Annotated in this window: 54 protein-coding genes (1 of these 54 cut by a window edge); 17 read left to right on the plus strand and 37 right to left on the minus strand. The window is 62.4% G+C overall.

The window, feature by feature from the left end:
• Positions 1-257, plus strand: partial view of a DUF4153 domain-containing protein gene (locus B3H86_RS02655; RefSeq protein ID WP_292051017.1) — the final stretch only. It extends 1,501 nt beyond the left edge of the window; 257 of the gene's 1,758 nt are visible here — the last part of the coding sequence; its start codon lies off the left edge, out of view; the stop codon is at positions 255-257.
• Positions 258-376: 119 nt separating this feature from the next.
• On the plus strand, positions 377-1,852 hold the full coding sequence (locus tag B3H86_RS02660; protein WP_292051018.1) for a sigma-54-dependent transcriptional regulator: 1,476 nt from the start codon (positions 377-379) through the stop codon (positions 1,850-1,852).
• Positions 1,853-1,875: 23 nt separating this feature from the next.
• Here the strand turns inward: B3H86_RS02660 and B3H86_RS02665 are convergent, their stop codons facing one another.
• A complete protein-coding gene (locus B3H86_RS02665; protein ID WP_292051019.1) occupies positions 1,876-2,466 on the minus strand; it encodes a DUF805 domain-containing protein in 591 nt (196 codons plus the stop codon).
• A gap of 99 nt (positions 2,467-2,565) precedes the next feature.
• Here B3H86_RS02665 and B3H86_RS02670 point away from each other — a divergent pair, with 99 nt between their 5' ends.
• Positions 2,566-3,210, plus strand: coding sequence for a hypothetical protein (locus B3H86_RS02670; RefSeq protein ID WP_292051020.1), 645 nt, complete (start codon positions 2,566-2,568; stop codon positions 3,208-3,210).
• Positions 3,211-3,213: 3 nt separating this feature from the next.
• Here B3H86_RS02670 and B3H86_RS02675 read toward each other — a convergent pair whose 3' ends face one another.
• From B3H86_RS02675 to ykgO, 3 genes are all read right to left on the minus strand, one after another.
• Positions 3,214-3,558, minus strand: coding sequence for a hypothetical protein (locus B3H86_RS02675; protein WP_292051021.1), 345 nt, complete (start codon positions 3,556-3,558; stop codon positions 3,214-3,216).
• Positions 3,559-3,582: 24 nt separating this feature from the next.
• Positions 3,583-3,819, minus strand: a complete 237-nt coding sequence (locus B3H86_RS02680; RefSeq protein WP_242914072.1) for a DUF2312 domain-containing protein — start codon at positions 3,817-3,819, stop codon at positions 3,583-3,585.
• A gap of 253 nt (positions 3,820-4,072) precedes the next feature.
• A complete protein-coding gene (gene ykgO, locus B3H86_RS02685; RefSeq protein WP_003165750.1) occupies positions 4,073-4,198 on the minus strand; it encodes a type B 50S ribosomal protein L36 in 126 nt (41 codons plus the stop codon).
• A gap of 271 nt (positions 4,199-4,469) precedes the next feature.
• Between ykgO and B3H86_RS02690 the strand changes: the two genes are divergently transcribed.
• Positions 4,470-5,762 (plus strand): lytic murein transglycosylase, encoded by a 1,293-nt coding sequence (locus B3H86_RS02690; protein WP_292051023.1) that lies wholly within the window; start codon positions 4,470-4,472, stop codon positions 5,760-5,762.
• A gap of 154 nt (positions 5,763-5,916) precedes the next feature.
• On the plus strand, positions 5,917-6,981 hold the full coding sequence (locus B3H86_RS02695) for an alpha/beta hydrolase (protein WP_292051024.1): 1,065 nt from the start codon (positions 5,917-5,919) through the stop codon (positions 6,979-6,981).
• Between the two features lie 122 nt (positions 6,982-7,103).
• Here the strand turns inward: B3H86_RS02695 and B3H86_RS02700 are convergent, their stop codons facing one another.
• From B3H86_RS02700 to cysS, 3 genes are all read right to left on the minus strand, one after another.
• Positions 7,104-7,313, minus strand: coding sequence for a cold-shock protein (locus tag B3H86_RS02700; RefSeq protein ID WP_292051025.1), 210 nt, complete (start codon positions 7,311-7,313; stop codon positions 7,104-7,106).
• Positions 7,314-7,602: 289 nt separating this feature from the next.
• Positions 7,603-8,070, minus strand: coding sequence for a hypothetical protein (locus B3H86_RS02705; RefSeq protein WP_292051026.1), 468 nt, complete (start codon positions 8,068-8,070; stop codon positions 7,603-7,605).
• A gap of 141 nt (positions 8,071-8,211) precedes the next feature.
• The gene (gene cysS, locus B3H86_RS02710; RefSeq protein WP_292051027.1) at positions 8,212-9,663 is read right to left on the minus strand and encodes a cysteine--tRNA ligase; all 1,452 of its coding nucleotides are present in this window, start codon (positions 9,661-9,663) and stop codon (positions 8,212-8,214) included.
• 157 nt (positions 9,664-9,820) lie between these two features.
• On the opposite strand from cysS, the gene folE reads away from it, so the two are divergent.
• The 4 genes from folE to B3H86_RS02730 all read left to right on the plus strand — a co-directional run bounded on the left by folE (position 9,821) and on the right by B3H86_RS02730 (position 13,883).
• On the plus strand, positions 9,821-10,435 hold the full coding sequence (gene folE, locus B3H86_RS02715) for a GTP cyclohydrolase I FolE (protein ID WP_292051028.1): 615 nt from the start codon (positions 9,821-9,823) through the stop codon (positions 10,433-10,435).
• 223 nt (positions 10,436-10,658) lie between these two features.
• Positions 10,659-11,087: a biopolymer transporter ExbD gene (locus tag B3H86_RS02720; protein WP_292051029.1), complete on the plus strand. Its 429-nt coding sequence runs from the start codon at positions 10,659-10,661 to the stop codon at positions 11,085-11,087.
• A 142-nt stretch (positions 11,088-11,229) separates the two neighbouring features.
• On the plus strand, positions 11,230-13,062 hold the full coding sequence (locus tag B3H86_RS02725; RefSeq protein ID WP_292051030.1) for a gamma-glutamyltransferase family protein: 1,833 nt from the start codon (positions 11,230-11,232) through the stop codon (positions 13,060-13,062).
• Positions 13,059-13,883, plus strand: a complete 825-nt coding sequence (locus B3H86_RS02730) for a hypothetical protein (protein ID WP_292051031.1) — start codon at positions 13,059-13,061, stop codon at positions 13,881-13,883. Before B3H86_RS02725 ends, B3H86_RS02730 begins: the two co-directional genes overlap by 4 nt.
• A gap of 49 nt (positions 13,884-13,932) precedes the next feature.
• On the opposite strand, the gene dxs is transcribed toward B3H86_RS02730, so the two are convergent.
• From dxs to B3H86_RS02755, 5 genes are all read right to left on the minus strand, one after another.
• The gene (gene dxs, locus B3H86_RS02735; protein ID WP_292051032.1) at positions 13,933-15,816 is read right to left on the minus strand and encodes a 1-deoxy-D-xylulose-5-phosphate synthase; all 1,884 of its coding nucleotides are present in this window, start codon (positions 15,814-15,816) and stop codon (positions 13,933-13,935) included.
• 106 nt (positions 15,817-15,922) lie between these two features.
• On the minus strand, positions 15,923-16,768 hold the full coding sequence (locus B3H86_RS02740) for a polyprenyl synthetase family protein (RefSeq protein WP_409450225.1): 846 nt from the start codon (positions 16,766-16,768) through the stop codon (positions 15,923-15,925).
• Positions 16,769-16,830: 62 nt separating this feature from the next.
• Positions 16,831-17,187: a tRNA-binding protein gene (locus B3H86_RS02745; RefSeq protein WP_292051034.1), complete on the minus strand. Its 357-nt coding sequence runs from the start codon at positions 17,185-17,187 to the stop codon at positions 16,831-16,833.
• Complete coding sequence (locus tag B3H86_RS02750; RefSeq protein WP_292051035.1) at positions 17,187-17,441, minus strand: exodeoxyribonuclease VII small subunit; 255 nt, start codon at positions 17,439-17,441, stop codon at positions 17,187-17,189. The genes B3H86_RS02745 and B3H86_RS02750 overlap by 1 nt, the downstream gene beginning before the upstream one ends.
• 68 nt (positions 17,442-17,509) lie before the next feature.
• Positions 17,510-18,103: a histidine phosphatase family protein gene (locus tag B3H86_RS02755; protein WP_292051036.1), complete on the minus strand. Its 594-nt coding sequence runs from the start codon at positions 18,101-18,103 to the stop codon at positions 17,510-17,512.
• Between the two features lie 183 nt (positions 18,104-18,286).
• On the opposite strand from B3H86_RS02755, the gene B3H86_RS02760 reads away from it, so the two are divergent.
• On the plus strand, positions 18,287-18,817 hold the full coding sequence (locus B3H86_RS02760) for a GNAT family N-acetyltransferase (protein WP_292051037.1): 531 nt from the start codon (positions 18,287-18,289) through the stop codon (positions 18,815-18,817).
• Between the two features lie 37 nt (positions 18,818-18,854).
• Positions 18,855-20,033 (plus strand): vWA domain-containing protein, encoded by a 1,179-nt coding sequence (locus tag B3H86_RS02765; protein WP_292051038.1) that lies wholly within the window; start codon positions 18,855-18,857, stop codon positions 20,031-20,033.
• 59 nt (positions 20,034-20,092) lie between these two features.
• On the opposite strand, the gene B3H86_RS02770 is transcribed toward B3H86_RS02765, so the two are convergent.
• From B3H86_RS02770 to B3H86_RS02875, 22 genes are all read right to left on the minus strand, one after another.
• Entirely contained in the window at positions 20,093-20,269 is a 177-nt protein-coding gene (locus tag B3H86_RS02770; protein WP_292051039.1) for a CsbD family protein, read from the minus strand.
• Positions 20,270-20,351: 82 nt separating this feature from the next.
• The gene (locus B3H86_RS02775) at positions 20,352-20,816 is read right to left on the minus strand and encodes an NUDIX domain-containing protein (RefSeq protein WP_292051040.1); all 465 of its coding nucleotides are present in this window, start codon (positions 20,814-20,816) and stop codon (positions 20,352-20,354) included.
• Between the two features lie 10 nt (positions 20,817-20,826).
• On the minus strand, positions 20,827-21,882 hold the full coding sequence (locus tag B3H86_RS02780) for a sensor histidine kinase (protein WP_312820859.1): 1,056 nt from the start codon (positions 21,880-21,882) through the stop codon (positions 20,827-20,829).
• Positions 21,882-22,313, minus strand: a complete 432-nt coding sequence (locus B3H86_RS02785) for a response regulator (protein WP_292051041.1) — start codon at positions 22,311-22,313, stop codon at positions 21,882-21,884. The genes B3H86_RS02780 and B3H86_RS02785 overlap by 1 nt, the downstream gene beginning before the upstream one ends.
• Before the next feature lie 10 nt (positions 22,314-22,323).
• Positions 22,324-23,844: a sensor histidine kinase gene (locus B3H86_RS02790; RefSeq protein ID WP_292051043.1), complete on the minus strand. Its 1,521-nt coding sequence runs from the start codon at positions 23,842-23,844 to the stop codon at positions 22,324-22,326.
• Positions 23,845-23,895: 51 nt separating this feature from the next.
• Positions 23,896-25,977 carry a flagellar biosynthesis protein FlhA gene (flhA, locus tag B3H86_RS02795; RefSeq protein WP_409450226.1) on the minus strand — a complete coding sequence of 694 codons (2,082 nt, stop codon included), beginning with the start codon at positions 25,975-25,977 and terminating at the stop codon, positions 23,896-23,898.
• A gap of 77 nt (positions 25,978-26,054) precedes the next feature.
• Complete coding sequence (gene bla, locus B3H86_RS02800) at positions 26,055-26,870, minus strand: class A beta-lactamase (RefSeq protein WP_292051045.1); 816 nt, start codon at positions 26,868-26,870, stop codon at positions 26,055-26,057.
• 72 nt (positions 26,871-26,942) lie between these two features.
• Entirely contained in the window at positions 26,943-28,346 is a 1,404-nt protein-coding gene (locus B3H86_RS02805; protein WP_292051046.1) for a sigma-54-dependent transcriptional regulator, read from the minus strand.
• A 37-nt stretch (positions 28,347-28,383) separates the two neighbouring features.
• A complete protein-coding gene (gene fliN, locus B3H86_RS02810) occupies positions 28,384-28,716 on the minus strand; it encodes a flagellar motor switch protein FliN (RefSeq protein WP_292051047.1) in 333 nt (110 codons plus the stop codon).
• Positions 28,716-29,372: a flagellar assembly protein FlbE gene (locus B3H86_RS02815; RefSeq protein ID WP_292051048.1), complete on the minus strand. Its 657-nt coding sequence runs from the start codon at positions 29,370-29,372 to the stop codon at positions 28,716-28,718. The genes fliN and B3H86_RS02815 overlap by 1 nt, the downstream gene beginning before the upstream one ends.
• A complete protein-coding gene (fliG, locus tag B3H86_RS02820; protein WP_292051050.1) occupies positions 29,372-30,409 on the minus strand; it encodes a flagellar motor switch protein FliG in 1,038 nt (345 codons plus the stop codon). The genes B3H86_RS02815 and fliG overlap by 1 nt, the downstream gene beginning before the upstream one ends.
• A complete protein-coding gene (gene fliF, locus B3H86_RS02825) occupies positions 30,409-32,055 on the minus strand; it encodes a flagellar basal-body MS-ring/collar protein FliF (protein ID WP_292051051.1) in 1,647 nt (548 codons plus the stop codon). Before fliF ends, fliG begins: the two co-directional genes overlap by 1 nt.
• 176 nt (positions 32,056-32,231) lie before the next feature.
• Positions 32,232-33,320 carry a Glu/Leu/Phe/Val family dehydrogenase gene (locus B3H86_RS02830; protein WP_292051052.1) on the minus strand — a complete coding sequence of 363 codons (1,089 nt, stop codon included), beginning with the start codon at positions 33,318-33,320 and terminating at the stop codon, positions 32,232-32,234.
• A gap of 99 nt (positions 33,321-33,419) precedes the next feature.
• Positions 33,420-34,436, minus strand: a complete 1,017-nt coding sequence (locus tag B3H86_RS02835; RefSeq protein WP_292051053.1) for an alpha/beta fold hydrolase — start codon at positions 34,434-34,436, stop codon at positions 33,420-33,422.
• The gene (locus tag B3H86_RS02840) at positions 34,436-35,068 is read right to left on the minus strand and encodes a uracil-DNA glycosylase family protein (RefSeq protein ID WP_292051054.1); all 633 of its coding nucleotides are present in this window, start codon (positions 35,066-35,068) and stop codon (positions 34,436-34,438) included. Before B3H86_RS02840 ends, B3H86_RS02835 begins: the two co-directional genes overlap by 1 nt.
• Positions 35,052-35,363 carry a DUF3253 domain-containing protein gene (locus B3H86_RS02845; protein ID WP_292051055.1) on the minus strand — a complete coding sequence of 104 codons (312 nt, stop codon included), beginning with the start codon at positions 35,361-35,363 and terminating at the stop codon, positions 35,052-35,054. Before B3H86_RS02845 ends, B3H86_RS02840 begins: the two co-directional genes overlap by 17 nt.
• Positions 35,364-35,463: 100 nt before the next feature.
• Positions 35,464-36,081, minus strand: coding sequence for a glutathione S-transferase family protein (locus B3H86_RS02850; protein ID WP_292051056.1), 618 nt, complete (start codon positions 36,079-36,081; stop codon positions 35,464-35,466).
• A 63-nt stretch (positions 36,082-36,144) separates the two neighbouring features.
• Positions 36,145-37,416 carry a NupC/NupG family nucleoside CNT transporter gene (locus B3H86_RS02855; RefSeq protein ID WP_292051057.1) on the minus strand — a complete coding sequence of 424 codons (1,272 nt, stop codon included), beginning with the start codon at positions 37,414-37,416 and terminating at the stop codon, positions 36,145-36,147.
• Positions 37,417-37,520: 104 nt separating this feature from the next.
• A complete protein-coding gene (locus tag B3H86_RS02860; RefSeq protein ID WP_292051058.1) occupies positions 37,521-38,105 on the minus strand; it encodes a hypothetical protein in 585 nt (194 codons plus the stop codon).
• Entirely contained in the window at positions 38,102-39,283 is a 1,182-nt protein-coding gene (locus B3H86_RS02865) for a M48 family metallopeptidase (RefSeq protein ID WP_292051059.1), read from the minus strand. The genes B3H86_RS02860 and B3H86_RS02865 overlap by 4 nt, the downstream gene beginning before the upstream one ends.
• A gap of 13 nt (positions 39,284-39,296) precedes the next feature.
• Positions 39,297-40,019 carry a hypothetical protein gene (locus B3H86_RS02870; RefSeq protein ID WP_292051060.1) on the minus strand — a complete coding sequence of 241 codons (723 nt, stop codon included), beginning with the start codon at positions 40,017-40,019 and terminating at the stop codon, positions 39,297-39,299.
• Positions 40,020-40,147: 128 nt separating this feature from the next.
• Positions 40,148-41,026, minus strand: a complete 879-nt coding sequence (locus B3H86_RS02875) for a branched-chain amino acid aminotransferase (protein WP_292051061.1) — start codon at positions 41,024-41,026, stop codon at positions 40,148-40,150.
• A gap of 96 nt (positions 41,027-41,122) precedes the next feature.
• Here B3H86_RS02875 and B3H86_RS02880 point away from each other — a divergent pair, with 96 nt between their 5' ends.
• From B3H86_RS02880 to B3H86_RS02890, 3 genes are all read left to right on the plus strand, one after another.
• Complete coding sequence (locus B3H86_RS02880) at positions 41,123-41,857, plus strand: response regulator (RefSeq protein ID WP_292051062.1); 735 nt, start codon at positions 41,123-41,125, stop codon at positions 41,855-41,857.
• A gap of 18 nt (positions 41,858-41,875) precedes the next feature.
• Positions 41,876-43,228 carry an ATP-binding protein gene (locus tag B3H86_RS02885; RefSeq protein WP_292051063.1) on the plus strand — a complete coding sequence of 451 codons (1,353 nt, stop codon included), beginning with the start codon at positions 41,876-41,878 and terminating at the stop codon, positions 43,226-43,228.
• Positions 43,229-43,351: 123 nt separating this feature from the next.
• On the plus strand, positions 43,352-43,810 hold the full coding sequence (locus tag B3H86_RS02890) for a hypothetical protein (protein WP_292051064.1): 459 nt from the start codon (positions 43,352-43,354) through the stop codon (positions 43,808-43,810).
• Here the strand turns inward: B3H86_RS02890 and proC are convergent.
• The 3 genes from proC to B3H86_RS02905 all read right to left on the minus strand — a co-directional run bounded on the left by proC (position 43,800) and on the right by B3H86_RS02905 (position 45,433).
• Positions 43,800-44,594, minus strand: coding sequence for a pyrroline-5-carboxylate reductase (gene proC / locus B3H86_RS02895; RefSeq protein WP_292051065.1), 795 nt, complete (start codon positions 44,592-44,594; stop codon positions 43,800-43,802). The genes B3H86_RS02890 and proC overlap by 11 nt on opposite strands.
• Position 44,595: 1 nt before the next feature.
• A complete protein-coding gene (locus tag B3H86_RS02900; protein WP_292051066.1) occupies positions 44,596-45,099 on the minus strand; it encodes a YbjN domain-containing protein in 504 nt (167 codons plus the stop codon).
• A 91-nt stretch (positions 45,100-45,190) separates the two neighbouring features.
• The gene (locus B3H86_RS02905; protein ID WP_292051067.1) at positions 45,191-45,433 is read right to left on the minus strand and encodes an accessory factor UbiK family protein; all 243 of its coding nucleotides are present in this window, start codon (positions 45,431-45,433) and stop codon (positions 45,191-45,193) included.
• Positions 45,434-45,985: 552 nt separating this feature from the next.
• Here B3H86_RS02905 and lgt point away from each other — a divergent pair.
• The 3 genes from lgt to B3H86_RS02920 form a co-directional block, all read left to right on the plus strand.
• Positions 45,986-46,855 carry a prolipoprotein diacylglyceryl transferase gene (lgt, locus tag B3H86_RS02910; RefSeq protein ID WP_292051068.1) on the plus strand — a complete coding sequence of 290 codons (870 nt, stop codon included), beginning with the start codon at positions 45,986-45,988 and terminating at the stop codon, positions 46,853-46,855.
• 85 nt (positions 46,856-46,940) lie between these two features.
• Positions 46,941-47,966, plus strand: coding sequence for a class I SAM-dependent methyltransferase (locus tag B3H86_RS02915; RefSeq protein ID WP_292051074.1), 1,026 nt, complete (start codon positions 46,941-46,943; stop codon positions 47,964-47,966).
• A partial coding sequence (locus tag B3H86_RS02920; protein WP_292051069.1) for a laccase domain-containing protein occupies positions 47,963-48,262 on the plus strand: 300 nt, incomplete at its 3' end. The genes B3H86_RS02915 and B3H86_RS02920, both read left to right, overlap by 4 nt.

The raw sequence follows: 48,262 nt of genomic DNA on the forward strand, positions 1-48,262 counted from the left end.
GCGATGAAGTGGTCATTGCTCAGGACATAGGCTTCTGGGTGTTTGGCCTGAACGAAAACGGCACATGGTCAAAACTTGGAATGCTGGCCCGACGCGCGGATTGCAGTCAGGATATGGTTAAGGCCGACCAGTTGAAATCAGACAGCCTCGCCCCGGCCGCCAGCAGGGAAATAAAGGGCGTGGCGCTTGGAAATATGGTGATGGACTTCATTCCGGATACGCATTGCCCTTCACCGGATATTAAGCCTGCCGGTTAACCGAGGCACCTTTTTCCTGAAACCCGTTCTTCATTTGTGTCGTTTAGATACAAACGCTTATGTAACCGTCCTGCTCCTAAAAGAGGACGGTCTAGTGGCGAAGTCCAAGGGGTGTCCATATGGCCAAGACCGTTCTGGTCGTCGATGACGATCCGACCCAGAGACGCCTGATTCAGGCCGTTCTGGAGCGCGAAGGCTATGCTGTTGTCCATGCCGAAAACGGTGGCGAAGCCATCGACAGGCTGACCAAGGGTGGTAGTGCCGATGTGGTGCTGCTGGACCTTGTAATGCCGGGCGGCCCTTCCGGTCTGGAAACACTGGCCGAGTTGCGTACGGCAGGCGTCAACACACCCGTGATCGTTCTGACGGCCAATGGCGGCATCGAAACCGTCGTGCGGGCCATGCAGGCCGGTGCCCAGGACTTCTTCATCAAGCCCGTCGGCCCTGAGCGCCTTTTGGTGGGTGTCCGCAACGCCCTGCAAATGACCCAGCTGACCGCCGAGATCGGCCGTCTGAAGAAGCGCAGCACCGGACGCACCAGCTTTGACGACATCGTCGGCGACAGCCCGCCCATACGTATGGTCAAGGCGCTGGGCGCCCGCGCGGCCAAGTCGTCCATTCCCGTCCTGATCACCGGCGAAAGCGGCGTGGGTAAGGAAGTCATCGCCCGCGCCCTGCACGGGGCCAGCCCCCGCGCGGGCAAGCCCTTCGTGGCCGTGAACTGCGGTGCCCTGCCCGCCAATCTGGTGGAATCCATCCTGTTCGGCCACGAAAAGGGAGCCTTCACCGGCGCGCATGAAAAGCATGCGGGCAAGTTCGTGGAGGCCAACGGCGGCACCCTGTTCCTCGATGAGATCGGCGAACTGCCGCTGGACATCCAGGTCAAGCTGTTGCGCGCCCTGCAAGAGGGCGAGGTCGATCCGGTGGGCGGCAAGCGCCCCGTAAAGGTCGATGTCCGCATCGTCTCGGCCACCAATCGCGATCCGGCCCAACAGGTGAAGGAAGGTGCTTTCCGCGAAGACCTGTTCTATCGCCTGAACGTCTTCCCGATCGAGGCTCCTGCCCTGCGCGAGCGCCGCGAGGACATTCCGGCCCTGATCGACCACTTCATCACCCGCTTCAACATCGAGGAGAGCAAGCGCATCGTCGGTTGCTCGCCCGAGACGATGGCCCTGCTTCAGGCCTATGACTGGCCCGGCAATGTGCGGCAGTTGGAGAACACCATCTACCGCGCGCTGGTGCTGGCCGACTCGCCCATGCTGCAACCGCACGATTTCCCCGCGATATCCGGTATCGCCGCGCCTCTGGAAGTGCCTTCAATCGTGGCGACCGGTCCGGATGGCGAAGCCGATGGAACACAGGACCAAAATGTTGCGGCGTCCACGCCTGCACCGGACAGCCCTATCCGCATCACCGACGAGCGCGGCCACGTCCGCACGCTGGAAGAGATCGAACGCGACCTGATCCAGCACGCCATCGAGGTCTATTCGGGCCACATGTCCGAAATCGCCCGCCGTCTCGGCATCGGGCGCTCGACCCTGTACCGCAAGGTGCGCGAACAGGGCCTTGAGGACCACATCAAGGAAGCGGGCTAGCTCCGCCTCCCCTCCCCGAAACTTCAAACCGGTTCCGACCCATAGCGGTTGGGACCGGTTTTTCCTTTCAGGGCCAGCATTATCATCATGACGATCATCGACAGTTGGCCCAGAAGCACGACGAGCATGGTGAGCATGAAGTCGACAATGAACGGCGCGGCGTCTGCGGTTTGCGTGAAGGCGGACGACATGAGACGCGCCCAGGACGCCAAACCAAAGCCGTAGAACGCGAGGGGAATCAGGGCCCAGAAACCGGACAGTCCACGATCATGCAGTCGGCGCGTGATCGCCGCCGCCAGCAATAGCGCCATCACCACCAACACCAGCGACATGGGCCACACCATGCTGACGACATCCATCGCCGACATGCCCGTCGGATCATGTATCCGGACATGGACACTGGTCGGGGTACGAGTGATGGTCGCCTTGTCCGGGTTGGCTTCGGCGAAGGCCAGTGTCTGGTTGAACATCCGGACAGCCGCCGGAACCATGGCGACGACCGTCGCCACGACGCCGCCCGCGATGATGACCCCTGCATAGGGCCAGAACGAGGAACGGCGATCACGCCCCTTGAAATCCAGAACCTTTTTGAAGCCACGGAAAATGGTGTTCATCGGATTCCTCTTTGGAGCCCAAGTGACATGGTTCTTTGATTTGGCACAAGCGGCGAAGCATGCTGAAACCTCTGCCGTTGTTCAGTTCAGGAGGGGTTTTTGAAACTATCAGCCTACACCGCCATGACCACAGCACTGGCTCTCGTCGCCTGTGGCCAGTCACCGGGTACCGCCAGCAGCGAGACCGCGACCCAGCAGGCTGCGGCCCTTCCCGCGTCCTGTGAGGACCATCCCCTGCTGCCCGCCATGCCCGAGCCCGTACCCATGGGTGGCAAGGCCGTCACCGCCATCAACTGCGAGGCCTATTCGGTCGAGATGATCTGGGGTGAGGCCGGTGAAAGCACCTCGATCATTCTGGTCGATTCCCAGGGCCCGCTGGGCGATGTTCCGGTCGGTATGGAGCAGATGGCCGAGATGGGCCGCAGCCTTCCCCTGCAAGCCGCCACGACCGCTCTTCAGATGACCGAGGGCGTCGCGGAAATGGCCAAGGCTGCCCCCGCCTCTCTGGAAGAACTGGGCGGTCCGGACTTCCTGTCCACCGTCAAGGAAAGCAACGGCCTGCGCTATTCGATCGAGGTCGAGGCCAAGGATGCGGGCGGCAAGGTCGGCACCCTGATCGGGACCATCAGGAACCGCTATGCCCTGACCATGAATATCGAGCAGGACAACCTGGTCGGACTGGCAGCAGGCGAAGCGGCCTATGCGCCCTTGCTGAATGCCATGAAGATCAGCGAACTGCCGTAGGGCCTATTCATCGTTGATGTCGCGAGAGGGGTACGGTTGCCGTGCCCCTCTTTTGCGTCGGGGCGGCACCCCGACTTCGCCGTTAGCCTTTTTCGCAATCTCTTTGAGCTTTCGCCCCTGCATGGCCGAGAGCGCCTGACCGGGTGCGCCCAGTTCGGGATCGCCGAAGGCACGGCCGTGTTCCTTCACCCGCTCGCTGACCGAGGTCAGGAACTCGTCCTCCCATTCAGACAGCGAAACGCCCGCCTTCTCTGCCGAGCGGCGGGCGCGCTTTAGCGCGTTCAGGGCGGCCCGCTGGGCCGCCTTGCGCTGGAGTTCATAGGGACTGGGTGGCGGCTTTCGTTTCAAGCGCGTCGCCTAGACCCAAGGGGCTTAAACTTCGCCCAGAGCCGACAGGTACAGGTCGAGGATCGCTTCCTCTTCCTGACGCTTGGCGCGGTCCTGCTTGCGGATGCGGATGACCTTGCGAAGGACCTTCACGTCATAGCCCTCACCCTTGGCCTCGGCGAAGACCTCCTTCATGTCTTCCATGACGGCTTTCTTGTCTTCTTCGAGACGCTCGATGCGCTCGATGATGGTACGCAGACGGCCCTGGGCCGCGGCGGTCATGACGTCTGGGTTTTCGAAGGATGCGTCGTCCAAGGGGACCTCCGGCGAACTTGCGGAAAAGAAGGATTGGGTGGCGACTAATCACGCCCGCGCCAAAGGCTCAACCCACAGATTCGAAAAACACCGTAGCGGATTGGCCATGACCCGATTCTACATACGAAAAAGGCCACGGACCGGAGCCCGTGGCCTTGTGGATCTGTTGGTCCACCAACTCGACATCCGGCAGGATCACTCCGCCGGGGTCTCGCGTTCCTTAGCCTTGCTTGGCCTTGAAGCGCGGATCGGTCTTGTTGATCACGTACAGAACGCCCTTGCGGCGAACGATTTTGCAGTCGCGGTGGCGACCCTTGAGCGACTTCAGCGAGCTACGGACCTTCATGGTCGGACGTCCCGTATGATTGGAGGCCCGTGAGGGCGGAAAAATAACGAAGCCGCGAGCAAACCCGCGGCGGAGCGGTGCCTATAGAGAGCTATGGCCGAGACGTCAACATCCGGACGCCTTTTTCCAGGCCCTCCACGGCGGTGGAAACACCTTATGTACGGGAATTGCGCCCGAAGTTTAACGGCCATTAAGCCTTTTCACGGAAACCGCTTTTCTTTTCGCGCACTTGTGAGTGGTCGAGAATTTTGAGGACGTTAGCCTAGTGTTCATGCGTATCACCTTCCGCCTGATGTTGGTGGCATCGGTCGCAGCCTGCACGCCTATGGTGCCGGCAATCGCCCCCGATTCCGTCCCCACGGCTCCGTCTGCTGAAACCCGCGCTCCGGTGGCCCCGCCGCCGGTCACGGCCCCTGCCACCCAGACCGACCTCTCAGGGGCGTATGATGCAGTGAGCTTTGAAGCCTGGCGTGAGGATTTCCTGAACCGTCACGGCGGTGAACGCCGGTGGGAATACGCCCGTGAACTGCAAGGCGTGACCCCCAACCCCAGCGTCATCCGACTGGACCGCAACCAGCCTGAATTTTCGCGTCCGGCAGGCAGTTACATCCAGAACGCGACCGCGCCGGCCCGAATCGCTATGGCCCGCCAGCGCGTGGACCGCGTGCCGTGGTCTGTTCCGCAACGATTCGGCGTGCCGACCGAAATCCTTCTGGGCATCTGGGCGCAGGAAAGTGCCTTTGGTCAGGTTCAGGGCGACTTTGACGTCATTCGCTCGCTGGCGACCCTCGCCTATGATGGGCGCCGCAGGGCGTGGGCGGAAGAACAGCTGAAGCATGCCCTCGACATCGTCGTCTCCGGCAAGCGCGACCGCGCCGGTCTTAAGGGCAGCTGGGCCGGTGCAATGGGCCAGACCCAGTTCATGCCCGACAACTATCTGAAACTGGGCGTGGACCAGAATGAAGATGGCAAGGTCGATATCTGGGGATCGGATGCCGATGCCCTCGCCTCTGCGGCCAACCTGCTGGCACAGGCTGGCTGGAAGCGCGGTCAGGGCTGGGCCTATGAAGTCACCCTGCCCGCAGATTTTGACTACACCCAGGCCGAAGGTCCCAAGCACAAATGGTCCTACTGGCAATCGCGCGGTGTACGCCTGACCAACGGCCAGCAACTGAATGCGGCCGAACTTGAGGAAGAAGCCACCATCCTGCTGCCCCAAGGCGCGCGGGGGCCGGTCTTCCTCGCCCTGCCGAACCATTATGTGATCCGCCGCTACAACAACTCGGTCAGCTATGCGCTGGCGATCGGCATGATTGCAGACGGTGTGATGGGCAAGCCCGGCCTGACGGCCAGCTGGCCCAATGACGGCCCGCTGACCCGCGAGCAGCGCATCGGCGCCCAGACCGCCCTGACAAAGATGGGATACGACACCCAGGGCGTGGACGGCGTTATCGGCTCCAACACCCGCGCGGCCCTGCGCCGCTGGCAGGCCGCCAATGGCCGCACCGCCGACGGCTATCTGACCGATGCCCTGGCGGAAGAACTTATCCGCCGCGCGCGCTAGACCGATCAGGCCCGCCCTTTCCAGAGGCGGGCCTTTTCGGTTCGGAGAGGGCAAGCTTGGCTATTAAATAACATTAATATGCATAAGGTCAGGTAATCGAATACCTCTGTAAACAAGGCCGTATCCGTTTCGGTCTGAAACCACAGAGGACCCTATGCCCAATCCGCACCGTCCGCCGTTCAAGGCCATCGCTCTCGCCGGTTGTGCGGCGGCCATGCTGTTTGGCCACTCCGCACTGGCTCAGGTGCGCAATGTGGATGTGAGCATTCCGGCGGGTGACGCGGTTCTGGCGGGTACCCTCACCCTGCCCGAGGGCCAGCCCAAGGCCGCCATAGTGCTGGTTCAGGGCAACGGCCCGCATACCCGCGACCAGATGATCTCCGGCGCGCGCAACATGGGCCTGCTGGCCGAGGCGCTGGCGGAAAGGGGCATCGCCACGGTGCGTATCGACAACTCCGGCGTGAGCCAGTCCACGGGCGAGCGCATCCGGCATTTCAAGCAGCGCATTCCCCAGATCGTTGCCGTGGTCGATCACATGGCCAGCCGCCCCGAGGTTCAGGGTCTGCCGCTGGGCATCCTCGGCCACTCCGAGGGCAGTATGATCGTCACCGAGGTCTGGACCCAGCGTGACGAACCGCTGGACTTCGTGGTGGTCATGGGGGCCGTGGGCCTTGACGGCCGGACGGTCTGGGTGGACCAGCAAGCCAATCCCGACCGCTGGACCGAGCATACGCCGCAGCAGCAAGCCGTCATCCGCGCCGCCTTCAACAGCGTGGTCGATGCCTCCATTTCCGGCGACCGCGCCGCCGTCGAAGCCGCCGTCTGCAACCTGTTCAAGGAAGCAGGGGCGAGCGAAGAGGAAATCGCCGAAAACCTCGAAGGCTTTACCGACCGTATGGCCAGCCCCGAGATGCAGGTCTTCCTCGCCCACGACCCGATGCCGGTCTTTGCCAAGGTCACCGATCCGGTTCTGGCAGTCTGGGGCGGTATCGATCCGGCCACCTCGCCCGCGATCAACGTCCAGCCCTATATCGTGAACCGAAACCCCGCCTCGCGCCTGACGGTGTCGGTCCTGCCCGAAGAAGAGCATTTCTTCCTGTATGGCGAAGGTCTCGAACCGGGCGAACACAAGTTCGGCCAGATGAAGCTGTCGCCCCACCTGCCCAACGCCATCAACCAGTGGCTGGATAACGAAATCGCGCTCGGCAAGGTCCAATAGAGCACGGCACCGACTTGAGCCGGGCGCGACAGAAAAAGCCCCGCAGTTTCCTGCGGGGCTCTTCCTGAACTATTGCCCGACCGAACGGCACCGGACGGTCTGCAATAGTCGAGACTTGTAGCTTAGGCCGCTTGCAGCGAGCCGGCCGAGGTCTTGCCCGAGCGCTGGTCGCGCTCCAGCTCGTAAGACACGGCTTGGCCTTCGCTCAGACCGTGCATGCCTGCACGTTCGAGAGCCGAGGCGTGAACGAACACGTCACCGCCGCCTTGGTCCGGAGCAATAAAGCCAAAACCTTTAGTGGAGTTATACCACTTAACAATACCAGTAGCCATTTCCATGACCTCCGTAAAAGTGACCCCTTGGAAAAGTCCTAAGGGCAGTCGGGTCTATGGAAACGGAAGATCTCAATGCGTTGCATAAAAGATAGAGCGTTGCGCAGAGATATTCGACACAATCCTTGTACGCTCCCTATTTTCAGAAAGATAGAATTATTTGAAAATATTTATCGGGCTACGCCTCAAGATTATTTCTCGGCCCTGAAATATTTGAACGATTATCTGCAAATAAAAAGCCCCGCATCGGTGTGCGGGGCTTTGAATTAGGTGACCTGAACCTGACGGATCAGCAGCTGGTCGCGCCCGTCTTGTCGGCCAAGAAGAAGCGCAGGCAGCGCAGTTCCTCGCCATTGGCCGCACCCAGAATGCGCTGCGAGCTGTTGCCATTCGACAGGTTGAACTCGCCATAGCCAAAAATGCGCGACTGGTCCGGTGCCATCAGGAAGACGACGCGGCTTTCGTCACAGGCAGGCTCGCCGTTCGCACAGGCATAGCCCTTGAGATAGGACTTATCGCCCAGCGTCACCGGAACCAGCGGGCCGCTGGTCACAGCCAGCGTCGGGATCCATTCATGCCCCTCTTCCGCGCGGCGCTCGGCATAGCCCTTCCAGGTCTCCATCGCCTGCGGATATTCCGCAGCCATCACCTCACCGAGGGTCTTTTGGGCCTTGGCCTCGGGGGCTGCCCCTTCGGGAGCCTTGCAGGCGGCCAGAGCCAGAACGCCAGCCACGACCACCATTGCCTGATAACGCATCGAATACCTCCATCCCAGATTTCACGCGGAATGAAGCATTCACAGCCATCACGGGATATCCCGCAGACATGGGAGCCCTAAAGAAAACGGCGCGACGATGATCCGCCGCGCCGTATCTATCTCAGGCCAGGGCCGTGAGCCTTAGCTCTTCATGCGCCACGTCGCGCCGGTCGGGCCGTCCATCACCACGACATTCAGTTCGTTCAGGCGGTCGCGGATGCGGTCGGCCTCGGCCCAGTTCTTTTCGGCGCGGGCGGCGGCGCGTTGCTCCAGCAGGGCTTCGACTTCCGTCTTCAGGTCGTCGTCGCCGCCGGTGAACCACTGCTCCGGCGTCATGGCCAGCACGCCCAGCAGGTCCGCACCTTCGCGCAGGGTCCAGCGGGCCATGGCCACATCGTTGATGTCAGCCTCGGCATCGTTCAGCAGATCGCGCAGGGCATTGCCGAGGGCGAACAGCTGGGCGATGGCACCCGGCGTGTTCAGGTCGTCTTCCAGCGCGTCGAGCAGCGGGTTCAGCTCCTGCTCGGCCAGCTCCATCTCCGCCTCTTCCAGCGAGGCATAGTCAAAGTCGCCCAGCTTGGCGTCAGCATCGCGCAGCACGCCGTACAGACGGTCGAGGTTCTTGCGCGACTGTTCCAGCAGGTTCTGGTTCCAGTCCAGCGGCTGACGGTAGTGGGCGCTCAGCAGGGCCCAGCGCACCACCTCGCCCGGCATGGCCTTCACAAGGTTGTTCAGCAGCAGGACGTTGCCAATCGACTTGGACATCTTCTCGGCGTCCACCGTCAGGAAGCCGTTGTGCATCCAGTAGCGGGCATATTCGTCATGCGCGTGGTCGGCATGGGCGTGACCGTGGGCGCAGACGCCCTGTGCTATCTCGTTCTCGTGGTGCGGGAAGGCCAGATCGATGCCGCCACCGTGAATGTCGATCGGCAGGCCGAGGTTCTTCTCGATCATGGCCGAGCATTCGATGTGCCAGCCGGGGCGACCCCCCCCCCACGGCGATGGCCACGACGGCTCGTCTTTCTTGGACGGCTTCCACAGCACGAAGTCGTGCGGGTTCTTCTTGTACGGCGCCACTTCGACGCGGGCACCGGCGATCATGTCATCCAGATTGCGGCCCGAAAGAGCGCCGTACGACGGATAGGACGACACGTCGAACAGCACATGGCCCTCGGCGGCATAGGCACAGCCGGAATCAATAATGGCCTGAATCTGCTGGATGATCGCATCCATGTGGTCGGTCACGTGCGGCGCGATATCGGGCGGCGACACGTTCAGCAGCGCCATGTCCGACAGATAGGCCGCTTCATAGCGGCTGGTGATCTCGCCGATCGGCACGCCTTCCTTGGCGGCCTTGGCGTTGATCTTGTCGTCCACGTCGGTGACGTTGCGGGCATAGATCACCTTGTCCGCGCCATAGGTCTTTCGCAGCAGGCGGGTCAGGACGTCGAACACCACCGGCGGGCGGGCATTGCCGATGTGGGCATAGTCATAGACGGTCGGGCCACAGACATAGAGTGTCACCCGGTTCGCATCGCGCGGTTCGAACAGGCGCTTTTCACGGCGCAGGGTGTCATAGATATGCAGGGCCATTAGTCGTAAAGTCTTTTGCGAGTTTTCTTGCAGGACGCGCCATACGTCCCATATAGCGAGCCTGATAAACAGTCCGCGCGCCCTGATAAACCTTTTGGGGTGCGTTAGTCGCCTTTATTCACGGGACGGACCGCCGTCCCACTCGGAAACAATCTTCATGACCACGCCCGCCAAGCCCGTTCTCGCCGCCAACGAAGGTGCTGTTGTGCGCCCCAGCCGCGAACAGGCGCTGGAGGCTGTGCGTACCCTGATCGCATGGGCCGGTGACAACCCCGACCGTCCGGGTCTGGTCGATACGCCCAAGCGCGTGGTCGATGCCTATGGCGAGTGGTTCGACGGTTATGACGCCGACGCCTCCAAGGAACTGTCGCGCACCTTCGAGGACGTGACCGGCTATGACGACATGGTCATCCTCAAGGAGATCGAAGTCGAGAGCCACTGCGAGCACCACCTCGCCCCCTTCCTCGGCAAGGCGTGGGTTGCCTATATTCCGGGTGAAAAGGTCGTCGGCATTTCCAAGCTGGCCCGCGTGGTCGAGATCTTCGCACGCCGCCTGCAAAATCAGGAAACCCTGACCAACGACATCATCGAAGCCATCGAAGAGCATCTGCAACCCAAGGGTGTGGCAGTGATGGTCGATGCGGCACACCAGTGCATGACCACCCGTGGCGTGCATCACCGCCATGTCACAACCGTGACCACCCGTTTCACCGGCGTGTTCAAACAGGACAATGCGCTGGTCGAGCGATTCCTTAAGCTGGCCAAAGGCTGATTTCAGCCCCTTAAAATTCAATAACGGAGTTATGCAAGATTGTTCGGGGGGATGAATTCGTCCGCTGTGCGAAGTTTGACCCCCTAAATTCGCAAGCTTATTTCGTCCTGTGACGTTTTGGATCGCATGACGGGTTTACAAGCCGTCAATCCGACGCCAAGACATATCCAGACTTTCAGTGCAGCCCGTCCCAGTGGTCGGGCCATGATGAGGACGAGATCGCATGGGTGCGAAGCTTGGTGGCGGTGGCAAGGGCGCTTCTCAGAATTCTGAGATCAACGTTACCCCGTTCGTGGATATTATGCTGGTTCTGCTGATCATCTTCATGGTCGCGGCACCGATGGCTACCGTTTCGATCAAGCTGGACCTGCCGCCGGCAGTGCCTTCGGCTTCGAACGAAAAGCCGAAAGAACCGGTTTACGTCTCCATCCAGAACGGTGGTGACCTGTACATCGCAGACAAGAAGACCTCGCTGGCCACTCTGGCTGCTGACGTCTGCGCCGCACAAGGCGCTGTCGCTGACTGCCGTGAAGAGCGCGTTTTCGTGCGCGCCCAGGCTGACGTGACCTACAACGAGTTCATGGAAGTGATGAACACCCTGCAGGAAAACGGCATGTTCAAGGTCGGCCTGCTGAACGAAGACATCGAATAGTCTTCGGCTTCATCGCCTAAAGGATCAAAGGGCTGCATCTTCGGATGCGGCCCTTTTTCTTTGGCCGAACACTACCTTGGCACTTGCGCCACGGCCAAGTTCATCCCCCAATAGCGCAACAGTATCCTGAGGGGGATGACAGATGCGCCGCCGTACCTTCCTGACCGCCCTGCCCGCTGGTGCCGCATTGGCCGGCAGCCTGCCCGCCCGCGCCAGCGCTGCACAGAGTACTCCGCCCGCCCCGCGCAGTCGTCCTGCCCCCACAGCTCCCGATCAGGTTGTCGGCATAGGCGACCGGATTACAGGGCCGAAGTTTGTTGGCCGCTCGACCGTCTGGGGCCAGCATGGCGCGGCGGCGACCGCCCACCCGATCGCCACCCTTATCGGCATAGAGACGCTGAAGCGCGGCGGATCGGCCATTGATGCCGCCATCGCGATCAATGCGGCGCTGGGCTTCCTTGAGCCGACAGGCAACGGCATCGGCGGCGACGCCTTTGGCATGTTGTGGGACCCGAAACAGGGCAAGGTCGTGGGCTTCAACGGCTCTGGACCCTCGCCCCGCCTACTGGGGCTGGAAACGGTCCGCAGCCGCACCAACAATGGCCTGCTGCCGAAATACGGCGCGGTGACCGTCAACGTGCCCGGTACGGTTGATGCGTGGTGGAGCGCCCACCAGAAATACGGAAAGCTGCCTTGGAAGGACGTGCTGCTGCCGGTGGCCGAGCTGTGCGAACAGGGCGTGCCGGTGCCGCAGGTCATCGCCTATTACCTCGAACGCAACATGGGCATTTTCGAGCGCAATACTTCGATCATCGAGGAGCACGACAACCGCCGCAAACTGTATGCCCCGAACGGCAGCACGGCCATGACGGGCCAGATTTTCGCCAATCCGGACCTTGGCCGCACCCTGCGCCTGATCGCCGAGGGCGGGCGCGATGCCTTCTATAACGGCCCGATTGCCGATGCCATCGAGCGCTATTTCCGCCGCATCGGCGGCTGGATGACCAAGGCCGATCTGAACGCGCACCAGACCGAATGGGTCGAGCCGATCCGCACCAACTATCGCGGCGTGGACGTCTACGGCCTTGGCCCGAACACCCAAGGGCTATCGACCAACCAGATTCTGAACATCTGCGAACAGTTCGACCTGAAGGGCATGGGCTTCCAGTCGGCGGCCTCCATCCACCATCAGGCCGAGGCCAAGCGTCTGGCGTTCGAGGACCGCGCCAAATGGTTCGCCGACGCCCGTTTCAGCCAAACGCCCGTCGAATGGCTGAACTCCAAGGCCTATGCCGCCGAGCGCGCCCGCCTGATCAATCCGAACCGCGTGATGGACCGCGTCTTCCCCGGCGATGCCCCGACGCAGGGCGACACCACCTATTTCAGCGTCGCCGACAGCGACGGCATGATGGTCAGCTGGATCCAGTCCAACTATCGCGGCATGGGCTGCGGTCTGGTGGCCGATGACGGCGCGGGCCGCACTCTGGGCTTCATGTTCCAGAACCGCGGCGAGATGTTCGCCACCACCGACGGCCATCCCAACATCTATGCCCCCGGCAAACGCCCCTTCCACACCATCATTCCGGGCTTTGCCTGCAAGGATGGCAAGCCGTGGATGGCCTATGGCGTCATGGGCGGCGGTATGCAGCCGCAAGGACAGGCCCAGATCATCATCAACATGGTCGACTATGGCCTCGCCCCACAGGAAGCAGGCGATGCGCCGCGCTGGCAGCACTATGGCACCACCGAGCCGACCGGAGAGCCCGCCACCGCTGGCTCCGGCAAGCTACATCTGGAAAGCGGCGTCCCCGCCGCCACCAAGGCCCGCCTGACCGAAATGGGCTGGAGCCTCGGTGAACCCGACGGCGGCTTCGGCGGCTACCAGAACGTCATGATGCAGCAAAACCCCGACGGCCGCTGGACGTATGGAGCCGCGTCAGAGATGCGTAAAGACGGGTTGGCGTTGGCGTATTGACCCAAGCACCTACAAAACCGTCAATCATCGACAGGTTGGATGTGACACTATCCAACCTGTCCAGCCCTATCAGCTTTGCGCGCACGGGTGGCAGCGCTTGGCCGGAGTGGGACAGATACCTTCTTGTGAATGGCGAGCCTGCCATTCAGTTAGGCAATATTTGCGGGACATGCGCATTCTTTTTCGAACGTACCGAGGGGTCAAACGTCAGCGTTAAAGTGGGCGAGCTAACAAGCACACTCGCCACAGGGATAGATCACATTTCACCCGAAATCGTCGAAGCCTTAGGGCAAATCATGCCCCCAGGTCCCTATCACGCGGTGCTGATAAGCCTTACTCCACACCTGACCGTGGTAGGTTCTGACACCGATTATTTCGCAATTGAGCAAGTCGAGCAAATCGGTATCGATCCCTTTAAGGGTGGGCCCTACAACCCTAGGATCGATTATTACCGCGTCACACCGATCAGCGGTCTGGCAGTCAGCGGTGATGAAGGGCGAATCGATCTCTCGTTCGACTTTATTATCCCCCTACATCCCCAAAGCGAACTCGACGAGGAACGGATAAGCTTTTACGTCCAGCGCATTGAAGCAGGTGAGCAGCCAACAGCCGTCGCCATTTCGCTTCTAGATGTAAAGCAACCTGATTATGACGGCGGTCAAGATCATCGTTGCATGGCTCATTATGTGATTGATGGTCATCATAAGCTTGCCGCAGCCGCAAGGACCGACAAGGCTTTAACCCTGCTATCTTTTATCGCGATAGATCACGGCATCTCGAACGCTGACGACCTTCACAAGTACCTAGAGTTACTTAGCTAAATAAAAAAGCCGCTCACTTCTGAGCGGCTTTTCAAAAGTGGTTTTGCGCTTACCCCAACGCCTCTATCGCCTTGGCGGCGATGTGTTTCGCGTTGAGGCCAGCCTCGTCGTACATGGCGGCGGGGCTGTTATGATCCTGGAAGATGTCCGGCAGGTTCATGGTGCGGATCTTCAGGCCGCCATCCAGAGCGCCCTTTTCGGCCAGCATTTGCAGCACGAAGGCTCCGAAGCCGCCCATAGCGCCCTCTTCCACCGTGATCAGGACTTCGTGTTCCTTGGCCAGACGCAGGATCAGGTCCTCGTCCAGAGGCTTGGCGAAGCGGGCGTCGGCGACCGTGGTCGAGATACCGGCCTGTTCCAGCGTCTCGGCAGCCTTCAGGCTTTCCTGCAGGCGGGTACCCAGCGACAGGATGGCGACCTTGGTGCCTTCCTTGACGATGCGGCCCTTACCGATTTCCAACGGCTTGGCCAGTTCGGGGATTTCCACGCCTACGCCGTCACCGCGCGGATAACGGAAGGCCGACGGGCGGTCATCGATTTCCAGCGAGGTAGAGATCATGGCGGCCAGCTCGGCCTCGTCGGCGGCGGCCATCAGCACCATGCCCGGCAGAGCGCCCATGAAGCCGATGTCGAACGATCCGGCGTGGGTGGCCCCATCGGCCCCCACCAGACCCGCCCGGTCCATGGCAAAGCGCACGGGCAGCGATTGGATGGCCACATCGTGGACCACTTGGTCGTAACCGCGCTGGAGGAAGGTGGAATAGATGGCGCAGAACGGCTTCATGCCGTCAGCGGCCATGCCCGCGGCGAACGTCACGGCGTGCTGTTCGGCAATGCCGACATCGTACACACGATCCGGGAAGGCCTGACCGAATAGGTCGATGCCGGTACCCGACGGCATGGCGGCAGTGATGCCGACGATCTTGGGATCGCGGTGTGCGTGTTTGATCAGCTCGGTGCCGAACACCTTGGTGTAGCTGGGGGCGTTCGAGATCGGCTTGGCCTGCTTGCCCGACTCCACGTCGAACTTGACCACGCCGTGGTATTTGTCGGCGCTGTTCTCGGCGGGGGCATAACCCTTGCCCTTTTGCGTGACGACGTGGACCAGAACCGGCTTGTCGGTGATCTTCAGCGCGTTCTGGAGCACCGGCACAAGATGGGTCATGTCGTGACCATCGATCGGGCCGATGTAATAGAAGCCCAGCTCCTCGAAGAAGGTGCCGCCCGCAACCATGCCGCGTGCGTATTCCTCGGCCTTGCGCGCCGTCTCGCGGATCGGGCGCGGCATGTGGTCGACGAACTTTTTGCCGAAGTTGCGCACACGCTGATAGGCGTCGCCCGACACCTGTTTGGCCAGATAGGCGCTCATGGCCCCGACCGGCGGGGCGATCGACATGTCGTTGTCGTTCAGGATGACCATGAACTGGCCGTTGGTGGCCTCGATGGCGTTGTTCATCGCCTCATAGGCCATGCCCGCCGTGATCGAGCCGTCACCGATGACGGCCACGACCTTGTTGTTCCCGCCCTGCTGGTCGCGCGCGGCGGCAAAGCCCAGACCCGCCGAGATGGAGGTCGAGGCGTGGGCCGCGCCGAACGGGTCGTATTCGCTCTCTGAGCGCTTGGTGAAGCCCGACAGGCCACCGCCCTGACGCAGGGTGCGGATACGGTCGCGGCGCCCCGTCAGGATCTTGTGCGGATAGCACTGGTGACCGACATCCCAGATCAGGATGTCCTTGGGCGTATCCAGCAGGTGGTGCAGCGCCACCGTCAGTTCCACCACACCCAGACCCGCGCCCAGATGCCCGCCCGTAACCGAGACGGCGTCGATGGTTTCGGCCCGAACTTCGTTCGCCAACTGTTTCAGTTGCGGGATATCAAACCCGCTCATGTCGGAGGGGAAGTTTACGGTGTCGAGCAAAGGGGTATTCGGCATAGGGGGCTTAATAGCCTTCAAAGGCTGTGACGCGAAGGTCGATAATAGCCATAACCCGCAAAGGGGGATGGCAGTTCGTATCAAGACTGTGTGCAGAAACGATGCTTTATGAGCGGCGCTTCAGCACCAGATCCACACTGGCCTTCAGGATGTCGGCATCGTGGCCGAACGGATCAAGGTGCCCGCGGGCCTGATCGGCCAGATGCGCGACGCGTTGTCGCGCCGCATCGACGCCCAGCAGGGTGACGAAATTGGTCTTGCCCAGAGCGGCATCCTTGCCCCCTGCGGCCTTGCCCATTTCCTCGGCCGAGCCTTCGGCGTCCAGAACATCGTCAACGATCTGATAGGCCAGACCGATGTCGTGCGCGAAACCCAAAAGGGCCGTGCGCTGGGCATCGCTGGCGTCGGCCATGATCAACGGGATTTCAAAGGCGTTGGCGAACAGGGCACCGGTCTTCAGGCGCTGCATCCGCGCCACCCCGCCCAGGTCGTCGCGCACGCCCATAAGGTCGATCATCTGACCGCCGGCCATACCTTCGGCACCGGCGTTGAAGGCCAGACGGCGCACCAGCTCGCAGCGGACAGCAGGGTCCGCGTGGGTGGCCTCATCGGCCATGATCTCGAAGGCCACCGTCTGCAGGGCATCGCCCGCGAGGATGGCGGTCATCTCGTCATACTCGATGTGCACCGTCGGACGGCCACGGCGCATGTCGTCGTCGTCCATCGCCGGAAGGTCGTCATGCACCAGCGAATAGGCGTGTATGCATTCCAGCGCACAGGCCGCACGCAGCAGCTCGCCCTCGTCGAGGTCGAACAGTCGGCCTGCCTCCATCGTAAAGAACGGACGCAGGCGCTTGCCCGGCCCCAGCGCCGCATAGCGCATGGCCTCGGTCAGGCGCGCCTCGGGGCCGGAGCCGCGCGGCAGCAGTTTGTCGAGCGCCACCGTGACCATGTCGGCCACCTCGGCCACACGATCCAGAACAGCTTGTTCAGGCGAATTCGCCGCCAGAATAGTCAAAACAACCTCCCGCTCAGAGGCAGGTCTCGATCAACGCCCACCAGCACCACATGGCCTTCCGCATCGGGGAAACCGAGCGTCAGCACCTCGGACATCATCGGCCCGATCTGGCGCGGGGGAAAGTTGACCACCGCCGCAACCTTGCGGCCCTCCAGCTGCTCGCAGCTGTAATGATGGGTGATCTGGGCCGACGACCGCTTGGTCCCGATATCGGGCCCGAAATCGATGGTCAGCCTGTAGGCCGGCTTGCGCGCCTCGGGGAAAGGCTCGGCCTTGACGATCTGGCCGACACGGATATCGACCTTCAGAAAATCGTCGAAACCGATGAGGGGCGCGAGCGCAGCGTCGGCCATCAGCCGAAATCCGCAGCCTGGGTGCCGGTCGCCTGTTGGTCGGGGCCGACCACGATCTTTTCGACACGCAGTTGCGCGGCCTTCAGACGGGCCTCGCAGTGGGCCTTCAGCTGTGCGCCCTGTTCGTACAGGGTGATGGATTCTTCCAGCCCCGCCTGACCGGATTCCAGTCGCGAGACGATGCCCTCCAGCTTTTGCAGGGCGTCTTCAAAGCTGAGATCAGCAGGAATGGTGTTGGCGCTTGCTTCGGTCATGGGCGGCAAACTAGAGCCGCGCGGCAGGCGGTTCAATCCTTAGCCCGTCCTGCCAACAGGAAATACGCTCAAGCGCGACGAAAGCGGCGCTGGCACCAGTATTTAAAGCCCTGATCGTCCACCAGCTTCCAGCCCCTGGCCTTCAGCTGCTGGCCGATCATATGGTTGAAATAGCCGTGGGCCAGCACCAGCACATCCTGCCCTGCCAGCGCCCGTTCAATCAGCATGTCCGCGGCACGCCCCGCGCGGGCCTCGGCCTCCAGACGGCTTTCCTGACCATCATGATGGTTGAAGACATGCCACCACAGCCGCGCCACAACGCCCCACAGCCGCGGCGGCATTTTGAACCAGTCCGGCCAGTGCGGAGGCGGCAGGGGGGCCTCGACGAAGACCGCATGCGTGTGAACGGGTTGGCCCTGAGATACTGCGGCTGCGGTTTCCTGTGCGCGGCGCAGGGTCGAGGCATAGATCGTCCCTGCCTCACGCGCGGTTTGCATTATGCCGGGGGGCACAGCCTGTCCTTCAAGCAGACCGCCAGCATCATAACGCCCCCACCAGTCACGGTACTGTTGCGCCGTCAGCCAGCACTTGCGCGACAGCGCAGGCTTTCCATGCCGTGCCAGCACGATGTCGCCCAGACGCGTGATGTGTGGGGTATCCAAGCTCATTCACGGCAGATTCTTCAGGCACGATTTGGACTTACCGTGCCGCTGAACCCCTCACCCTTCCCTCAGATTCCTCAACCTACGTTCGATGGTTAGCGTTCGATTGTGACACCCGCAACCCGCTGCGGTTGCAAAGCCGTCCCCATTGGCGTCACACACCACTGTCTCTAGACTGGTGCCATGAGTGATTATCTGATCCGTCCCGCCGAAGACCGCGACCTCGATGCCCTGTCGGCCTTCAGCCGCCGCACCTTCATCGAGACCTTCGTGGACGGGTTCGGCATTCCCTATCCGGCGGACGATCTGGAAGCCTTTTTCCAGAAGAGCTTCAGCCCCGAGGCCCTGCGTCCGCGTCTACATGATGCGGACTGCGTCTTCTGGATCGCCGAGCGCGACGGCCAGATCATCGCCCTGTGCCATGCCGGTCCGAACGACCTGCCGCACGAAGACGCCAAGTCAGGCGAGATGGAACTGCGCCGCCTCTATGTCGGCAAGGAGGCCCAAGGACTGGGCCTTGGCACCGAACTGCTGAAACGAGCGCTGGCGTGGATGGAGGAACGCACAACGGGCGCGCTGTGGATCGGCGTCTGGAGCGGCAATCTGAAGGCCCAGAAACTCTATGCCGCCTATGGTTTCGAGAAGGTCGGTGGCTATGGCTATCCGGTCGGCGAATGGATCGACCAGGAGTTCATCCTGCGCCGCGCCGGATGACTCTCGCCAACGGCTGATATTGCGGTAAGCTGAACCCATGTTGCTTCCCTTCTTTACCGCGCTGCGCGACCACAAGGTTCCTGTGTCCATGAAGGAATGGCTCCATCTGATGGAGGCTATGGACAAGGGCGTGACAGGACGACAGGTGGACGACTTCTACCACCTGTCGCGGGCGGTTCTGGTCAAGGACGAAAAGCACTACGACCGTTTCGATCAGGCATTCGGCAAGGCCTTCAAGGGTCTGGAAACCGTGGGCGCAGGCGAGGACCTGACGACCGATATCCCCGAGGACTGGCTCAAACTCCTCAACGAGAAATATCTGACCGACGAGCAGAAGGCCGAGATCGAGGCACTGGGCGGTTGGGACAAGCTGATGGAGACGCTGAAACAGCGCCTCGAAGAGCAGAAGGAACGCCACGAGGGCGGCAATAAATGGATCGGCACGGGCGGCACCAGCCCGTTCGGCCACGGCGGCTATAACCCCGAGGGCGTCCGCATCGGCGGTACCGGCAAGCATGGCCGTGCGGTCAAGGTCTGGGAAAAACGCGAGTACAAGAACCTCGACGACAGCGTCGAGCTGGGCACCCGCAATATCAAGGTCGCCCTTCGCCGCCTGCGCCGCTTTGCCCGCAACGGCGCGCCGGACGAGCTGGACATCGACGGCACCATCGACGGCACGGCCCGTCAGGGCTGGCTGGACATCCAGATGCGGCCCGAGCGCAGCAACACGGTGAAGGTGCTGATCTTCTTCGACATCGGGGGGTCGATGGATGGCCACATCAAGATGTGCGAGGAGCTGTTCAGCGCCGCCAAGACCGAGTTCAAGAACCTTGAGTTCTACTACTTCCACAACTGCCTCTACGAAGGCGTGTGGAAGGACAACCGCCGCCGCCATACCGAGCGCATTCCGACGTGGGACCTGATCCACAAATACGACAGCGACTGGCGGGCCATCTTCGTGGGCGATGCCAGCATGAGCCCCTATGAGATTGCCATGCCGGGCGGCTCGGTCGAGCATTTCAACGAGGAAGCGGGGGCCGTATGGATGAAGCGCGCCCGCGAGCAATGGCCCAAATCGGTGTGGCTCAATCCCCTGCCCGAACGCCACTGGCGATATACCCAGTCCGTATCCATGCTGAGCGAGATCATGGAGGAGAGGATGTATCCGCTCACCCTTGAAGGGCTGGATAAGGCCATGCGCATGCTGACCAAATGAGATGCAAAAAGGCCGCCCCTTCCGGAGCGGCCTTTTCCAATCTCGGTGTTCGGGGCGGCTTACTTGCCGCGAAGCGCGTCTTTCGCGCCGCCGACGGCATTCTGGACCTTGCCTTCGACCTGATCGGCGTTGCCCTCTGCCTTCAGCTTTTCATCGCCGGTCAGATTGCCAATGCCTTCCTTGATCTTGCCACCGATGTTCTTGACGGCACCTTCAATGCGATCTTTGTCAGCCATAGGAACTCCTAAGTCCTGATGCCTCGCGGTTGAGGCACTTACGCCAAGGAAAACGGGCGAGGAGTCCCTACGTTCCGGCCTGTCAAACCATTGTGACCACTTGTCGCCGGTCACGCAGCCAGCAGGTGATGGCCCATGCGTGGGCTTCGTGGCGCACAGCCTGAAGGGCCTCTACAGGCGACATCCAGACAAGCTGGTGATCCTGTTCCTGTTTGTTGGCAGGTGTGGAGCCCCTTATGGCCATCGTCCAGAAGGCGCTGACATTGTTGAGCCCCTCTCCGTCCGTGCGCACGAAATACTGGGACGCCTCGGTCAGCCGGTCCACGGGCGCGACATCCAGCCCGGTTTCCTCCCTGAACTCGCGCGCGACCGCCTCGGCCTCTGTTTCCGTGCCTTCTACCGCACCGCCGGGCAGGTCGAAATAAGCGCCCTTGTCACGTGTGATGCGGACACAGGCGATCAATCCGTCGCGCTCGGCTATGCCGAACACGGCGGCGCGGTGACGGTAATCGATATCCGCCCGCGCAATGCCGAACTGAAGTTTCATGCAGCGGGTATTACAACCCGTGATGCGATTTGCGAACGGGTTCGTTCCGGAAAACCAATTTTGCCCGGGTGCCGGGGTTCAGGCTTTCAAAACCAAGCCTGCTGCCAAGATCGGTGGCCATCGCGTCCATGATCTGGCTGCCCAATCCCGTGCCCTTGGGAATGTTGCCCGCAATACCGGCCCCGTCATCTTCGACGCACAGCAGGACCTGATGGTCATCGTCCTGCTTCACGATGACCCGCACATCGCCGCCCTGCCCCTCAGGATAGGCGTATTTGACGGCATTGGTGACCAGCTCTGCCACGATGACGCCCACGGCCACGGCCTGGTCTGTAGACACCCACACGGGATCGGCAGCCAGTTTCAGCGCGGGCCCGCCCTCGACCGACATCGACGACTGAAGCTCCTCGACCAGCCCCTGTAGATAGCCATCCAGCGACACCCCCGACACATCGTCGGATGTGTAGAGGCGGCGGTGCACCTGCGAGACGGCCTCGATACGGGCCTGAACCTTGGCCAGGGCATCCTGTGCGATATCGTCTGTGACCTGACGGCGCTGCAGATGGATAAAGCTGGTGACCAGCTGCAGGGAGTTGCCGACGCGGTGGTTGACCTCACGTAGCAGCGTCTCGGCGCGATCACGCTCGCGCATGATCTCGATCTGGGCGCGTTCCGTCTCCAGTGCCAGCCTTCGACGTTCCATCGCCTCGCGCACCGCCCGCATCAACAGATGGGTAAAGTCGTCCGAGGCTTCCTTGATCACATAGTCCGACGCCCCCGCGCGCAATGCAGCCACAGCGATACGGCTGTCCTGTGCACCCGTCACATAGACAACGGGCGGTGCCCCTTCGCGCGAGAGTATTTCCGGCAGAACCTCAAGTCCGTCGCGCCCCGGCATGTGGTGGTCCAGCGCGCATACATCATAGTGAGCCTGTTCGAGCATGGTTAATCCGACGTCGCCGTCGGAAGCCAGATCCACCTTATGACCTTCCCGTTGGAACTGCTTCTGAATCAGTCGTCCCAGAGCGGGGTCATCATCGATGTAGAGCAGACGGAACAGATGGATTACTCGGCACTGATTGTTGGAGCCTGGATAACAGACAGGAAAAGTCCCAGCTGGCGGATCGCCGATGCAAACGCATCATAGTCCACCGGCTTGGTGATGTAGACGTTACAACCCAGATCGTAGCAGTTCTGTATCTCGTTCCGATCGTCCGTGGTGGTCAAGATCACCACAGGGGCACGGCGTAAAACTTCGTCACCCTTGACCTTCTGAAGGATATCTACGCCCGACATGTCCGGAAGGTTCAGATCGAGCAGTATCAGAATGGAGCTGTGATTGCGGACCTCGTCGCTGAGCAGATAATCAACGCCATCGCCCCCATTGTCAAAATGGACGATGTCATTGGCGATATTGGCACGGCGGATATTCTTCTCGATCAATTTCGCATGGCCATGATCATCCTCGATCATCACGATTTTGACGGAGTTACTCATAGTCTGGTCCTTACACGATACGCTGGGCGAAACTTTTCGGAAGCCGGATGCGGAATGTGGTGCCTTCGCCAAGACGGGATTCCACATCGATCGAACCGCCTAACCGCCGCACGCTGTTGCGCACGAAGGCCAGCCCCAGCCCTTCGCCGGGTTGATCCTGACGGCCGGATCGGCGGAAAAGTTCGAACACGCGTTCGTGGTCTTTCTCGGCGATCCCGCGACCGTTGTCCGCGATTTCGAACTCCACTTCATTTCCCCCCAAGTCCCATCCCTTAATCGCCAACAGCAACGATTGTTCCGGTTTGCGGTACTTGATCGCATTGTCGATGAGGTTGCCGAAAATCTGCTCTATGGCCAAACGGTCATGGGTAATGGTCGGAAGGTCGCCGATCTCGGCCCGGCCATCGCCTTCGGACAGCGGGTGGGCGACGGCATCCACCAGCCCCTGAACAACGTCGTGCATATCCAGTTGGACCGGGCTCAGTTCGCGCCGTCCGTCCCTCGAAAGCCTGAGGATGGCCTTGATCAACCCGTCCATCTTGGTGGTCGAGGCGCGGATGAAGCCGATCGCCTCGGGCGCATCCTCCCGGATGGCGACGCCAAGATCCTGATCGACCAGATCGGGGTGATGCTTTTCGAGCTTCTCCAGCAGGGCCTCGACCTGTGCGGAGATGTGTTCCAGCTCCGAGGTATAGCCCATCACATTGACCAGAGGTGCCCGCAGGTCATGGCTGACGATATAGGCGAACCGCTGGATCTCCTCGTTGGCGCGAACCAGTTCCGACGTCCGGTCCCGCACCTCGGCTTCCAGACCGATATTCACCTTGTCCATTTCCCGCTGCGCCTTCAGCAGGTCACCGATCTGGCGCCGGACCAGTCCGGCCCCGATGATGCCCAGAATGACAATCATCACACCCGCCAGAACGCTGGAAATGGTGGTGTAATAGCGCGACTGTTCGGCAGAGCGGGTCGCATTTCGTGTTCGCTCGTCCGCAATGGCGGACATGGCCGAAACCTCGACCCTCATGGCATCCATAAGTGCCTTGCCCTGTCCGCTGCGGACCGCCCCCACCGCCTCGCCGATGCGGCCCTGACTGGTCATATTCACGGTATCGACCATCAGTTGGCGCCGCGCCAGATACAGTGCTTCGATGCGCAGCAACCGCTCGTTCAGCACTGGGTCGTCACCGGCCAGGGCGTTCAGATTGTCTATGATCTCCGGAATGCTCGTCAGGGCATTGTTGTAGACGGCCAGATATTCGGTGTTGGCCGTCAGCATGAAGCCGCGCTGGCCGGTCTCGGCATCCGTCAGCATGCTGATCAGACGCCAGCCTTCGATCTGGGTCTTGTGGCTGTGCTTCTCGACCTCGGCATAGGTCGCCGTCTGGCCCAGCATGTAGAAGGTGATGATGTTGGTGACGCCCAACACCACGAATGCAGCGGCCAACAGCAGCAACAGCCGACGATAGATCGGCTGGGCCTGCCGGATGAAGTTCAGGGATGACAGATCAAGACGGGGGCGCGATTTCATGGCCCCCACCATTGGGTGTGAACCCGCGCCTGTCTAGCTTGGCCGTTACAATCAGACTGTGCCGACGGTCCGCAGGCGTGCCTTGGGGTGGATCTCGTTCTGGCTCATCACCACTGTCTGGCCACGGAACCGCTCGATGATGGAGCGGACATAGGGCCGGATCTGCGGCCCCGTCAGCAGAACGGGATTTTCACCCACCATCGCCGCCCGCTCGAAGACTTCGCGCACAACACGGATGAAGTCCTGAAGCTGGCTGGGAGCCATAGCCAGCTGCTTGTCTTCACCCGGTCCGATCAGGGCATCGGCAAAGGCCTGTTCCCAATCCGGCGACAGGGTGACAATGGGCAGGGCCCCGTCCTCGCCGCGGTGCTGCCAGCACAGCTGGCGGGCCAGACGGGTACGGACATGCTCGACCAGGGTGGTCACGCTTGTGCTGTGCGGTGCCGCCTCGGCCAGTCCTTCGAGAATGGCGGCCAGGTCGCGGATCGATACCCGCTCGCGCAGCAGGGTTTGCAGCACGCGTTGCAGGGTGGTGACGGTCACGACCGACGGGATCAGTTCGTCCACAAGCTTCTGCGCTTCGGACGGCAGTTCCTTCAGCAGCTTCTGCACCTCGGTATAGGACAGAAGCTCGGCCATGTTCTCTTTCAGGATTTCCGTCAGGTGCGTGGTCAGCACGGTGGACGGATCCACGATGGTATAGCCGCGGAAGGTGGCCTCTTCGCGCAGGGACTCGTCGATCCAAGTCGCCGGAAGGCCGAAGGCTGGCTCGCGTGTGTGTTCGCCCGGCAGTTCGACCTGACGGCCCGACGGGTCCATCGCCATCAGCATGCCAAGGCGCACCTCGCCGTTGCCCGCATCCATTTCCTTGATGCGGATGCCATAGCCCTGATTGGGCAGGCGCATGTTGTCGAGAATGCGCACGCTGGGCATGACGAAGCCGTATTCCTGCGCCAGCGAGCGTCGGAGGGCGCGGATCTGGTCAGTCAGACGGCGGCCCTCCAGATCGTTGATGAGCGCCAGCAGGGAATAGCCCAACTCGATCTTCACATCGTCGATGGTCAGGGCGGTCGCAATCGGCTCTTCCACATCGGCCTTTGCGGCCACGTCCTCGACAGGGGCGGCAGGCGGCGGCTTGAGGCGTTCACGGCCCGTGCGCCATGCCAGGAACCCCGAGCCCAGTGCCAGCGCCGCAAACGGTATGATCGGCATGCCCGGAATAAGCGCCATCAGGCCGGACGTCCCCGACACCACGCCCAGTGCCACCGGATTGGTCGCCATCTGCGCGACGAAAGCCTTGTCGGCAGAGCCTTCGACACCGGCCTTGGTAACAAGGAAGCCCGCCGCCACCGACACGATGATGGCCGGAATCTGGGTGACCAGACCGTCACCGACCGACAGCTGGATATAGGTGTTGGCCGCATCCCCAGCCGACATGCCGTGCTGGATCACACCGATCAGCATGCCGCCGATGATGTTGATGAAGGTGATGATCAGGCCGGCAATGGCATCGCCGCGCACGAACTTCGACGCACCGTCCATCGCCCCGAAGAAGGTGGATTCCTGTTCCAGTTCCTTGCGGCGGGTCTTGGCCTGATCCTCGTTGATCAGACCGGCGGACAGATCGGCGTCGATCGCCATCTGCTTGCCGGGCATGGAGTCGAGGGTAAAGCGGGCCGAAACCTCGGCGATACGGGTCGCGCCCTTGGTGATGACGACAAAGTTCACCACCAGCAGGATCGCGAAGATGATCAGGCCAATGACGAAATTGCCCTTCATCATCAGCTCGCCAAAGGCCGCGATGATAGCACCGGCGCTGGAGTGTCCGCCATCCCCGCTCGACAGGATCAGACGGGTCGAGGCGATGTTCAGCCCCAGACGGTACAGGGTCGAGATCAGCAGAACTGTCGGGAAGATGGCGAAGTCCAGCGGGCGCTTCATCATCACCGCTGTCATCAGGATCAAGACGCTGGACACCAGCGAGAAGGCCAGCAGCACGTCCAGCATGAATGCCGGAACCGGCAGGATCAGCAGCAGCATGATGCCGATCACACCGGCCGCCATGCCCACCTCGCCGCGCAGCAGCCAGCCCAAGGCGTCCCGCCCGGTGGGGCGGGCCATGCCGTCCTTCATGAAGGGGGCATCAGCCATGACAGGTTTTCACACCGCAGCTTTGCATTACCGCCCCTGATGGCAGGATTCGGCCAGGGTCAGCCATGACCCAGTGCGACAAGCATACGGCGGGTCGCCTCTGCAATCGCATCCTCGCGCTGTTGCGGCGTGGATTGCGGGCTACCGTGGAAGTAGGCCGCCATGACAATCGGTGGACCCGAAACCGGATAAAGAATGCCGATGTCATTCACGGGGCCATAGCCGCCCGTGCCGGTTTTATGGGCCACAGTCCAACCCGACGGCGTACCGGCCCTGATCCGATCAGCCCCTGTGGGGGTTGCCACCATCCACTCCAGAAGCAGGCGTTTGTTCTCGGACACCAGCGGCGAGTTTTCGGCCAGCAGCAAACGTTCGATATTACGCACGGACTGGGCAGGCAGGATGGTGTCCCTGTCCCCGTCCAGACGGTTCATCTCGGGCTCCAGGCGATCCACGCGCGTCGTCTGATCGCCAAGATCGCGGTAGAACTGGCGCAGGACATCCAGTCCGCCCATTTCGCGGATCAGGATATTGGCCGCCGGATTGTCGCTTTCCTCGACCGTGCCCCTCATCAGTTCTTTGATGGTCAGGGTGCCGCCAACGGCCTTCTGCGTGATGGGGGCATGGGGAATCATATCGGCCTGCGTCACCGGCACAGCGCGGTCCAGCTGTTCCAGCCCGTTCTGGGCGCGGATCAGTGTCGCCGCCGCCAGATACATTTTGAAGGTCGAGCAATAGACGAAACGCTCGTCCTCGCGCCAACCGCCTCGCACGCCCTCACTGGCAAAGGCAAACCCCATCCGGCCCTTGAAGCGCTCTTCCAGCGCGGTCAGGTCCAGATCGACGCGGCGCTCCTTGGTGGGTTCAGCGGGCACAGTGGTGGGTTTGCACGCTGCCAATGACAACGCCCCTGCCCCGACCAGTAAGGCCCGCCGATCCATCATGGATCAACCTGCCCCATAGGCGTTGGCAACGCCCGACTGCGGGGCCGGTATGCTTGTGCCTTGGTCGGCATACTCGTTCAGCTTGTTGCGCAGGGTGCGGATCGAGATGCCGAGGATATTGGCCGCATGGGTGCGGTTGCCGAGGCAATGGCTGAGGGTGTCGAGGATCAGGGTCTTTTCCATCTCCGCGACCGTCTGGCCCACGAAGCTGCGGGTGACGGCATCGGCAGCCTGTGCGGCCTGTCCTGCCAGACCGCTGTCATAGGCCGGAGCCGCCGCCGCCGCGCCCTGTCCGCCCAGCAGCGGACGACCGTCCGGCAGGCGGATGGCATCGACGTCGATTTCAGGGCCGACCGACAGCAGCACCGCGCGGTGCATGGCGTTTTCCAGTTCGCGGACGTTGCCGTGCCACGGATGGGCCGTGATGGCGCGCACAGCCGGTGCGGCGATCGGCTTGACCGGCACACCGTTTGCGGCGGCGTATTTCTTGACGAAGTGATCGGCCAGCACCGCGATATCGCCCGGACGCTCGCGCAGGGACGGAATACGCAGGTTCACCACGTTCAGGCGGTACAGCAGGTCCTCGCGGAAGCTGCCCTCGGCCACCGACTTGGCCAGATCGCGGTTGGAGGTGGCGATGATACGGATATTGACCGGAACGGGCTTCCCACCGCCCACGCGGTCGATCACGCGCTCCTGGATGGCGCGCAGCAGCTTGGCTTGCAGGCGGACATCCATCTCCGAGATTTCGTCCAGCAGCAGGGTGCCGCCGTCGGCTTCCTCGAACTTACCGATACGGCGGGCGACCGCGCCGGTGAACGCACCCTTCTCGTGACCGAACAGTTCGGATTCCAACAGATTGTCGGGAATGGCGGCGCAGTTGACGCTGATGAACGGCTTGTCGGCGCGGCGCGAACGGCTGTGCAGGTGACGGGCCATCACCTCCTTACCGACACCGCTTTCACCCGTGATCAGGATGGAGGCTTCGGATGCGGCGACCTGATCGGCCAGTTGCACCACCGCCTTCATCGCCGGATCGGCAAGGATCATCGGCTTTTCATCATCGGCCACCGCCGACAGGACGGCGGCGATCAGCTCGGCATCCGGCGGCAGGGGAATGAACTCCTTCGCGCCGGCACGGATGGCGTCGGCGGCCTCTCGCGCGTCGGCATCGACACCGCAGGCCACGACCGGCACATGGATGCGCTCGGCCTCGTTGGCGGCGATCAGGGCGGCGATGTCGATGCGGTAATCGACCATCAGCAGGTCGGCACCCTGCCCGCGACGCAGTTGCTCGGTCGCCTGATCGGCGCGCTCGACATGGTTGACCTTGGCCCCGTGGGTCATGGCCATCTTTACTGCCGTTGCCAGCTGACCGCTCAGGCGGCCCACAACCAGTAGACGCATCATCGGGCTCCTCTAATCCTTCTCACGCGGTCGCCGCTCAGGCGCCCTTGTCGTCCGTCTTGATGATTTCCGTCATGGTGACACCCAGACGGTCCTCGACCAGCACCACTTCGCCGCGCGCGACCAGACGGTTGTTCACGAAGATATCGATCGCCTCGCCGACCTTGCGGTCCAGCTCCAGCACCGATCCCTTGTTCAGTTTCAGCAGCTGCGACACCGACATGTTCGCCTTGCCCAGCACCGCCGAGATGTTCACCGGAACATCAAAGACAGTGGCCAGATCGGCAGCGGTTTTCTCGCCGACATCGTCCGGCAGGGCCAGGGCGGTGGAGTCTTCGAACTCTTCCAGAGGCAGGTCATCGGTCGCCATCAGAAGGCACTCCCGTCAGAGAACGTGGGGGAAACAGAATTATCGCCGTTCAGTGCGGCATTGATGCGTTCGCGCAGCCGCGTTTCGACCTCGGCCGGATCGAAACTGGCGCGTCCATCGCTCCACTCCAGCGAAAAGGCCGCGGCATGGGGGGCATCATCGCGGAATGCGACCAGTCCGCTGAAACCGGCCTGCTGGCACAGTTGCTCGATCTGGTGGCGGCCCTCGGCATCCAGACCGTGGGCGCGGATCACCAGACGGGGAGAGGCATCGATCTCTTCGGCCAGTTGCTCGATGGCGGCTTCCAGCGGGCGGCGCGGGTAGATGTCCATCGCCGAAGACGCCAACGCACGACCGCAGACCAGGCTGAGTTCAGCCGATTGCTGCCGATGCTGCTCGACCGCAGCCTCCATACGGGTCGCGGCCTCGACAACGCTCTGTGCCACGGCAGACAGGGCATTGGCGCGCAAGGCCTCGACCTCTGACAGGGCTTGCTGGCGGCCTTCCAGACGGGCCCGGGCGATCAGCGCCTCGACCTCGGCGGGCATGTATGAACGCTTGGGCGGCTGCCAGTCGGACTGTTGCAGCACGCGGCCTTCGGCATCGAACTCGGTGTCGAAGATGAACGGACGGGCGTTGTGGGGCCTGGTGTTCATCAGTAGATCAACTCGTCATCGCCGCCCTGACCGGCCAACATGATTTCACCGCGCGCCGCCAGATCCTTGGCCACCTGCACCATCGCCATCTGCGCGGCATCCACGTCCTTCAGGCGGACCGGCCCCATCGACTCCATGTCCTCGCGCATGATCTTGGATGCGCGCTCGGACATGTTGGAGAAGAACATCTCGCGCAGGGAATCCGACGCGCCCTTGAGCGCGAGGCCCAGTTGATCCTTCTCGACAGCCCGCAGCAGGGTCTGCACGCCGCCCGGATCGAGCTTGGACAGGTCCTCGAACACGAACATCAGGGCGCGGATACGTTCGGCGGCGTCGCGGTTGCGCTCTTCCAGCGCGCCGATGAAGCGGGCCTCGGTCTGGCGGTCGAAACTGTTGAAGATTTCGGCCATCAGCTCGTGGCTGTCGCGCTTGGACGTGCGGGCGAGGTTCGACATGAACTCGGTACGCAAGGTCTGCTCGATCTTGTCGAGGATGTCGCGCTGTACCGGCTCCATGCGCAGCATGCGCTGAACACATTCCAGCGCGAAGTCTTCCGGCAGGGCCGTCAGCACGCGCGAGGCATGTTCCGGCTTCACCTTGGACAGCACCACGGCGACGGTCTGGGGGTATTCGTTCTTGAGGTAGTTCGCCAGAACCGCCTCGTTCACATTGCCCAGCTTGTCCCACATGGTCCGGCCGGCAGGGCCGCGGATTTCCTCCATGAGGGCATCCACGCGGTCCGGCGGCATGAAGGATGCCAGCAGGCGCTGGGTCTGTTCATACGACCCCATCAGGGCGCCGTTGCCGCCCAGACCCGAGACGAACTCGACAAGGATTTCCTCGACCACCTCGGCCGTGACAGTACCAAGGCCCGCCATCGCCTGCGAGACTTCCTTGATTTCGTCCTCTTCCAGACGTTCCCACAGGGCGGTGTGTTCCTCACCCAATGACAGCAGCACGACAGCGGCCTTTTCAGGGCCGGTCAATTTGCGGATATCCTCGACCGCAGGGGCTTTTGTGACGAGACGGGCGGCCATCAGGCTTCATTCATCCACGCGCGAAGGATCGCGGTGGATTCCTCTGGATGGGCCTCGACGAAATCGGCGACCTTCTTGATGGATGAAGCCTTCACCTGACCCTCGATACGGGCAATGTCGATGCGCTGCTCCACCTCGGTCGGGCCGGGCAGCATGGCGGGGTTCACACCGGCAGGCAGGGCACCGCCGACGAGTTGCTCGTCAACCGAAGTCACATTCTGGGCTACCGGGGTCTTGCCCGGTTTGTCCGATGCGGTTTTCAGCAGCGGTCGCAGGACAAAGAAGATCAGCAGCAGGGCCGTGATCGCCAGCACAGCCAGCTCGATCCCGCGCATGATGTCGTTCTTGTCGAAGGCAAAGTTCGACAGCAGACCACCGGCCTCGCCACCCTCGCCGCCCGCAGCCAGTTCGGCATCGCGGTTGAAGCGCACATTGATGACCTCGATCTTGTCGCCACGCTCCGGATCGATACCGACAGCCGCCGCGACCAGCGACTTGATCTGGGCCACTTCCTCTTCGGTACGCGGAGCATAGGTCGGTGCGCCCTTGCCATCGGCAGCCGGGGTATATTTGCCATCCACAGCCACCGACACCGACAGGCGCTTCAACTCGCCCGGTTCACGGACGGTGGTCGTGGTGGTGTTGGAAATCTCGTAGTTGGTCGTTTCGGCGTTCTCGGCAGCGGTCGAGGCCTGATCGGCTGCGCCGGGGTCCTCGCCGCCCGGAATATTGTTGGTGGCCGTCACGCCGCCCAGCGGAACGCCGGTGGTGTCACGCGACTGCGAACCCGTGGTCGAGCTGGAACGCACAACCTGGCCATCCGGATCGAACTTCTGTTCCTGGATGGTGGCGCGGGTGTGGTCGATATCGGCCGTCACCTGGACGCGGGCGGCACCGGCACCGACAACACCTTCGACGATATCCTTGATGCGGGCCTGCATCTGGGCCTCGGTCGTGGCCTTGGCGGCCTCGGCAGTGGCGGTGGTGAAGCTTTGATCTTCCGAACCGGCGGCCAGGGTGCGGTTGGCCTGATCGGTCACGGTCACCTTTTCCGGCTTCAGGTTCGGCACGGAAGACGCCACGACGTTGCGGATGGCGCGTATCTGGTCAGGCGACAGGTCACGGCCCGACAGGCCGACCACCACCGCCGCCGTCGGGTCGATGGCTGCCGACTGGAACAGTTCGCGGCGCGGCATGGTGATGTGGACACGGGCCGAGCTGATACCGCGCATCGAGGTGATGGTGCGGGCCAGTTCGCCCTGCAAGGCGCGCTGTTCGTTCAGGTTCTGCTGGAACTCGGTCTGGCCCAGCACCGACTGGTTGTCGAAAATCTCGTAGCCGACCGAGCCGGAGGTCACGAGCCCCTGCCCGGCCAGCATCAGACGGGCCGTACCGACCTCGTCGCGGCTGACGAAGATGGTGGAGCCGTCGCCCTTGGCAGAATATTTGATACCGGCCTGATCCAGCGCCGCGCTGATTTCGGCGGCTTCCCGAAGGTCGAGGTTTGAATACAGCAGGGCATCGGGGGCTTGCCCGACGCGCAGCATAATGGCCAGCAGTACCGCAGCCACACCGGCGGAAACGCCCAGCACGGCGGCCAGTCGACCGATCCCGAACTTTTGTATTGCCGCAGTAAAGCCGCCCACGCGCCCCGCCCATCAGACACATTCGAAGCCTTACTGCTCCGCTAGGCAGAAAGTGCCGCCTGCTTGGTAAACGTGGCGTTAAGAGGGGTTAAGAAGCTTTGCGGATACGTTGATCCACGAATCATAAAGGGTGGCCCTATGGACCACCCCCTGATCATCCAAGCTGATGGATGGTTTTAGACTTTCAGCGCCGCTGCCTTTTTGTCGGCAGCCGCCTTGATGCGCTCTTCGGCGATGGCGTCCGCGATCTTGTAGGTCGGCTGGTTCTCGCGCTCGGCACGTTCGAGGATTTCCTCGAAGGTTTCCATCAGGCGGGCCAGCTTGCCCTCGACCCATGCCGGATCATAGGCGGTGCCGTTCTGGCGTGCGTTCATTTCCGACGCCACATTGATGATGCCGCCGCCGTTGACGACGTAATCCGGTGCATACAGCACGCCGCGACGGTGCAGTTCGTCACCGATATCCGGCGTGGCCAGCTGGTTATTGGCGGCACCGCAGATGGCCTTGACCTTGAGCTGGTCGAGGGTGGTCGGGTTCAGCGTCGCACCCAGCGCGCACGGCGCGTAGATGTCGGCTTCGACCGAATAGATCTCGTCAGGCGAGACGATGGTCGCGCCGGTCTTTTCGGCCACGGCCTTCAGGTTGTCCTGGTTGACGTCGGTGATGATCAGCTTGGCACCGGCGGCGTGCAGCTTTTCACACAGATAGGCACCGACGTGGCCGACGCCCTGGACCGCGACCGTCAGGCCGCTCATGTCGTCCTGCTTGAACAGGCGGCGGGCCACGACCATGTTCGAGCGGAACACGCCCTCGGCGGTCACGGGGCTGGGGTCACCCGAGGCTTCGGGGCCATCCTTGAGGCCCAGCACATACGGGGTCACCTTGCGGGCGTGGGCGATATCCTCGACCGAGGTACCGACGTCCTCGGCGGCGAAATAGTTGCCGCCCAGACCGTTCAGGAAACGGCCGAACGCCTGAAACAGTTCGGGCGTCTTTTGGGTACGGCTGTCACCGATGATGACGGACTTGCCGCCGCCCATCTCCAGATCGGCGATGGCGTTCTTGTAGCTCATGCCTTTCGACAGGCGCAGAACGTCCTCCAGCGCCTCTGCGGCGGTGTCATAGTTCCACATACGGGTGCCGCCCACCGCCGGACCGCGGGCGGTCGAGTGCACAGCGACAATAGCTTTCAGCCCGGTTTTCTCGTCATAGAAGGAGTGAACGCCTTCATGCTGCGCGAAACTGGGAGAATCAAAAAGGGTCATGCCTATTCGGCCTTTCCTGGGGGTATTTTTATTCTTCGCGCATACGCTCAAGGTCGAGCGACCGCAAGTCGAAGAGCGATGTATTCCCCAAGGTAAAGTTCAGGATCGAGACCGTTCGATGGCCGGGCGAACGGCTACGGCGCTGGAAGGTAAGGGTTTATCGTCCAGCCATGCGGCAATATCGGCATAGACCGCCTCAGCCCCCAGATCGCGGTTCAGCAGGTGCCAGCCTTGCGGATAATAGGCTGTCTGCAGATACGGATTGTCCGCGGCACGATCCAGCGCCAGCCGCATCGGCCCTTTGGTAATGATCTGGTCATGCGCCCCATAGGCCAGCAGGGTCGGCACCCTGACCTGTGACAAGCCCAGACTGGCCTCCTCCATCAGATCGACCAGTCCGTGAAGCGCATCGAACCGTGTGGACAGAATGAAGCGCGGGTCGCGCCCATTGCGCAAAAGCTCCGTCACATTGTCGGTCGCCCGAACACGGCGCGTGGCAAACGAAGGCGGCTCCACGCGATGCGCCCCGGCAAAACGCGCCGCGCCCCACAGGCCTATACGATTGAGCGGGTTCTGGCTGGACCATCCCCATACGGCCGGTCCCAACAGTATCAGCCGGTCCGCCTGCGGCGGCTTTTCCGACGAAAAGGCGGTAATGCCGATGGCCCCGCCCATGCTCTCGCCTGCTATAGCGATAAGGGTGTCGGGATGGCGGGCACGCACCAGCGCCACCACAGTACGCAAATCCTTGCGACTGAGTTCCGGATCGGCCCAGATGCCGCGATTGGGAGCGCCGCCGAAACCGCGCTGGTCATAGGCCCAGACCTCGATCCCCTGCTCGGCCCACCACGGCCCCGCCAGACGGAACGAGGCGGCGTGATCGTTAAAGCCATGCAGGGCGATGATGACCGCGCGTGGCTCGCCTTTTGGCGACCAGCGATGGAACGGCAGCCGCGCCCCGTCCTGAACCACGAATTCACCGATGGAATGGGCGCGTTCGACAATCTGCGGACCCTGGAAACCGGCGGGCGGTGTCATGGCCTGCTGGACCGTTGGCGCGCACGCCCCCATGCCCAGCAGCAGAACAGAGATCAAAAGTGCGGATACGGTTTTCATCATCTGAATGTACCGCTCTTTGCACCCGACCGCATTTCGGGCGACAGGATTTGCGACACGCGCGCCCGCAGGTGCGGGACCACTTCGTCCTCGAACCACGGATTGCGCTTCAGCCACGCCGTATTGCGCCATGACGGGTGCGGCATCGGCAGAAGCTGCGGACCGTATTCGCGCCACGCCCGCACCGTCTCGGTCATGTTGGATTTGGCGCGGTCGCCCAGAAACCAGTCGATGGAATAGGAGCCGACCAGAAGGATCAGATCCATCTGCGGCAATGTCTCGAACAGGCGGTCGCGCCACAGGGCCGCACAGCGCGGCGGGGGCGGATAGTCGCCGCCCTTGGGGTTGGTGCCGGGGAAACAGAAGGCCTGCGCCGCCACGCCGATACGGTGATCGGCATAGAAGGTACCGTAATCCACCCCCATCCATTGGCGCAGGCGGTCGCCGGAGGGGTCGGTAAAGGGCCGTCCGCTTTCATGCACCAGACGGCCCGGTGCCTGACCACAGATCAGCAGCTTCGTCTCGGGAAAGACCCGGATCACCGGACGGGGCGTATGCGGCAGGTATGGCGCACACGCCCGACAAGCGCGGATCTCGTCCAGAAGCTGGTCCAGATCAGAAGTCGTCTTCATCCTCGACTTCGGGCTTGGGCGGCAGTTTGGACAGGGCCAGCGCCGTCTCGTCCGCCGTCGGCAGACGCAGTCGGGTCACGCCGCGGAAGGCGTCGGGGTCAACCGGCTTGCCCTTTTTGGTGATGGTCAGCTTGCCCTGACGCATCAGGCCCAGCGCCGTGGCACGGACCTTCGGCAGCATACGCTGCCACTGCTCGGGCTGCAGGATCTTGGCAATTTCAGCCGGCTCGACGCTCTTGCCCTCACCCAGTTGGTTCAGGCGGTCGAAGATTGCGGATTCGATGGGATCGCTCATGGCCGCCCTTATGCGTCAGGTCCGCGCCGGAAGTAAGGCCCGACATTGATCGGTGACGCTGGCCAATACGAAAAAAGGCGGCCCGCGGACCGCCCCTTCCCTATTTGAGCCCCGCCGAAGCCGCAGGCCGCGCGTTGCAGGCCGCCAACCAGCGGTTCAGATGCTCGTACTCTTCAGGCGGGCGGTATTTGACCATACGACCGAAATCGACACCGCAGGTGCCGACGATATCGGCCAGCGAGAAACGTCCTGCCAGATATTCATTATCGGCCAGATGGCGGTTCATCGCCTTCATGAACTTCTCTGCGGTGGTCTTGTTATAGGCACCGACCTCCGGCACGGGGGTCTCGAGCGCGGACAGGGCCGGATGGGTCATCCGCACGAACATCATCATCGGATTGGCCAGGTAAATCTCGGCCCGGCGGGTCCACATCTCGATGATGGCCGTCTCCTTGGGATCGACGCCCAACAGGTTCGGCTCGGGGTACAGGGCTTCCAGATAGCGGGCGATGGCGACCGTTTCGGTGAAACAGGTGCCGTCATCCAGCTCCAGCCCCGGCAGGTGGCCGATCATGAACTTGTCGCGATAGGCAGGCTGTCTGTGCTCGCCCCCCATCAGGTTCACCTCGATGACCTCGATGTCGGTGATGTTCTTTTCGGCCATAACCCACGCCACGCGGCGCGGGTTCGGTGCCAGCTTGGTCGTATAGAGTTTCATCGTCCCGTCCCCAAAGAGAAGGGCCGCATGAGCGGCCCTTAGTTTTCTTTGAGAACGAAGTTATCAGGCAAAAATGCTGGCGGGCAAGGCGCCCACGATACAGGCCGTCATCAGGGTGGCGAGGAAGCCGCCCAGCAGGGCCTTCCACACCAGACCCAGCACTTCCTGACGGCGTTCCGGCAGCAGGACCGACAGGCCCGTCACCGTAATGCCAACCGAGCCGATGTTGGCAAAGCCGCACAGCGCATAGGTCATCAGCATACGGGTGCGCTCGCTCATCGCTTCCGGCGCGATCTTGCCCAGTTCGATAAAGGCCACGAACTCGGTCAGGGTCAGCTTGACGCCCAGCAGCCAGCCAGCCTTGGACGCCTCGGCCCATTCTACGCCGGTCAGCCACGCGATCGGGGCGAACAGGACGCCGAGGATACGCTCGACCGACAGGGCTTCACCACCGATCCAGAAATTGCCGAGGATCACGTTCACCAGCGCCACGAAGGCGACGAAGGTGATCAGCACCGCCGAGATGTTCAGCACCACCATCAGGCCGTCCGCCGTGCCCTTGACGATAGCGTCAATGGCGCTGTCGTATTTCAGGGCCGAGGAATAGTTCGCGTTCTCGCCGCCCTCACCCGGCTTTTCCGGAATGAGGATGCGGGCCAGAAGAACTGCAGCGGGGGCCGATACCACCGAGGCCACCAGCACGTGACCAGCAGCGTTGCTGAGAACCGGCGACAGGATGGTCGCATAGGCCACCATGGTCGAGCCGGCCACGGTGCCCAGCCCCACCACCATCATCAGAAAGATTTCCGAACGCGACAGCTTGTCCAGATAGGCGCGGATGACCAGCGGGGTTTCCACCATGCCCAAAAAGATGTTGGCCGCCACGGCCAGAGCCGACGCACCGCCCAGGCCCATCGTGCGCTGGAACAAGAAGCCGAAGCCGAGGGTCAGCCACTTCAGGATCTTCCAGTGCCACAGCAGGGCCGAAAGCGCCGAGATCACGATCACCAGCGGCAGGACGTTGAAGGCGAAGGTGAACAGCGCGCCCTGATTTTCAACGACATAGGGCTGATCGCCGCCCGCCAGATAGCCGAACACGAACTGGGTGCCCTTGGCGGTGGCCTCTTCCAGACCCTTCACCGAGTTGTTGATCGCATCCAGCACCACCTGCGAGCCGGGGATGGCGAAGGTCGCCAGCACCAGCGCGGCCTGCAACAGGATGGCCCCGATGGCCAGACGCCACGGGAAACGCTTACGGTTTTCGGAAATCGCCCAGCAGCCAGCCACAATGACGGCAAGGCCCAGCAGGCTTTGGAGGTTCAGCAGGGTGAACATGGTCCGGCTTCTCTACGCCGGATGCCCGGCTGATATCTAAAGCCGCTTGAACGCCAGCGCGGGCGCAGAGGCAAGCCCCTACACCCGCACCTTAGCTAAAAAGATTAGAAAGCGAGGCTATCCATCGCCGCCGCCGCCGAGGCCTGAGATTCCGGATAGAAATGTTCTTCCGGCGACAGGTAGATGGCGACATAGGCCAGATCGTCCTTGACCACGACCTGACCGAAGCCCTTGATCCTCAGCCCCGAAACGGTCGCCGCCGCGATATCGAAACGTACACCGCGTTGGCCCGAAACATTCACCGGACGCGGGGATGCCGTCTCGACGCGCTGATAGCCATAGGCATCGACGCTGTCGCGGACGAACTCGACCTGTTCGATGATGCCCATATCGGCGCGCCATGCCGGCGTGGTCTTTTCGCGGCGGCTGTTGGGGCGGGCCAGATGCTGCCCTTCCTTCAGACCCCCGCTGAGGTACAGGCTGTTCAGGACCGGACCATCCAGCGTCAGCAGGCGCACGCCTTTGGGATTGGCGGTTACCGGCGTCACATCGTTCCAGCTACGGTCCAGCGTATAGATGCTGTTACCGGCCTTATAGGGACCGCTGACCTCGGCGATCGAAACGCACGCCGCCATCGAGGCCGATAATGCGGTGATGGCGACAAACTTCAGGCTCTTGGAAAGTTTCATTGTCCGTCCCTTTCAAGACGAGCGAGCTGGTCTTCAATGATCCACAGGTCATCGGCTTCAGGTGCCAGTTCGCGGTATTTGTTCAATGCATCGCGGGCCGCTGCCTTATTGCCCGCACGGATTTCGAGATCGCCCAACTCGCGGAAGGCCACCACCGGAACATCGGAATGCGTCGCCGCCGCCCGATAGGCTGAAAGGGCGAGAACATCGTCCCCCTCTTCGCGGCGACGGCGGTAGACCTCGGCCTTGTGATAGTTGATCAGGCCCAGATCCTCGCCGTCACGACCCAGCCTCTCGAGCAGATGGAGCAGGCGCCCGAAATCACGATTGCGGTGCTCGTCCTCGATCCATTCCGCCAGATAGGGTCGAATGATCGCCCGATAACGCAGACGGTCTTCGCGTGTGGTGCCCCGCATGCCCAGTTCACGGGCCTGCTCGCTCAAGGTCTTGACTCGGGTTTCGGTCAGCGGGTGCGTACGGAAAGCCGAACCGCTGGCCTCTGCGTTGCGCACGCGTCGGAAGCTGGATTCCTTGTTCTCGGCCTGCAGGTTGAGCCAGATCGACGGCCCTGCCGATGCATCGAAACCCACCTTGTCCGCAATCTGGAGCCCCAGTTGGTCGGCCTGGCTTTCCTGCGTCTGGCTATAGGCAAAGACGCCCGAAACCCCTGCCAGATAGGCAGCGTCGATCACGGCGCTGACGTCTACCTGATAGTAGAGACCGGCCGCGCCCACACCGAGCGAGAAAACCGTAAGCGCATTGCTGACAATCTTCTGCTGGCGCAGTCTTTCGTACGAATGCTCTTCCAGAAAGTGCGCGACCTCGTGGCCGATCACAAAGGCCAGCTCGTCTTCGGTCTCGGCGCGTAGCATCAGCCCCGACCACACCTCGACATAGCCGTTGGCCGCAGCCGTGGCGTTGAAGACGGGCCGATCCATCACATAGACACGAATATCGCGGCAGTGATCGGCGGCGATCCTGCACGTCAGGTCCGAGACATAGGCATTCAACGCAGGATCGTTGTTGCGGTCACTGCGCCGACGGGCCTGTGTTTCCGCCTCCTCGAACATGGCCCAAAGTCCCGCCTCTGCCGTTTCGGGCCTGGGCGGTTCGCCCGGGGCGCGGACCTGGGCCTGCGCCAAAGGAGCCAGGGCCAGCAGCGATGCCGCTGCGGCCATTGCTATGGTGGCTTTACTGGCTTGCATCGGCCTGATCGACCACAGCCAGAGGGGCATCCTTGAGCAGGCTGCGGACCAGGGACTGGGCACCGGCATCATCGCGCATATCGGCACCGGGTCCGGCAATGGCATAGTTCACCCAAACCACCTGTCCGGTTTTCAGATCGACCAGAGAGGCCATGATCTGCTGCTGGCCCAGCGGAATACCGACGCCCAGCGCACTGGCGAAAATGGCAGTGGCGATACGGCCCCCGCTCGCATAGGTCCCCTGTCCGGAAACGAACAGGGCATAGTCGGCGTCGAAACGCTCGCCTACCAACTGCGCGCCTTCGCCTATGGTCCACTGGAAGTCGTCCTTCTTGGTGGCCAGCTTGGCACCGGCATAGCCGTTGTATTCATGGGCGATGATGGCCTGGATGACGGCCTCGTTCAGTCGCACCACCTGTCCCAGACGGCCTTCCATCAGTTCATCGACATTGCCGACCACATATTTGTGGCTCTCGCCGGCCATCGACGTCTGGATATGGCGCAGGACATTGACCCGCGCCTGCTGGCTCCATTCCGCGCGCGGTTCGGTGACCCCGCCCGCCGTCAGGAGTTCCAGATTGATACGCGGCTCGACGATCAGCACAGTCGAACCCGCTTCCGGCGAGCGAACGCTATCCGCCTTGCGCACAGCCGTAGTGGTGCAGGCCGCCATCATCAGGCAGGCGGCTGCTATAAGCAGACGTTTCATATTTCCCCCCACGGTTGCGCCCCCGCGCAACCTTTCATTTCGCTGATACACTCAACCTTGACCGACGCAAACAAAAACGGCGGGCCGTGAGGACCCGCCGTTATGCAGTTTGGGGATAAGAAGAGAGCTTACAGCTCGCCGCGGACCAGTTTTTCGTAATCCGACATCAGGCCGAGGCTGATCTCGCCCGGGACGAAGCTGTATTCGCCGACCGAACCGACCGGAGTGACTTCTGCGGCCGAGCCGGTCAGGAAGCATTCGCTGAAATCAGCCAGTTCTTCCGGCAGGATGTTACGTACCACCACCTCGATGCCCTTGGCCTTGGCCAGATCGATCACGGTCTGGCGGGTGATGCCGTTGAGGATGTTCGACACGTCCGGCGTATGGATGACGCCATCCTTGACGAAGAAGACATTGGCACCGGTGGCTTCGGCCACATAGCCGCGCCAGTCCAGCATCAGGGCGTCGGCAAAGCCGCGCTGCTCGGCGGCGTTCTTGGACATGGTGCAGATCATGTACAGGCCGGCGGCCTTGGCGGTCGACGGAGCCGTAGCCGGATCCGGACGGCGCCATTTGGCCCACTCCAGCTTGATGCCCTTCTTCTTCACCTCAGGGTCGAAGTAGGACGGCCATTCCCAGACCGCGATGGCCAGATGGACCTTGTTGCCGATCGAAGACACCGACAGCTTGTCCGCACCCAGATACGCCACAGGGCGAATATAGCAATCTGTCAGACCGTTACGGGCACAGGTGTCCTTGCAGGCCTGATCAATCTCGGCCACGCTATAGGGAATCTCGAAGTCGAGCAGTTCGGCCGAGCGTTTCAGGCGTTCGCTGTGTTCAGTGAGCTTGAAAATCTCGCCGTTATACATCCGCTCGCCTTCGAAAACGGACGAGCCATAATGGAGGCCATGGGTCAAAACGTGCGTTTTTGCTTCGCGCCAGGGAACGAATTCCCCGTCGAACCAAATCCAACCGTCGCGATCATCGAAAGGAACTATGGCCATCTGCAATACATCTCCCTGTACCTTGGGCCGTTTTAGACCCCTATCGACGCCCGACGTCAACGTCGATAACCACGAGATTTCTACCGGAGCGCCCCGTTGAGCCTTCACGATCCCCGCAGCAGCCGTTCCGGCCCCGTCGCCGCAGCCGGCAGTGGACGACATTTGCTGATCGTCGACGACGATGACCGTATCCGCGAACTGCTCAAAGAATTTCTGGCCCGTGAGGGCTATCGCGTCACCGGTGCCGCCCACGCCGGTGCGGCCCGCCGTCTGGTGGAACTGATCGAGTTCGACCTGATCGTGCTGGACGTGATGATGCCGGGCGAAAGCGGATTTGATCTGACGACCTGGATCCGCTCTCAGGCCGCCCTGTCCAAGACGCCCGTACTGCTGCTGACGGCCAAGGGCGATCCGAACGACCGCATCGAGGGCCTGTCGCGCGGGGCCGACGACTATATGTCCAAGCCGTTCGACCCGCGCGAACTGGCGCTGCGCATCGAGGCCATCCTGCGCCGCACGGGCGGCAAGCCGCTGACCGCTCGCGAAATCAAGATGGGCCCCGCCGTCTTCAACATGGAGCGGCTGGAGCTGACCGTGAACGGCCAGCCGCAGCGCCTGACCGAGGCCGAGGCCCAGCTGCTGAAGACCCTCGCCATCAGCGCCCACGCCCCTGTGGAACGTATGGCCCTGTCGCCGGACACCGCCGACATCACGGGACGCGCCGTCGATGTTCAGGTCACCCGCCTGCGCCGCAAGCTGGAAGTGGACCCCAAGAACCCGCGCTACCTGCAAACCGTGCGCGGTATCGGCTATATGCTGGCCCCTGATTAAGCGGCGGAGCGTATCGCCATGCGGCTGACGCCGTTCAATGTCTGGGCGCGATGGTTGAAGCGCCGACTGCCGACCTCGCTTTGGGGCCGGTCGTTGCTGATCATCATCATTCCGGTGCTGATCATGCAGGGTGCGGTGACATTCGCCTTCTTCGACGCCCACTGGCAGACGGTGACTTCGCGTCTTTCCGACAGTCTTGCCGGGGATATCGCCTGGGCGGCAGAAAGCTATCGCGACGACCCGACGCCAGAAAATCTGGCTGTCATCATCGACCGCGCAGAACGCAACATGCAGCTGTCGATCGCGCTGCAGGAAGACACCACCCTTCCGACCGAGCAAAAGCGCGGCCCCATCGGAGTGATCGACCGCACGCTGGAAAACGCCCTGCGTTCGCGCCTCTCCGAGCCCTTCTGGTACGACACCACCCGCTATCCGGCCTATGTGGACATTCGGGTGCAGGAACAGGATGACGTGCTGCGCATCATCGCCCCGCGTGAACGGGCGGTGGCCACACAGGCGCATATCTTCGTGCTGTGGCTGATGATCGCCACCGTGCTGCTGCTGGCGGTGGCTGTCGTGTTCATCCGCAATCAGGTACGCACCATCGAGCGACTGGCAGAGGCCGCCGAAGCTTTCGGTCGGGGCGAGTCCGTACCCCGCTTCAAACCGCATGGTGCCCGTGAAGTGCGCGCCGCCGCCAGCGCCTTTCTCGAAATGCGCTCGCGTATCCAGCGCCATATCGACCAGCGCACCGCCATGCTGGCATCGGTCAGCCATGACCTGCGCACGCCCCTGACCCGCCTTCGTCTGGAACTGGCGCTGGCTCCACCGTTCAAACGTTCAGAGGCCATGCGCGCCGACATGGACGAGATGGAGCATATGATCGACGAATACCTCGCCTTCGCCCGCGGCGAAGCCGGAGAAGCCGCCCAGGCGGTAGACGTGCGCGACGCACTGGAACGGGCCGCAGCCGACGCCCGCGGTGCCGGTGCCGAAGTCGAGGTGCACGCCCCCGAGAATCTCAGCGTCCCTCTGCGCCCTATGGCCTTCCGCCGCGCCCTGAGCAATCTGGTCGGAAACGCGGCCAGCCACGGCGAGAAAGTCCGCCTGTCGGCCCGCGCCCTCCCCTCGGGCGGCGTCGAGTTCGTGGTCGAGGATGACGGTCCGGGCATTCCCGAAGACATGCACGACGAAGCCTTCCGCCCGTTCTCGAGGCTGGACCCTTCGCGCAGCCAGAACCGAAAAGGTGTGGGTCTGGGTATGGCCATTGCCCGCGATGTCGCGCGCGGTCATGGCGGCGACATCCTCTTGGGCCGCAGCGATCTGGGCGGACTGAAAGCGTCAATCCGCCTGCCCGCGCCCAAGGAATAGTTGACCCACCCCCTAGATTTTACACTCCGAAACAACCATGTTCGGAGTGTTCCAGGGGGGCCTGGACATAATGGAGTGTTCGATATGCGCTCGTTCGCAAAGTTGGCTGTAGTTGCTGCCGCAATGACGATCGCCACATCTGGAACAGCCCTGGCACAGCCCCAGGCTATCAATGTCACCATCGCGCCGGCCTTTGCCGAAAAAGCCAAAAAACTTGGCGAGCGCGAGGTCAATGACCAGATCGCCGATCTGACCCGCACCCTGAACCGCACCCTGACGCGTGAAAACGCGCTGGAAGGCGCTGTTCTGGATCTGGTGATCACCGATCTGGTGCCGAACCGACCGACCATGCAACAGCTGACCGACCGTCCGGGGCTTGATGCCATGCGCAGTGTCTCTATCGGCGGTGCCGCATTCGAAGGCACCATCACTATGGCAGATGGCACCAAGCAGAACGTCAAGTACGACTACTATACCCCGACGATCCAGGACTCGGTCGGCTCAACCGTCTGGACCGACGCTAGCCGCGCCTATTCGCGTCTGGCCGCGGCTCTGGCCGCTGGGCGTTACGTCAAACGCTGAGTTCGGTCGACTTATCGACAGCCGCTTTCACGGCGCCTTGGACTGGACGGTCCAGGGCGCCGTTTTCATTCAGCACCTCAAGGCCCGCACGGGTCACACCACCCGGCGAGGCCACGCGGTCGATCAGTGCATCGAGGCTCTCGTCACCGACAACGCCCGCTGCGGCTGAGCGCAGGGTGGCGCGGGCCAGACGCACGGCCACATCTTCCGGCAGGCCCTCTGCGACACCGGCCTCGGCCAGTGCGCGGGTAAAGGCAAAGAAATAGGCCGGACCGCAGCCTGACACAGCCGTGGCGGCGTGCATCAGGTCTTCGCTGTCCAGCACAGCCGTCTCGGCGATCGGCTCGAACAGGGCCATGCCCTGCGCCAGAGCATCCGCATCCGACGACCACAGGCTGGCCACGCCCTTGCCCTGCGCCACGCCGGTCGTGGGCATGACACGTACGACCCTGCGGCCATCAAAGCCCGCCGAAATGGTCGTTTCGGGAACGCCCGCCATGACCGATACGATCACGGCGTCCTTGTTCAGATGGGGCAGGATGTCCTGTGCCGCCTCGACCCATTTGGCGGGCTTTACGCCGATCACAAAGGCCTTGGCCTCGGCCAGCGTTTCCAGCGGCGGATTGATGCGTGCGCCTAGCGCCCTCGCCTTTTCGGCGGCGGGCTTTTCGCTGGGGGTCAGGATGATCAGGTCTTTGGGATCGACCGCACCTGTCAGCAGCCACCCCTCAAGGATGGCAGACCCCAAACGACCCACCCCTTGAAGAACAACTGCATCGGACATTTCAGGCGTTACCTACGGTTTCAAACAGACAGGCGTCGATGGCTTCCTGCGGCTTCTTCGCGCCGCGCACCATGAAATCGAACGCCGGATAATAACGGTCGGCGGCCTCGACGGCGGCATCGATCATGGATGCGGCCTGCGCCAGGGTCGGGCGCTCGCCGTGCGGCAGGGCCAGAGCGTGGCGGAAGACCACCTCACCCTCGTCCGGCCAGATTTCGAAATGACCCAGCCAGGTGCGCTGGTTGATCATCGAGGCCAGTTCATAGGCGGCGGCACGGCGGCTCTTGGAGACGCGCAGGTCCAGCGCCAGGCACAGTTGCAGGCAATCCCCTTCGGGACGCCATGCAAACCACAGCTCATAGTCCTTCCAGCTACCGGCAAGGGCAAAGGCCAGGTCGCCTTCATCCGTACGGTCGAACGGCAGGTTCTCCGCAACAAGAACGTGTTCGACCACGTCCAGCGGATCAAAAGGCAGTTCGACCTCGTCGGGTCTAGCGGCGTCCATCAGGGCTTCAACTTCTCAAACTGGGGCGACTCAACAAGGCCGCAAACAGGACGGTAGGCGTGTTCGGAGATTCGGCTCAACGGGCCGAATCTTACGATTCTGTGGAGGGGTTGCTGTTCGCCCCCTTCAGTGCCGCAATCTCGGCACGCAGAGCGGCGATTTCGTCCTTCAGGACATCGAATTCGTCACGGCGAACCAGATCCATTTCGGCCACCAGACGGTCAGCCTGTGCGCGCCAAGCGGTTTTAGCCTCTTCGCCGGCAGCCTGTGCCAGTCCCATGGCACCGGTCGTCATCTTGGCGATTTCGTCGAGAATTGGATTGCGGGTCTGCATCAGACGCCTCCCATCCGGTCGGGTTAACAAATGCTCACCCGAATTGGTGAACGAAACCTTTCAATCAGGTGCTTCGCGGCTTTGTTCAAGCGCATTGCCAAATTTCGAGGTTTTCCAAGCTTTGCTATTGACCCCTATTCATAGCTCCCTAAATCGAACGGCGTTATTCAACTTAAGGATACGCCATGAGCGACATTCCATCCGCACGCGCAGAAATCGCAGACATTGCAGATCGCCTCCGTGGAGGAACGTTGACACCCGTAGCGGCTGCCGACCTCCTCGACACAAGCGTCACACCCAAACTTTTCAGGAGCCGCAAGGCACGCCAAGCGCCCATACAATCTCGACCGATGAACCGCCGCCTTGGCAATACGGTTCGACTGCTAGCCGCCACAACAAATCTCACCGAAGCTCAGATCGCTGCGAGAGTTAACATTAACCCAGGTCGCGTCTCTGAGGCCCTCAACGGTCGCTGGTAGTTCATTCACAGGTTGAGACATCGGGAGGCAACCCTGCTAAATCTTGCGAGTGTACAAGCAGGAGCCTTCCCCATTGACCTTCCCAGAGTTTGATCCGGTCCTGATCCATCTCGGCCCGCTACCCATCCGCTGGTACGCACTGGCCTATATCGCCGGCATCGTTCTGGGCTGGATGTATGCCGCGCGTCTCATCAAGACCCCGCGCCTCTGGGCCGGTGGCAAGCCGCCGCTGACCGGTCCGCAACTGGACGATCTGGTGTTCTGGATCGTGGTCGGCATCATTCTGGGCGGGCGCTTCGGCTATGCCGCCTTCTACAATCCCTCGCTGTACGGCCAGATCTTCACGGGCAGTTCGCTGGGCGAGCGCCTGGAGATCCTCCAGATGTGGACCGGCGGCATGAGCTTCCACGGCGGCTTCCTCGGCGTGGTGATCGCCTGCGCCGTATTTGCCTGGCGCAAGAAGATCAGCCCCCTGAGCCTAGGCGATCTGATCGCCCCCGTGGTGCCGATCGGCCTGTTCTTCGGTCGCGTGGCCAACTTCATCAACGGCGAACTCTGGGGTCGCGAAACAACCGTTCCCTGGGCCATCCGCTTCTGCAACCAGAAGATCCTGGAAACCTATGGCCAGTGCCCCGCCGGTGACGCCCCGCGCCATCCAAGCCAGCTCTATGAAGCCGGCCTCGAAGGTCTGGCCCTGTTCATCATCATGTCGCTGGCCATCTGGAAATGGGATGCCTTCAAGCGCCCGGGTCTGGTGACCGGCATCTTCCTGGCCGGTTACGGCGCAGCGCGCGCGGCACTGGAGAATGTGCGCCAGCCGGATGCACACCTGTCGGACCTGCCGCTGGGCCTGACCATGGGCATGATGCTGTCGGTGCCGATGATTATCGTCGGCCTGGTCCTGATCGTCCGCGCCCTCAAGCGTCCGGCGCTCGAGGCCTAAGACAGTGCCCTACGCCTCCCCCGCCGACGGCACGTCGCAAAGCCTGAAGGACCGTCTGGTCCGCGAGATCATCCTGACCGGCCCCATGACCGTGGCCGACTATGTCACCCGCTGCCTGCACGATCCCAAGGGCGGATACTATGCCACCCGTCCGGCGCTGGGCGAGCGGGGCGACTTCATCACCGCCCCGATGGTCAGCCAGATGTTCGGCGAGCTGATCGGCCTGTGGGCGGTCGAGACATGGCAACGGCTGGGCGCGCCCGAAAAGGTGCGCTTTGTCGAGGTCGGTCCCGGCGACGGCACTCTGATGGGCGATGCCCTTCGCGCCGCCCGCCTGTCGCCCGCCTTCCTGGAAGCCGCCGAGCTGATCCTGATCGAGCCGAGCCAGCCGCTGCGTCATGAACAGGCCCGCCGTCTGGCCGATGCGGACCTGGAACCGCGCTGGGTCAAATCGCTGGCGCAGATCGAGACCGACGCGCCGGTGATCCTCGTCGCCAACGAGGTGCTGGACTGTCTGCCTGCCCGCCAGTTCGTCAGAACCGACGGTGGCTGGGCCGAGCGCCGCATCGGCGTGGACGACGCCAACAACCTGATCTTTGGCCTGACCGCCATCAGCGAGGGCTTCGAGACGCCCGAACTTGAGATCGAGGTCGGCCAGATTCTGGAAATATCCGAACAACAGGCCGCCTTCGGGCGCGACCTTGCGGCACTGGTCGCGGCCACGTCGGGCGCGGCCCTGCTGATCGACTATGGCCGCGCCAGGACCGAGGCCGGAGACACCCTCCAAGCCCTTAAACGTCACCGGAAGGTCGGCGTTCTGGACGAACCCGGCGAAGCGGACCTGACCCAATGGGCCGACTTCCCGCTGGTGCTGGAAGCCGCCGTCCGCAGCGGCGCCGACGTGACCGGATGCATCGGTCAGGGCCTGTTCCTCGCGCGTCTGGGTATTGTCGAACGGGCCAAGGCGCTGGCCGCCGCCCGCCCCGAGGCCGAGGACGTGATCCTGCGCCAGTTCCACCGCCTGACCGCCCATGACCAGATGGGCGAACTGTTCAAGGTGGCGGCGATCTTCTCGCCGCGCTCGCTGACCGTTCCGGGGTTCGAAGCATGACACCCATCACCCATCCCCTGCTCGACCTTGCCGGCATCAAGCACGGCTTCTTCACCCGCGAGGGCGGCGTGTCCGAGGGCATCTATGCGGGGCTGAACTGTGGCGTCGGCTCCAAGGACGATCCGGCCCGCGTGGCCGAGAACCGCCGCCGCGTGGCGCAATGGTTCGGCGGCGACAGCGACGACCTGTGCGGCTGCTACCAGATCCACTCCGCCCACGCCGTAGTGGCCGAGAGCGGCTGGAAAGGCGAACGCCCCGAGGGGGATGCCGTGGTCACCCGCGCCACCAGCCCCATC

This window comes from Brevundimonas sp. UBA5866, assembly GCF_002432125.1.
GTDB lineage: Bacteria > Pseudomonadota > Alphaproteobacteria > Caulobacterales > Caulobacteraceae > Brevundimonas.

Coding starts and splice junctions, on each gene's coding strand:
- B3H86_RS02660 (WP_292051018.1), top strand. CDS start 377: ATGGCCAAGACCGTTCTGGTCGTCGATGACGATCCGACCCAGAGACGC.
- B3H86_RS02665 (WP_292051019.1), bottom strand. CDS start 2,466: ATGAACACCATTTTCCGTGGCTTCAAAAAGGTTCTGGATTTCAAGGGG.
- B3H86_RS02680 (WP_242914072.1), bottom strand. CDS start 3,819: ATGACCGCCGCGGCCCAGGGCCGTCTGCGTACCATCATCGAGCGCATC.
- ykgO (WP_003165750.1), bottom strand. CDS start 4,198: ATGAAGGTCCGTAGCTCGCTGAAGTCGCTCAAGGGTCGCCACCGCGAC.
- B3H86_RS02690 (WP_292051023.1), top strand. CDS start 4,470: ATGCGTATCACCTTCCGCCTGATGTTGGTGGCATCGGTCGCAGCCTGC.
- B3H86_RS02695 (WP_292051024.1), top strand. CDS start 5,917: ATGCCCAATCCGCACCGTCCGCCGTTCAAGGCCATCGCTCTCGCCGGT.
- B3H86_RS02700 (WP_292051025.1), bottom strand. CDS start 7,313: ATGGCTACTGGTATTGTTAAGTGGTATAACTCCACTAAAGGTTTTGGC.
- B3H86_RS02705 (WP_292051026.1), bottom strand. CDS start 8,070: ATGCGTTATCAGGCAATGGTGGTCGTGGCTGGCGTTCTGGCTCTGGCC.
- cysS (WP_292051027.1), bottom strand. CDS start 9,663: ATGGCCCTGCATATCTATGACACCCTGCGCCGTGAAAAGCGCCTGTTC.
- folE (WP_292051028.1), top strand. CDS start 9,821: ATGACCACGCCCGCCAAGCCCGTTCTCGCCGCCAACGAAGGTGCTGTT.
- B3H86_RS02720 (WP_292051029.1), top strand. CDS start 10,659: ATGGGTGCGAAGCTTGGTGGCGGTGGCAAGGGCGCTTCTCAGAATTCT.
- B3H86_RS02725 (WP_292051030.1), top strand. CDS start 11,230: ATGCGCCGCCGTACCTTCCTGACCGCCCTGCCCGCTGGTGCCGCATTG.
- dxs (WP_292051032.1), bottom strand. CDS start 15,816: ATGCCGAATACCCCTTTGCTCGACACCGTAAACTTCCCCTCCGACATG.
- B3H86_RS02740 (WP_409450225.1), bottom strand. CDS start 16,768: ATGGTCACGGTGGCGCTCGACAAACTGCTGCCGCGCGGCTCCGGCCCC.
- B3H86_RS02745 (WP_292051034.1), bottom strand. CDS start 17,187: ATGGCCGACGCTGCGCTCGCGCCCCTCATCGGTTTCGACGATTTTCTG.
- B3H86_RS02750 (WP_292051035.1), bottom strand. CDS start 17,441: ATGACCGAAGCAAGCGCCAACACCATTCCTGCTGATCTCAGCTTTGAA.
- B3H86_RS02760 (WP_292051037.1), top strand. CDS start 18,287: ATGAGTGATTATCTGATCCGTCCCGCCGAAGACCGCGACCTCGATGCC.
- B3H86_RS02765 (WP_292051038.1), top strand. CDS start 18,855: ATGTTGCTTCCCTTCTTTACCGCGCTGCGCGACCACAAGGTTCCTGTG.
- B3H86_RS02770 (WP_292051039.1), bottom strand. CDS start 20,269: ATGGCTGACAAAGATCGCATTGAAGGTGCCGTCAAGAACATCGGTGGC.
- B3H86_RS02775 (WP_292051040.1), bottom strand. CDS start 20,816: ATGAAACTTCAGTTCGGCATTGCGCGGGCGGATATCGATTACCGTCAC.
- B3H86_RS02785 (WP_292051041.1), bottom strand. CDS start 22,313: ATGAGTAACTCCGTCAAAATCGTGATGATCGAGGATGATCATGGCCAT.
- B3H86_RS02790 (WP_292051043.1), bottom strand. CDS start 23,844: ATGAAATCGCGCCCCCGTCTTGATCTGTCATCCCTGAACTTCATCCGG.
- flhA (WP_409450226.1), bottom strand. CDS start 25,977: ATGAAGGACGGCATGGCCCGCCCCACCGGGCGGGACGCCTTGGGCTGG.
- B3H86_RS02805 (WP_292051046.1), bottom strand. CDS start 28,346: ATGCGTCTACTGGTTGTGGGCCGCCTGAGCGGTCAGCTGGCAACGGCA.
- fliN (WP_292051047.1), bottom strand. CDS start 28,716: ATGGCGACCGATGACCTGCCTCTGGAAGAGTTCGAAGACTCCACCGCC.
- B3H86_RS02815 (WP_292051048.1), bottom strand. CDS start 29,372: ATGAACACCAGGCCCCACAACGCCCGTCCGTTCATCTTCGACACCGAG.
- fliG (WP_292051050.1), bottom strand. CDS start 30,409: ATGGCCGCCCGTCTCGTCACAAAAGCCCCTGCGGTCGAGGATATCCGC.
- B3H86_RS02830 (WP_292051052.1), bottom strand. CDS start 33,320: ATGACCCTTTTTGATTCTCCCAGTTTCGCGCAGCATGAAGGCGTTCAC.
- B3H86_RS02835 (WP_292051053.1), bottom strand. CDS start 34,436: ATGAAAACCGTATCCGCACTTTTGATCTCTGTTCTGCTGCTGGGCATG.
- B3H86_RS02840 (WP_292051054.1), bottom strand. CDS start 35,068: ATGAAGACGACTTCTGATCTGGACCAGCTTCTGGACGAGATCCGCGCT.
- B3H86_RS02845 (WP_292051055.1), bottom strand. CDS start 35,363: ATGAGCGATCCCATCGAATCCGCAATCTTCGACCGCCTGAACCAACTG.
- B3H86_RS02850 (WP_292051056.1), bottom strand. CDS start 36,081: ATGAAACTCTATACGACCAAGCTGGCACCGAACCCGCGCCGCGTGGCG.
- B3H86_RS02855 (WP_292051057.1), bottom strand. CDS start 37,416: ATGTTCACCCTGCTGAACCTCCAAAGCCTGCTGGGCCTTGCCGTCATT.
- B3H86_RS02860 (WP_292051058.1), bottom strand. CDS start 38,105: ATGAAACTTTCCAAGAGCCTGAAGTTTGTCGCCATCACCGCATTATCG.
- B3H86_RS02865 (WP_292051059.1), bottom strand. CDS start 39,283: ATGGCCGCAGCGGCATCGCTGCTGGCCCTGGCTCCTTTGGCGCAGGCC.
- B3H86_RS02870 (WP_292051060.1), bottom strand. CDS start 40,019: ATGAAACGTCTGCTTATAGCAGCCGCCTGCCTGATGATGGCGGCCTGC.
- B3H86_RS02875 (WP_292051061.1), bottom strand. CDS start 41,026: ATGGCCATAGTTCCTTTCGATGATCGCGACGGTTGGATTTGGTTCGAC.
- B3H86_RS02885 (WP_292051063.1), top strand. CDS start 41,876: ATGCGGCTGACGCCGTTCAATGTCTGGGCGCGATGGTTGAAGCGCCGA.
- B3H86_RS02890 (WP_292051064.1), top strand. CDS start 43,352: ATGACGATCGCCACATCTGGAACAGCCCTGGCACAGCCCCAGGCTATC.
- proC (WP_292051065.1), bottom strand. CDS start 44,594: ATGTCCGATGCAGTTGTTCTTCAAGGGGTGGGTCGTTTGGGGTCTGCC.
- B3H86_RS02900 (WP_292051066.1), bottom strand. CDS start 45,099: ATGGACGCCGCTAGACCCGACGAGGTCGAACTGCCTTTTGATCCGCTG.
- B3H86_RS02905 (WP_292051067.1), bottom strand. CDS start 45,433: ATGCAGACCCGCAATCCAATTCTCGACGAAATCGCCAAGATGACGACC.
- B3H86_RS02915 (WP_292051074.1), top strand. CDS start 46,941: ATGACCGTGGCCGACTATGTCACCCGCTGCCTGCACGATCCCAAGGGC.